We start from the raw sequence: 57,671 nt of genomic DNA, 5'->3' as shown, positions 1-57,671 counted from the left end.
TGCAGCAGGCCGGGTATAAAACCGGGCTTTACACCTCCCCCCACCTGTACGATTTCAGGGAACGCATCAAGATCAACGGCGCCATGATACCCGAAAACCGGGTAGTGGAATTTGTGGAGCGCCTGCGCGCAAAAATAGACACCATACAACCCTCCTTCTTTGAGCTGACGGTAGCCATGGCCTTTGCCTACTTTGCGGAAGAAAAGGTAGATATTGCCATTATAGAAACCGGGCTGGGAGGCCGATTGGACAGCACCAACGTGATCACGCCCGTGCTTTCCCTGATCACCAACATCAGCTTTGACCATATGAACGTGCTGGGCAATACCCTGCAGCAGATAGCTTATGAAAAAGCAGGTATCATCAAACCTGACGTGCCGGTGGTGATCAGCGAAACACAGCCTGAAACCGCTCCCGTATTCTACGACGCGGCAGATCAGCGCCTCTCTCCCATTTATTTTGCAGACCAGGAATGGGCTATCATAGACTCCTTCCCCGCCCTGGATTCGCTGGCGGTAACGGTGGCGAATACACGTACCAGCGAGCAGGAGACCTATACGCTTGACCTGCCGGGCCATTACCAGGAAAAAAACCTGCTGGGCGTACTGTCTGCGCTGCGCGTATTGCAGCAGGCGGGCTGGAAAACAGGCAATGTGGGGGCTGCGCTGGCCAACGTGCGGAAACTTACGGGGTTAGGGGGGCGTTGGCAGGTAGTACAGCAGGCGCCCTACACCGTGCTGGACGTAGGGCATAACGAAGCAGGCATCAAAGCTATACTGGAACAGCTGGCGCTGATTCAATACCGCCACTTGCATATTGTGACCGGGTTCGTAAAAGATAAGGATGTACCGGCTGCACTAACCCTGATGCCGAAGAACGCAACATATTATTTCACCAAAGCACAGATACCGCGCGCCCTGCCGGAAGACGAACTGTACCGCATGGCGCAGGAAGCCGGCCTCCGGGGAGCGGCCTATGAAAACGTACCTGCTGCTTATCACGCAGCGCTTGCCAACGCTGGTGATGAAGACATGGTGCTGGTTTGCGGCTCTGTGTTTATTGTGGGCGAAGTGCCGGGCGTCTGAAGCATCGGCCCTACAGTTGGCCTGCGTCACGCAGCTCCTTTATTTTTTCCAGCCCGTAATGCAGGCAGCTTACATGCAGGCTCTGCAGGAACTGGCGCTCTTTCAGCATTTTCCCCACTTCGTCTACGTCTTTCAGTAATACTTCTATTTCTTCATTCTCGTCCAGGGCCTGCTCCTGTACGCGCTTTCCGCCGGTGGCCAGGAACATGTGCGTGAGATTGGTGCTGGTAGACGGGTTGTGAGATACCACTCCCAGGTCATAAAAGTGACTGAAGGCAAAGCCAGTCTCTTCCAGCAGCTCCCGGCGTGCGGCAGCTTCGGGCGAAGTGTCCGTAGCATCCATCACGCCGCCGGGAATTTCCAGCAGCACCTTGCCGTACGCATGCCGGTATTGCCTGATGAGGATCACTTCCCTGTTTTCCGTTACGGCCATCACACACACCCAATCCGGGTACTCCAGCACGTAATACGGGTTTACCAGCACACCGGCCGGCGTTTCGCAGATATCCCTGCGCAGGGTTAACCAGGGTTCTTTATAGAGGTATTCCGAGTTTACAAGTTTCCAGTCCAAAGCAGTTAGTTACAAATGTGAGAAATGCACCTTATTTCCAGCCTTCCCGTTCCTTGAGGCGCTCAATGTGCGCCAGGTGATGAAGGCCATGCCATGAATAGTTGGCCAGGTGTTTTGACAAGGTGTACGAAGCATTGTTGCCGGGATGGAAAAAGGTGCGGTCCCAATCTCCGGGCTCCAGATGCTCCAGCACGGCCACCCAGCGGGCATGCAGCGCATGCAGCAGGGTGATGGACATATTGATGGGCACATGCTGCACGTCAGGCAGCTCTGCCCAGGCGGTTTCATCGTAAGGTTTGATAGTAGGGTTGTTTTCCGTGAGCGCCATTTTGATGCGGATAAAACCGTTCATATGGGAGTCTGCCAGGTGATGGACCACCTGCGCTACCGTCCACCCGCCGGGGCGGTAGGGCGTCTGCAGCTGATGCGCATCAAGGTTTTGCACGGCCAGCTCCAGCAGGGAGGGCAAATAGCGGATGTCATTAATGAACTTTCTCCGCATGTCTGCATTGATCACCACCGGTGCCTGAAAGGGGCCGATGGGGTAGCGTAAATCTTCCATATGAAACAGTTACGATTGACGAATGCCGGCTACTCTTCCCGGAGGTCTTTCCCGGTGAGGTGAATGAACACATCTTCCAGGTTGGCCTTTTTCACTTCCTTCTTTCTTTCAAAACCGCCTGCCACGAGCTGGTCTATCAGCGCATCAGGAGAGTCCAGCGCAATGATGCGGCCGCTGTCTACAATGGCGCAGCGGTCACAGAGAAACTCCGCTTCGTCCATATAGTGTGTGGTGATCACTACGGTAGTGCCCTGTGCCCGTACATGCTGAATGAGCGTCCACAGGTTGCGGCGGGCCTGGGGGTCCAGGCCCGTGGTAGGCTCATCCAGGAAAATGATGCGGGGGCGGTTGATCAGCGTGGTAGCAATGGAAAAACGTTGCTTCTGCCCGCCGGAGAGGGATTTGAACTTCTCCCCTGCCTTGTCTTCCAGGTTGAACTCCTTCAGCAGCTCCATCCCGTTTACGGGCTGGTTGTACAGCCCGGCAAACAGCTCTATCAGCTCCAGCAGGTTCAAACCAGGGTAATAACCGGACGTCTGCAGCTGCACGCCAATGATCTTCTTGATGGCGTCTGGCTTCTCATCCAGGTCCAGGCCATCTACTATCACGGTGCCGGAGGTTTTCTGGCGCAGCGTCTCAATAATTTCCAGCGTGGTGGACTTGCCTGCGCCATTGGGCCCCAGGAGGCCAAACACTTCGTTCTCGTATACATCAAAACTGATCCCTTTCACGGCGGTAAAGTCCCCATACTGCTTTACCAGGTCTCTCACCTCAATGATCTTGCGTTTTTCCATTCGGCCAAATTACACAAAAACACAAAAAAAGAGGCGCTCCGTTTTACCGGGCGCCTCCTTCCTGAATTTAAAAGGTTTGCAGGCAGTTATTTGGAAGCCGTAGCCTGCGGCTTATTGATGAATATTTGCGTGAAGTAAACAATATTCCCTTTTCCCCTGGCCGCACCAATACCGATCAGGTTAAAGTTGCCCAGCATGTTCCTGCGGTGGCCGGGGCTTTTGATCCAGCCGTCTACCACTGCCTCTGCGCTGAGGTTGCCGTACGCTACGTTTTCAGCAGCGCCGCTTACCCGGCCCAGCTTTTTGGAAATATCATCTACACGGCCTTCAAACCCGTCGTGCCCGAAACCGGTACGGCCGTTGGCCATGGCCTTGCTGTGGCTGCGCGCCTCGGCATTGATGGTTTCGTTCATTTTAAGCGCGGGCAGGCCTTTTGATTTGCGGAACTTGTTAACATAATACAGGATATCTTCCTCCACATCGCCGTTATTACGTACAGCCGTGGTTGCGGGCTTGCCGGTTACTGATTTGCTGCAGGCAGAGGCCTGGCTGCCCATCAATACCGCCGCGGAGAGCAAAAGGACCTTACAATAGTGCTGATTAAACATGCTTTTAGAAACGTTTTTTTAATACTGAAAATTGTATGATCCAATTTCGCGCCAAAAGTTTAATCAATCACCACCTGAATGGCCTCTACCATTTTTCTGGAGCCAATGAAAATGGGGATGCGCTGGTGCAGCTCGTCAGGCTTGATATCCAGCAAACGCCGCTTCCCGTCTGCAATGGCGGCGCCTCCCGCTTTTTCCATCAGGAAAGACATGGGGTTGCACTCGTAACAAAGGCGCAGGCGGCCGTTGGTATACTTGCCGAAAGCCGGGTACATGAATACCCCGCCCTGAACCAGCGTACGGTGTATTTCAGATACCATGCAGCCTACAAAACGGTGGCGGTATACCTTGTCTGCCGCGTTCTGCGCCATGAACAGGTCAATGGCCTGCTGTATCTTCTTTTCATAGAGGTAATAATAGCCCATGTTCACGGAGAAAATATCACTGTCTTCCGGCACCCGCATGTTGGGATGAGAAAGGCAGAACTCTCCTATGCTGGGGTCTAGCGTAAAGCCCTGCACGCTTCTGCGGGTGGCGTATACCAGCATGGTGGAAGAGCCATAAATGATGTACCCCGCGGCTATTTGCATGTTGCCCGGCTGCAGGAAGTCTTCCCGGGTACACAGCTCGCCGTTGGGAGAAAGGCGGCGGTATACGGAAAAGATGGTGCCTATAGACACGTTCACGTCTATGTTGCCCGACCCGTCAAGCGGGTCCATCAGCACCACATATTTGGAGTTTTTGGAAAGCTCGTCCTCAAAGCAGATAAAGTCTTCATTCTCCTCAGATGCTACGCCGCAGCAGTAAATACTGGTGCGCAGGGAGTTGATGAGCTGGTCATTGGCAAATTCATCGAGTTTTTTTACCGCTTCACCCTGCACATTGGTTTTACCGGCTTCCCCCAGTATGTCTGCAATGCCGGCCTTGTTCACTTCCACGTTCACCCTCTTGGCAGCCAGCCCAATGTCACGCAACAGGCCGGAGAGCTGGCCGGTGGCGCCGGGATAGTTTCTCAGTTCCTGGATGGTAAATTCGTCCAGCGTCATAACTCGTTGGTTCATTTTCATATACGTGTTGGTTAAGGTGTGCTAAATTAAGCTAAACAGGGCTATTTACCGGAAATTGTCATTTTCCGGTAAATTCATTTTTAAACAATTCTAAAGTTGCCGTACTTTGCCGGACAATTTTTTAACAGAAGTCGATTCTCCGTATGAAGGTTTTCAAATTTGGCGGCGCAAGTTTAGAAACTATTGAGCGCATTCAGCATGTGGGTAATATTCTGCAGTCTTATGCCGGTGAAAAAATACTGGTAGTGATGTCTGCCATGGGTAAAACCACCAATGAGCTGGAAAAAGTAGCCCAGAATTTCTTCATGCGCAAGCGGGAAATAGCCGCCCAGTTGCTGTACAATGTTGAGCAGCAGCACCTCCAGGTAGCTGAAAGCCTGCTGGGCAGCCGGGATCATTCCCTATTCACCCAGCTGCAGCAGTTCTTTACGGAAGCGGAATGGACGCTGGGAGAAAAGCCCCTCCGCCCTTACGACTATTATTATGACCAGCTGGTGGGCCTGGGCGAACTGCTCAGCACCGCCATTGTAAGCGCCTACTTCAACCAGGCGGGCATTACCAATGCCTGGGTAGACGTGCGTGACGTATTCCGTACGGATGATAACTTCCGTGATGCCAATATTGACTGGGAAGTAACGGAGAAGCAGGTGAAAGAGAAAGTATTGCCCCTGTTCAACGCGGTAGATATTGTGATCGCACAGGGTTTTATTGGCAGTACAGACCAGAACGAAAGCGTCACCCTGGGCCGGGAAGGCAGCGACTTTTCCGCCGCCGTATTTGCCAACCTCCTGGACGCCGAAAGCCAGACCATCTGGAAAGACGTGGAAGGCCTGAAGAACGCTGACCCGAAACTGTTTTCCGATACGGTCAATATACCGGAGATAGCTTTTAACGAAGTGATCGAGATGGCCTACTACGGCGCGCAGGTGATACATCCCAAAACCATCAAGCCCCTGCAGAACAAGCAGATACCGCTGTATGTAAAATGTTTCCTGAACAAAGACCTGCCGGGCACCGTGATCCGTGAGGATGCAGACAACCGGAAGCTGCCGCCCATTATTGTATTGAAAAAGAACCAGGTGCTGATCACCATCACGTCCCGCGATTTCGGGTTCATTACCGAAGATAAGATCAGCGACATCTACGAGATATTCCACGCCAAAAAGATCAAGATCAACCTCACCCAGAACGCGGCCATCAGCTTTTCCTGCTGCATAGACAATAACCCTGAGAAAATAGAGCTGCTCATCAAGGCCCTGCACAGCGGTTTCAAGATCTCTTACAATGAGGGGCTGGAGCTGCTGACCGTACGGCATTACCAGAACGGCCTGCTTGAAAACCTGACCAGGGGGCACAAGATATTGCTGGAACAGCGGTCAGACAGTACGGTACAGCTGGTGATGAAGTAAGGGGTATCAGGAACGCTTTTTCACCTGCGGCGCCAGGTCATAAGGCCTGTTGAAGAGCTCCTGGTCTACGGAGAAGCGTGCGGACAGTTTACGGATATTTTCTTTGGAAAGCCCCCTGCGGCGGTGCAGGAAGTCTGAAATAAGGCTGGGGCTGATAGCCAGCTCTTTGGCAAGGTCTATTGATTTGAGGCCATGCTCTTTCATGAGATAGCGGAGCGCCTCAACAGGGCCGGCATCGGAGAAAGTGCTGTTATCCCGGTCATACTTCTCGATGAGCACCTGCAGCAGTTCGATAAGGTCCGCTTCTGCGGCGCTTTTCTTTTTAAGGGTTACCAGGCCCTCCAGCAACTTGCAGTACTGGTTGTACTGGGTGGTGGATTTGATCACTTTGTACTTCAGCGGTTCCATATCTGTAGTTTAATATTCACAAATGGTATATTGTTTTCCTTCCCTGCATAAAGCCGTATAGGCTGTGTGGGTGCCTATCCATGAAATGAAAAGGTGCATTTCGCGTTGTCCGAACACGTAGTGGCAGATCATACGGTAATTGTTGCCGCCAATGTCAAACACTACCCGGTTACTGCCGTTTCCCAGCAGGTCTGCGGCGCCGAACGTTTTCAATATATCCGCAGGGCAGGCCCAGCGGGCATTCTTTAAAATGGACAGCGATGCTCTGAATGGCGCCCGGCTGGAAGGATATACCCTTTTGAAAGCTTCGATAGATTCCTTCCGGATCAAATGTATTTTCATACCAATTGACTTAACGAAGTTAATCAATAATTCGCAAAACGCGAACTTTTTCTTTTACGCTTCATTCTCCGGTGGGAAATAGCAATCTGGGTAACAAAAAAGGCACAGAGAAACGTGCCTTGCAATAAATCTAGCGGAAATTTATCATCCCGCCCAATAGGTTTTCTTACATTTCAACTTCTTTCCTTTTCTACTTTTATTTTATTATTAAAATGTAGAAAATAGTTTTTATTTTTATCAGCGCAGTGAATAATGTACTTCGTGCAGCGACCATATTGTAAAACCAGGATGAGCCGAAAACCTGTAAAAACAAGTAGGCAACCATATTTAAATCAGCGTTATATCCACGAGTCATGAAAATTCAACCAGATTGGCCTTGTCATCAGCCTGTTTCAATCACTTAACAATTGTTTAAAGGTAACTTAACCTTGAAAGGAATGCAATCCTTTGCATTTCTTCCCATCTTGCGGGCGCATTTCTGATTCTCGAGACTGGAACGGCGTCTACTATCTGACAGTGCAGCAAACTGCCCTGAACGGATTTTCTATTTCCGGCTTTTAACAGTGTTCATCTATAAAATCTATTTCGTCATGCTTACACAACAATCATTCAAGATCTGGCTATGGCTGCTGGTGCTCCTTCCTGCGGCGGCTATGGCCCAGCAACCCAACGCCACGCTAAGCGGCGTTGTAACCGGTACCGGCGGAGAGCTGCTGCCGGGTGTTTCCGTAGAAGTAAAAACGGCAGACGGTCAGCGCAAGGGCGCCGCCAGCGATGTAAAAGGCGTTTTCACCGTTCCGGGCCTGCCTGTGGGCGCACCGGTAACTGTTACATTTTCTTTCATTGGTTATGAAACGTACGTATTGAACAACCAGGTTTTGAAAGCCGGCAACAACCATTTGAAAATAGAATTAAAAGAAGGCAACCAGAAACTGAACGAACTGGTAGTAGTGGGTTACGGTACGCAACGTAAGGTGAACCTCACCGGCGCCGTGAGCCAGGTAGACGCCAAAGTGCTTGAAAGCCGCCCCGTAGCCAACGTTACACAAGCCCTCCAGGGCGCTGTACCCGGCCTGAACATCAACTTCACTGATGGCCGTCCGGGGTCTAACGGGCGCTTCAACATCCGCGGCAACAACCCGCTCAGCTCCGGCGCCAGCCCGCTGGTGCTGATAGACGGGGTACCCGGCTCCATGAACAATGTGAACCCGCGGGATATTGAGACCGTGACCATCCTCAAAGACGCGGCCGCTTCCGCCATCTATGGCGCCCGCGCCGCCTTCGGCGTGATACTGGTTACTACCAAAGCCGCCAAGAACGGTAAGCTGACGGTCAACTATGGCAACAACTTTTCTTCTTCCAGGTCAACCGTGAGCACTGACTTCATGACGGACGGGTATACCGCGGCCATGATGAACGACGAAGCGTTCCGCGTATCTACCGGGAATACCTATACCCGCTATACGCCGGAAGACTATGAAGAACTGAAGAAACGCCAGACCGATAAATCGCTCCCCTCCGTGGTGATAGACAACCGGAACGGCAGGGACCAGTACGTTTATTATGGCAATACAGACTGGTGGAGAGAAATGTTCTTTGACGCGCAACCCGCCATGGAACACAATCTCAGCGTTACCGGCGGAACGGACAAGGTAGACTTCATGCTGTCCGGCCGCATGTACCACCGGAAGGGGATGATGCGCATCAACCGGGACGAATACAATTCCTATAACCTGCGCACCAAGCTGACGGTACGCGCCAACAAATGGCTCACGTTCACCAACAACACGCAGTTCAGCATTGCCAAGTATACTTACCCGGGCTGGGGCGTTAACAACAACTTCGTGTCTATCACCGTACACGCCCTCCCCTCTTACGTACCGCGCAACCCTGATGGTACTGCCACCTACATTACGGCATTGAACAACTACCAGATAGGTGACGGTATTTATGCAGACCTGCTGTACGGCAAATCAAGAGGCATTGAGCGCTGGAACGAGCTGATGAGCACCTGGGGCGCCACCATCAAGGTGAACGACAACATCAACCTCTACGCCAACTACACCTTCACCCTCAACCCGGCCAGGGACAACGATGCGGCTACCACCACCACCATCCGCCAGGCGGCCGCCCCCTACTCCATCTACCCCGGTGTTATCAGCAAGCTGCCGCGTGCAGACTTTTTGAGAGAGGAGGTGAACAGCGATATGTATCATGTAGCTAACGCCTACGGCGAGTTCATTAAAAGCTATGGCCGCCACAACGTGAAATTCATGATGGGGTACAACCAGGAGCTGAAACAATTCAAACGCATTACATCCGAACGGGGAGACCTGCTGTCTGAAGACCTGATAGACATAGGCCTGGGCTCCGGCAACTACGCCCTCAACGGTGCGCAGAGCGAGTGGGCCCTGCTGGGTTTCTTTGCACGCGCCAACTACGATTACAAAGGCAAATACCTGCTTGAAGTGAACGGCCGGTATGATGGCACCTCCCGGTTCCCGAAAGATCAGCGTTTCGGTTTCTTCCCTTCCGTGTCCGCAGGCTGGAGGGTGAGTGAGGAATCTTTCTTCGAGCCGCTGAAAAACGCCGTAGCCGACCTGAAATTCCGGGCATCTTACGGCTCGCTGGGCAACCAGATCACCAACTCCGCATACCCGTACATCCCGCTGCTGAGCAGGGGAACGCTGGACTGGATAGCAGGGGGCAGGAAACTGGAATACCTTACCGCGCCAAACGCCATTTCTCCCACCCTTACCTGGGAAAAGACCAGCTCTGTTAACCTCGGTGTAGACGCAGCTTTGCTGAAGAGCAAGCTGATCCTCAACTTTGACTATTACATCCGCGATACGAAAGACATGCTGACAAAGGGTAAAACCCTGCCGGCCGTATTCGGTACAGGAGAACCCAGGGAAAACGCGGCAGACCTCCGCACCCGCGGCTTTGAGCTGAACATCAGCTACAACAACCAGTTCGATATAGCCGGCAAACCGTTCATATACAGCGTTGGCGGTAACCTGAGCGATTTCACTTCTGTTATCACCCGGTTTGACAACCCCAGCCAGCTGCTGAACGATTATTATGTTGGCCAGCGTTATGGCGATATGTGGGGTTATTTGACGGACGGCTATTTCAATACCGATGAAGAAGCAGCTGCCTGGTCTGCCAAGGTAGACCAGAAGCTGGTAGGCTCCAACATCGTAAGTGCCAGCGGCGAATGGAACCGCCTCCGCGCAGGAGACCTGAAATTCCAGGACCTTAACGGCGATGGTGTGATCAGCCCGGGCAAAAACACGCTTAAAGATCCGGGAGACCTGGTGAAGCTGGGCAACAACCAGATCCGCTTCCCATATGGCTTTACCGGCAGCGCCAGCTGGAACGGGTTTGACCTTTCCTTCTTCTTCCAGGGCATAGGCCGCAAAAACTGGTACCCCGGCGCTAATGCAGACAAATTCTGGGGCCCGTACAGCCGCCCTTACTATTCATTTGTACCTGAAAATTTCATGGACAAGATCTGGAGCCCGGAAAAAGGCCAGTCAAGCTACTTCCCGCGCCTGCGCGGTTACATTGCCCTCAACGGCAATAACCCGCTCACCAATACGAACGACAGGTATATGCAAGACCTCGCATACCTCCGCCTGAAAAACCTCACCATCGGTTATTCCCTGCCAGACCACCTGCTGAGGCGCCTGCGGCTGAGCCGCTGCCGTTTCTATGTAAGCGGAGACAACCTTGCAACCTGGACGAAGCTGGAAACGAAATACATAGATCCGGAACAAGCCGCCGCGGATGCTAACGGACGTGTATATCCGTTCGCGAAAACCTATTCTGCCGGCCTTGACCTGTCATTCTAACCAATAAACGAACTGAAATGAAAAAGTACTTATCCATACTCATACTTGCGGGCGGCAGCATGTTTGCCGGCTGCAGCAAATTCATGGACAGGCAGCCATTGTCTGACATTGCGCCTGACCAGTTCTTCAAGAACGAAAAAGAACTGAGCACGTACCTCAATTCTCTCTACAGCGCCTTCCCGTCTGCTGAAGGCATTTACAATGAGGATATTGACAATATTGTAAAAACTTCCCTGGGAGATAACCTCACCGGCAGGCGTACCGTACCGGTAACGGGCGGTAACTGGACATGGACGGAGCTGCGGAAGATCAATTTCTTCCTTGACAATTACAACCGGGTAATGCCGGAGCAACAGGCAGAGAAATATGCAGCAGTAGCCAAGTTCTTCCGTGCCTATTTTTACTTTGACAAGGTACAGCGCTTTGGCGGCGTGCCCTGGTACAGCTCCACCATTCTACAAGGAGATCAGGACGCGCTTACCAAAGCCCGTGATAGCCGCGCACTGGTGGTAGATTCCATTCTTGCAGACATTGACTATGCTATTGCAAAAATGGACGGCGCCGCTACCAGCACGGATGCCGTAACCAAATTCACCGCCCTTGCGCTCAAGAGCCGCATCTGCCTGTTTGAGGGCACCTTCCGGAAGTACCATCCTGAAATGGAGCTGCCCGGTTGGCAAAGCTTCCTGCAAAAGTCTGTGGAGGCTTCCGAAGCGCTGATAAACAGCAACAAGTACAAGATATACACGTCCACGCCGGAGAAGGCGTACCTGGAGCTGTTTGCTTCCATAGCGCCCATCAAGGACGAAATCATACTGGCCAAAACATTCAGCAATGAATTACAGGTATGGCATAACGTGAACTACTATACGATCACATCGTCTTACGGAAAACCCGGACTGGAAAAACAGCTGGTGAACAGCTACCTGATGAAAGACGGCTCCCGCTTCACAGACATTCCCCGGTATGATACCATCACCTTCTACGCGGAAACCCAGAACCGCGACCCGCGGCTTTCCCAGACCATCCGCACGCCCGGCTACTCCCGCATTGGCACAACGGCCAGGCTGGCGCCTGATTTTGGCGCAAGCGTGACGGGCTACCAGCTGATCAAGTTCGTAACAGACCTTTCGTTCGATTCATTCAACCGCTCTATCAACTCCATGCCTGTTTTCAGGTACGCGGAAGTGCTGTTGAACTATGCGGAAGCAAAAGCCGAACTGGGCTCGCTTACCCAGGCAGACATCGATAAATCTATCAAGCTGCTCCGCGGCAGGGTGGGCATGCCGAATTTGGATATGGCCGCGGCCAATGCCAATCCGGACCAATACCTGGCAGACCAGTACACTACAGTTACCGGCGCCAACAAGGGCGTGATCCTGGAAATACGCAGAGAAAGGAGGATTGAGCTGGTAATGGAAAGCTACCGCTGGTGGGACCTGATGCGCTGGAAAGAAGGCAAGCTGCTCACCCGCCAGTTCAAAGGCATGTACTTCCCCGGCATCGGGCAATACGACCTTGACCGTGACGGCAAAACCGATGTGCACATCTACGAAGGCGCCAAACCCGACCCTGCTGTAAAAGGCGTGCAGTACTTCAAACTGGGCACTGAAATGGACCTGGAAAACGGTGCGGCCGGCGGCAACGTTATCATCAACCGCAACATTACCAAAACATTCAATGAGGAACGCGACTACCTGCAGCCCATTCCCATCCAGGAACTGCAGCTGAACAGCAACCTTACCCAGAATCCCAAATGGGATAACTGATCGTAAAAGCTTTCGCTTTTGCCTATAAAAAAACGGGCGCCCCATTAACCGGGCGCCCGTTTTAACGTGATAACACACCGTTATTTCACCCTCACCGGGTCTGCCGGTTTGGGCACGGGTTTGAAGCTCTTCGTTTTCAACTCTTCCAGCAATACCTGCACACCTTTCTCCAGCTGCGGGTCACGGCCTGCAATCACATCTGCGGGCGTTTGCTCCACATCAATGTCTGCATGCGTGCCTTCATTCTCAATGATCCAGTTACCTTTGGTATCGTAGATGCCAAAGCTGGGCGAGGTTACATAGCCGCCGTCCATCAGGCTGGGATAACCACTGATGCCCACCAGTATGCCCATGGTACGTTTACCGATGAGCTTGCCCAGCTTTTTCTGCTGGAACATCCAGGGCATCATGTCTCCGCCGGAGCCGGCGTACTCATTGATCAACATGGCTTTAGGGCCATAAATGCCGTTACCGGGCGTGGTGAAGCTGCGGCCGTTCCTTACGCCCCAGAAGCTCAGCACCTCCCTGCTCAGCACGTCTATTACATAGTCTGCAACAGACCCGCCGCCGTTAAAGCGTTCATCAAGCAGCAGGGCCTGTTTGTCTGTTTGCGCGTAATAATAGCGGTTGAAGGAGGTATACCCTTCCTGGCCGGTGTTGAGCATGTACACGTAGGCTATTTTGCCATTGCTCAGCTGGTCTACTTTCATACGGTTGCCCTCAATCCAGTCTTGCTTGCGCAATTCCATTTCCACACCTGCGTCAACAGGCTGCACCACTATTTCCCGTGCGCCTGATTCGGCAGGCTGGCTGTTCACTTTCAACGTTACCTGCCGGTTGACGGTGTTTTGCAACAGGGCGTGAATGTTCATGTCTGCAGTGAGGGGCCGGCCATTTACAGCCAGAATATAGTCTCCCTCCTTCACATCAAGGCCGGGTACGGCCAGCGGCGCCTTTAACTGCGGGTTCCAGGTCAGGGTGCTGTATATTTTGGCAAGGCGGTAACGGTTCTGGTGAATTTCATAGTCTGCTCCCAACACACCGGTAGACACGCTCGGGCCGGACGGAATGTCTCCCGCGCCCACATAGTTATGCCCTACCACCATTTCACTCATCATTTCATTGAGCAGGTAGTTCAGGTCTGAACGGTTGGCTACATGCGGCAGCAACGCCGCATATTTTTTCCTGTTGGCATCCCAGTCTACACCGTGCATGTTCTTTACATAGAAAAAGTCCTTTTCTATTTTGTACACCTCATCAAATATCTGGTCCCATTCTGCCACCGGGTCTACATATACGCTGACATTGGAAACGTCTATCTTCCCGTCTCCCGCGTTGGGCTTGCGGTCTGCAGGCACTACGCTGTAACCGCCACCGGAAGCCAGCAATATCTTTTTGCCGTCTGCGCTCACAATGTAGCCGCCGGCTTTGGCAAAGGTTTCACTTTTTCGCTCTTTCAGATCGTAGTAGCGCAGCTCACCGTCTGACAGGTAAAACAGCTTGTCTTTCACCGCTCCGCTCAGGAAACGGTAACTGGCCGCAGGCAGCGGCAAGGCAATGGTACGCTGCGCAATACCGTCCAGGTCTATTTTGGTGCCGGCAGGGGCGGCAGGTTTGGCGGTATCCTTTTTCTTTTCGGGCTCTGCCCCTTTTACTGTTTCTTCATCACTTTCCGGCGTGAAGATGGTGGGCGTATTTTTAGCCAGCATTACCGCGTAGATATTGAAAGATGTGTTGCGGCCGTAGGTTTGCATATGCAGCCCGCTGAGAGACATGCCGCTGTTGGTGCTGCCCGGGAAGAACAGGTACTTTCCGTCTGCGCTGAAGGTGGGGTTGCCTACATCTCCCATACCATCTGTAATGCGCGCGCTTTTGCCGGATTCAAGGCTGTAGAGGTACACGGCGTCAAACCCGTTTTCCTGCAGCTTGATGTAGCTGATCCACTTCGAGTCTGGAGACCAGGCAGGCGCAAATACATTGGAACTGCCGGAAGGGATGGAGCCGTTGTTGTTGGTATCGATATGCGTAATTTTTTTCGTCTGCACATCTACGTAATAGAGGTTAAAGTGCGCATCTGCATATACGATCTTCTTGCTGTCTGGCGACCAGCCAAGCCCGAAATAATACACCGTTTTGCCCAGCTCGATCTCTACAGGCGCTTCCATGGCCTTCTGGTCTCGCAATACCAGTTTGTAGTTGCCGTCCTTGTCAGAAAGGTAAGAGATCCACTTGCCATCAGGAGACCAGGCCGGCTCCCGCTCATGAGTACCCGGCGAGTTGGAAATGTTGCGCACATCGCCCTTTTCTTTGGGGATGGAGAAAATTTCTCCCCTGCCCTGTACCAATACCCTTACACCGGTGGGCGACAGGTTCACGCGTTCAAAATTGCGCACATTTTCATAGCGCGGACGTTTGGAAGGAATGTCTGCCCGGATGCTCACTTTAACATCTGTTACCGCGGAGCTGGCCGGGTTCAGCAGGTGCAGCGTGGCGCCCTGTTCAAAGGCAAGCGTTTTGCCGTCGGTGGTCAGCGTTTTCACATCATCATCCTTATACTTCGTTACCTGCGTCACTTGTTTGCTGTCTGTATCATACCGGAAGATGTTCATGGTATGGTTACGGTCACTGAGGAAAAAAACGCTTTTGCCCACCCATACCGGGCGGATATTGTTGGAATTGGCGGCCGGTATTTCCTCTATCTGGTATGTGCTGTTATTGAATATCCAGATTTTGGGCATGTAGCCGCCACGGTAACGTTTAAACGGGCGGTACATGGTGCTGCCTTCGGTAGGGTCCGGGTTCTTGATATAGGCGGTGTATTTACCGTCTGGAGAAACCGCGCCCTGCGTGGCTTCCGGTATTTTAGCGTGAGCTGCCGGCAGACCGCCTTTGGCGTTTACGCTGTACAGCCGGGTGGTCCTTCCCGTAGGAGATTCCGCACCGGAAGCGAACAGGATGTGGTCATTGTCAACCCAGCCGCGCACCAGGTCACGCGCCGGGTGCCAGGTAACCCGCTGAGGGTCTCCTCCTTCAACGGAAACAACGTACACGTCCGTATTCCCGTCATAATTACCGGTGAAGGCAATTCTTTTCCCGTCAGGGGAAAAATAGGGGTCTTGCTCAAACGCGGGGTTCACCGTGAGCCTTACGGGAGAAGAGCCGTCGCGGTTGGCCAGCCAAATGTCTCCCGCATACATGAACGCAATATGTTTCTCACTGACGGCGGGGTTCCTCAAAAGTTTTGTTTCTGACTGGGCCTGTACAGATATAGGGCCGAGGGCGAGGAGGACGCCGGCGGCAAGGCCAATAAATTTATACATCATAAGCGGTTATGGGTTTTGTTGCACTAAAATGGCAATGCTGCAAAATAGGGGAAAACGGGTAATTTGAGGCTGCTAAATGTACCGGCGGCGGGTTTAGCCGTAACCCTCACCCCATTGTCAGCATCATATCCCTGATCACCGCTATGAGTGAAGACGGGTAAATGCCCAGCCACAGCAGCAGCGCCATGAGGCCGGTGAGCGCAAATATCCCGAAGAAAGGCAGAGGTTTCCGCTGCGGGGCTTCCAGGGGCTGGAACATCACCGCTACAATGCGGATATAATAGAACAGACCAATTACGCTGTTGATCACGAGCAACACCAGCAGCAGCCACAGGCCGGCGTCTACGCCGGCGGCTACGATATAGAACTTGCCGATGAAGCCCGCGGTAAGGGGAATGCCTGCCAGGGAAAGCATCATGCCCGTGAAAATAGCGGCCAGCCAGGGTTGCCGCCAGAAAAGACCTTTAAAATCATCCAGGTCCTCCGCATCCCTTACCTTGTCTGAGAGCAGCGCCAACACCCCGAAGGCGCCGATGCTAGTAATCACATACGCCACCAGGTAGAACATAACGGCCTCCTGCCCTGCTTCCTGACCGGCCAGGAAAGCAATGAGAATATACCCCATATGTGCAATGGAAGAATAGGCCAGCAACCGTTTCACATTCTGCTGCAGCAGCGCCAGCCAGTTGCCGGCAAACATGCTGGCCATGGCTATAATGGCAATCACCCACCAGAGTATTGTGTATTCATACCCGTTAATATCCCGGTAGAAACGCATCAGCAGCACCAGCATGCTGCCTTTGGACACGGTGGCAATGTAGGCGGCCACTGGCAGCGGAGAGCCTTCGTAAATATCAGGCGTCCACATATGGAAAGGCACTATGCCCAGCTTGAACCCTACACCTATCAGCATAAGTCCGAAGCCAGCCACCACGGTCACCGGCACAGCGGCAGTGCCGGCCAGGTAACGGCCGATACCGGTGAAATCCATCCGGCCGCTTTCAGCGTATACGAGGGCCATGCCGAACAGCAGGAATGCAGAAGACAGGGCGGCCAGCAGCAGGTACTTGATGCCCGCCTCATCTGACCGCTCGCGGGCACGCAGGTAGGCAATAAGGCCGTACAGGCTGATGCTCATGGTTTCCAGGCCCAGGAACAGGGAAATAAAATGCTGGCTCACTACCAACACAATACCCCCTACCGTGGCCAGCAGCAACAGAATGTAATATTCTTCTTTCCTTTCTTCCCTTTGTTCAAAATAGCTGTAAGACAGGAACAGCACGCTCAGGCCGGCCACCAGTATGAGCCCGGTATTGAACATGGCAAAAGCATCTACCACAAACAGCGGCTCCAGCACATATGGCAGCGGGCCGGGATGCAGGAACAGCGCCAGGAAAGCCAATATGAACGCCAGCACAGTGAAAGCGTGCATAACACGGTGATTCCTTTTTATAGCCACCAGCAGCATGGCTATTACAGCGGCGCCGCTGATGATCAGTAAAGGCAATATGCTTAAAAGGTCGGAGGCAGACATATGCTTTTGCTATTTAGAAGTAAAATGAACGGCCACGGCCGGCGTGGCAGGCTTGGCGGTGTTGATCACGGGCTGCGGGTATACGCCCAGCCAGATGATCACTATCACCAGCGGTATAAACATGAGCACTTCTCGGAGGCTGAGGTCTGGCAGCTTGTATTCCCGCAGCGAAACGCCGAAGAAGACCTTCTGCATAATGCGCAGTGAGTATATGGTAGCTACGACCAGCCCTATGGTGGCGGCCACAGTGATCCATGGCTGCGCCTGCCAGCTGCCGGCGAGTATCAGAAACTCTGCAATAAAGTTACCCAGGCCGGGCAGGCCCAATGAGGCCATTACGAACACCATGGCCACTACGCCCATGCCGGGCAGCGCGGGCCAGAGGCCGCCCATTTTGTCCAGCTCCCGGGTGTGCAACCGGTCATACAGCGAGCCGGCAATCATGAACAGCGCGCCGGTGCTGATGCCGTGCGTGATCATCTGCATTACCACGCCCTGGTAGGCCAGCTCATTGAAAGAGAAGGCGCCCACCAGTACAAAACCCATATGGCTGACGCTGGTATATGCCACCAGGCGCTTGAAGTCTGTCTGCGCATAGGCCAGTTTGCCACCGTACAAGATGCCAATGGCGCCCAGCAGCATAATGTAGGGTGCAAAGAATTGCGAAGCTTCGGGGAAGAGCGGCAATACAAAACGCAGAATGCCATATGCGCCTGTTTTGAGCAACAGGCCGGCCAGTATCACAGAACCTGCTGTGGGAGCTTCCGTATGCGCATCCGGCAGCCAGGTATGGAAAGGAAAGGCGGGCAGTTTTACAATAAATGCAATAAGAAAACCCAGCATCAGCCAGCGGCCTGTTTCCTGCGCCATGGGCGTATTCAGCAGGTCGAAATAATTGAAGGTGAACACCCCGGTGTTCTGACCATGTATAAAATACAGGCCCAGGATGGCCAGCAGCATGAGCAGGCCGCCGGCCTGGGTGAAAATGAAAAACTTCAGGGCGGCGTACAGCCGGTTGCCATGGCCCCAGATACCGATGAGGAAATACATGGGTATCAGCATCACTTCCCAGAAGAAATAGAACAGGAAAAGGTCCATGGTGAGGAATACGCCGGTAATGCCCGCCAGTACGAACAGCAGGTTGAAAAAGAAGAAACCCGTCCGTTCCTTTATTTCGTTCCAGGATACAAGTACAGACAAAGTGCCCAGGAAGAAGGTCAGCACCAGCATCAGCAGGCTCAGCCCGTCCATGGCCAGTGAAAAGCTGATGCCGAAGCGCGGCATCCACGGGCGGATGAAGGTAACATACCAGCCTGCATCTCCACCACCGGCGTCAGCCCAGAAAGCGGCGGCCATGGCCAGTTCAAACACCAGCACCATCAACGCTATCCACCGCGGCAGCTTTTTGTTCCATGCAGCAGACAGCCAGGCTGCAAATGCGCCCAGCACCAGAACGAGAATGAACAAAAAAAGTATCATGCGCAAACGGTTTAAGCGTTAAATAGTGTATTGGCGCCAGATGATAACAGAAAGTATCACCACTGCGCCCATCACAATACCCATAATATACCAGCGCAAAATGCCGCTCTGTGTGGCAGACATCATGCGGTGAAAATACTTTGTAACAGCAGCCAGGCCGGCGTAAAGGCTGTCTACCACATCTTTCCGGTTGATGCGGGCCAGCTGTACAAAAGGCTGCACAAAGAGCAGGTTGTACGCCGCATCAAAGCCCCAGCCATCTTTCAGGAATGTTTTCACTTCTTTGGGGAAAGGAATGGGCAGCACACGCCAGACAATATAGATCCCCGCCAGGCACAGCAGCGCGGCAATACCCTGGGAACCCCATTCCAGCGCCGTGCCGGCATGCGCTGTTACCACGGCAGGCAGTACCGGCTGCAGGAAATCACTGAGCAGGGTAACATGCCCCAGGGTGTGCGGCAATTCTATGAAACCTGCCAGGGTGGAAAATACCGCCAGTATATAGAGCGGCACCATCATGCTCAGGCCCGGGCGGTGATGTACATGTGTTTTCTCCTTGCCGTAAAATACCAGCAGCATCATGCGGGTGGTGTACATAGCAGTAATGAAAGCACCTACTATGGCCACTATCCAGTAACCCGCACCGCCCTGCGCCGAAGCGCCGGCCAGCCAGACAATCTGGTCTTTGCTGTAGAAACCGGCGGTTACAAAGGGAATGGCGGCCAATGACGCGGAACCGATGAGGAATACCCAGAACACGCCGGGCAGGCTCTTGCGGAGGCCGCCCATTTTAAACATGTCCTGCTCATGGTGAAGCGCTACAATGACGGCCCCTGCTCCCAGGAACAACAGGGCTTTGAAGAAGGCATGTGTAATGAAATGGAAGATAGCGGCAGACCAGGCGCCCACGCCAAGGGCCAGGAACATGTACCCAATCTGGCTGATAGTGGAGTATGCCAGCACTCTCTTGATGTCTGTCTGCACAAAGGCACTGCCGCCGGCCAGTATCAGCGTGACCGCGCCCACAATGGCCACGGTGGCCTGTGCGGCCGGGGCCATGGTGAACAGCACGTTGGTACGGGCAATGAGGTATACCCCTGCGGTAACCATGGTAGCGGCGTGTATGAGGGCGCTCACTGGCGTAGGGCCGGCCATGGCGTCTGGCAGCCAGGTTTGCAGCGGCAGCTGGGCTGATTTGCCTACGGCGCCGCCCAGCAATAAAAAGGCAATGGTCACTACCGTGGCGTCACCGGCCGTCCATAGTGTGGGGGCTTTGGCCAGGATGTCTGTCAGCTGCAGGCTGCCGGTATGCTGTACCAGCAGGAAGAGGGCAATGGCCATAGCCGTGTCTCCCACGCGGGTCACAATAAAAGCCTTGCGGGCGGCAGCACCGTTGGCTGGGTCTTTATACCAGAAGCCGATGAGCAGGTAACTACATAGGCCCACGCCTTCCCAGCCAAAGTACAGCAGCAGCAGGTTATCTGCCAGCACCAGCATGAGCATGGCGCCCACAAACAGGTTCATGCAGGCAAAGAAGCGCGCAAAGTCAGGGTCTTCCGCCATGTAGCCGGTGGAATAAATATGTATCAGGAACCCTACAAAGGTGATCACAAAAGTAAATGCGAGCGAGAGCGCATCGAGGTGAAGGGTGATGCCGATGTTGAAGCTGCCTATGCTGAGCCAGTTCCACAACGGCAGGCTGAACTGCTGCAGCCCGCTGTTCATGAATTGCAGGCCGGCCACAATGGTTACCAGGGCTGCAATGCCCACGCTGCCGCAGCCGATCAGTGATACGCCGGTTTTGCCGATCTTCTTTGAGAACAGCACCAGCAGCAGGGCGCCTAAAAAAGGCATGGCGGGAACCAGGTACATCCAGTTCATAAAAAACATGTTTTGTTATCCATTCATTTTACTGGCCTCATCACTGTCAAGCGTTTTGAGCTGGTGATAGAGCTGCAATATCAAAGCCAGGCCCACAGACACTTCTGCAGCGGCCATGGCCAGTATGAACATGAACATCACCTGCCCTTCCGGCTGCCCCCAGCGGGAGGCAGCTACTATAAAGGCCAGGCCCGCAGCGTTCAGCATCACTTCTACAGACACCAGCATGAAAATAACGTTGCGGCGTATGAGCATGCTCACCAGCCCCATGGTGAATAAAATGCCTGCAAGCACCAGGCCTGCTGTAGTTGACGTTATCATTGTGTTGCTCTTTCAAGGAAACGATGGGTGATCTTCTTTTTCTGCCTGCCCAGGTGGTAAGCGCCCACAATACCGGCCATCAGCAGCATGCCGGCCAGCTCCACGGCCAGGATGTACGGCCCGAAGAGGCTTTTGCCTACCGCCTTGGGGTCTACCATCACAATTTCTCCCACCGGCGGCGCAGGCGGCTGCAGAATGAGGTACACCAGCTCTCCCAGCAAAAAGAGGCAGAGCAAAGCCGGCCCTATCCAGACGCGTGGCGTGAGCCAGTGGCGTTCATCTCCGGCAGACTGCTGGCCCAGGTTCAGCATCATCACAAAAAATATCATCAGCACCATGATAGCCCCGGCGTAGATGATCACTTCCAGCGCCGCCATAAAGGGAGCGCCGTAGATGTAAAAGATCACCGCCACGCTCAACAGGGACACTATCAGGTACAGCAGGGCATGCATGATGTTGTACCGGGTAATGACCATGGCGGTAGATAGTACGGCAATTGCTGCGGCTATATAAAATGCGGCTCCCATAACACAAGGTTTTAAGGCAAAAGGCTTTTTATGTTTACCGGCGGTTCTTCCTTAACCGCTTCTCCTTTGTCTTTCCCGCCAATAGACATACCGGCCACCCTGTAATAATTGTACCCCGGGTATTTACCCTGGCTGTTGATGAGCAGCGCATCTTTTTCATACACCAGGTTCTGCCGGTTATACTCCGCCATTTCAAAATCAGGTATCAGCTGAATGGCGTAGGTAGGGCAAGCTTCTTCGCAGAACCCGCAAAAGATGCAGCGGGAGAAATTGATGCGGAAGAAACCGGGGTACCGCCTGCCGTCCGGCGCTTCTGCTGCCTGCAGGGAAATACAGTCTACCGGGCAGGCCGCCGCGCAGAGGTAACAGCCCACGCAGCGTTCGCCGCCGTCGGGATCGCGGGTGAGCACAATGCGGCCGCGCCACCGGGCCGGCAAGGGCGCCGCTTCTTCCGGGTACTGGTAGGTTTCCCGCTTGTGAAAAGCGTGGAGGAATACGAGCCACATGCTTCTGATCAAACTAAACATACGCGGTCATTTTTATTTCAGGCTTAAAACAATAGCCGCCGTCACCATCAGGTTAAGAAGAGACAGCGGGAACAATACCTTCCAGCCGTACTCCATCAATTGATCGTACCGCGGGCGGGGCATGGAGGCGCGCAGCAGGATGAAGAGGCTGATGAACACAAAAGTTTTCAGGACGAACCATACAATGCCGGGCAGAAAATCAGGCCCCAGCCAGCCGCCGAAGTACAGCGTTACCAGCATGGCGGAAATGAGCGTTACGCCCAGGTATTCCCCAATGAAGAACATGCCGAACTTCATGCCAGAGTACTCGGAATGAAAACCGGCTACCAGCTCGCTTTCCGCTTCCGGTATATCGAAGGGCAGGCGGTGCGTTTCAGCTATGCCGGCTATGAGGAAGATGACGAAACCAAGGAACTGCGGTATAATGAACCATATCTTCCGCTGCGCTTCCACTATTTCCCGCAGGTTGAAGCTGCCGCTGAGTATCACCACGCCCATGAGCGCCATGCCCATGAACACTTCATAGCTGATCATCTGGGAAGCGCCGCGCATGGCGCCCAGCAGGGCATATTTGTTGTTGGAGGCCCATCCTCCGAGCACTATACTATATACGCCCAGGGAAGACATGGCCAGGAAAAACAGGAGGCCGATGTTCAGGTCTGCCACCATAATGTTGGGCGCAAAGGGAATAACGGTGAAGCTCATGAGCACGCTGGCCACCACAATGGCCGGTGCAAACACAAACACCACCTTGTCTGCAAAGGGTGGTATCCAGTCTTCCTTGAAAAACAGCTTCAGCGTATCTGCCAGTACAATAAAGAGGCCGAAGGGCCCGGCGCGGTTGGGGCCGTACCTGTCTTGCCAGAGCGCCAGCATCCGTCGTTCCAGCCATATCAGGCCGGCCGCGGTATTGAGCAGCACAAATAAAACGCCTCCTATGATCCACCAGTAATTCATACTACAGTTTTTTAAAAGGTTGACGCCACCTCGCTGCCGCTGAAACGGATGCACTGCGGCAGGTCAATGATCTGTGATTTGGGCAGCCCCGCGTTCATGGCGGCAATACCACGCGGCAGCCAGTGGTTGGGCACGGCAGACATCAGGTAGGCATGCCCTTCAATATGGAAGTTGACCCAGGTGCCGGGTGTAATGTTCCATTCATCAATATCTTCCAGGTTCATGTAGATCACAAAGAAATCCTGCGCCCGCTGGGCAATGCCTTTAGTGTACATACTCAATTCTTCCGAGCCAAAAATGCTGTACAGGGGCATTACGTGCAGGTGGCCGGGCATGGCGAGGTACCGCTGCGGCATTTCGGAGAAGAAAGGAATACTGCCGTTCACATGCGGTTCCAGCAAGCGTTTGCCGGGGTCTCCCCCATGCAGGTGGCCGCCTATTTCCGACTGGAATTTGTTGACCGCCTGCGGCGAGTTCCAGCCGGGATACCAGAAGAAAGGTATCAGCGGCGCCGGCGCTTCACCCTGGAAACCCTCCATGGTGAAAGACAGCGGGGTGTCTTCATCTTCCGGTGGCCGGGGCTCGCTCACGTTCTCGTTGGCCAGTATGGCCGTTCGGCCGCTGTAGCGATGCGGCTCCCGTGGGATCTTCTGGCCGGCCATCCTGAAATCTGCAGTGGGCGCCAGCTGCGCAATAGGCTCCAGGGCAGGGATGGCCGTGGTCATGGCCCATACTATATCATCCAGGTGATGCAGGCCGTGCAGGCGCTGTATGCCCGCCTTCTCCGCAATTTGCAGGAACCAGCGCCAGCTTTCCTGCACTTCCCCTTTGGGTACATATACCTGGTAGTACCGCTGGGCGCGGCCTTCGTTGTTCACAATGGTGCCGTCTGCCTCCGCAAAGGTGCCTGCAGGCAGCAGCACGGTAGCGTTTTCCGCCGTCTGGTTATACAAATGATCTACCAGTATCACGTCTTTGGCGTAGCTGAACAGCTCATCTATCATATGTTTGTCCGCGCGGCGGTAGAGGTCGTTTTCCAGTATCACCAGCGTATCTGCCTCGCCGTTCTTCAGCGCAGCCAGCGCGGAATCGAAGCGGTGGCCGCCGAGCATCTCAAGACCCAGGCTGTTGCACTCCGGCAAAGTGAGGCTGAGCATGGGCTGGCCGCCGTTTTGCAGCAATGCCCAGCTGATGTTGGCGGCGGCCTTCATCATATGGTCACAGCCGGTGCCGTAGCCGGCAACAATGAGCGGGCGTTTGGCGGCTTTCAGCGCGGTTACGATACTGTTCACCAGCTCCTGTTCCGTTTCACCCGGCTGCGCATCTCCATTGATGGGCGCGCCCAGGGCACTGCTAACGGCAAAGGCTACACGGGCCAGGTTGTCCGGCGCGTCCCGGTGAACAGCGGTGGCCAGCTCGTCCAGCTTGGTGGGGAAGGTATGGAGGATGAACAGCGGGCCTTTGGCTTCCTGCATGGCTTCGCGCACGGCGGCATCCTGCCAGGCGGCCAGGTGTACCTGCTGCATGGCATCGTGCATGGGCACTTGCTTCACAGCCTGGCGCACCGCCAGTGCCAACATCGGCGCCGTATTGGTCAGGTCTTCTCCCAGTATCAGCACCATATCTGCCGTTTCTGCCTCATGCAGAGACGGTGTGCGCACCGGCCCCTCTTTCAGTATTTTCAGGGCCAGGGAAGTATGGTCATGATCTGTATCAGACATGCCGATGTAAAAGTGTTCCGCTCCCACCAGCTGCCGCAGCGCAAAGTTGGATTCCAGGCTGGCGCGGGGAGACCCTATGCCGATGGCCCTGCCGTTCTTCAGCCGGGCAGCCACTTCGCCAATGATGTATTCACGGGAGGCGGAGCCATTGTGATGCGGGCGGATGGCGGGGTGAACAATGCGCTGTGAACTGTTCACGAACTCGTAGCCATACCGGCCCCTGTCACATAAAAAATACCCGTTCACATCCCCGTTGTACCGGTTCACGATCTGCCGCAGGGAGCCGTAGCGCTCACCGGCGCTGATGTTGCAGCCCAGAGAGCAGCCCTGGCATATGGAGGGCGCATAGGTCATGTCCCATTTACGGGTGTAGTGAGATTTGAGGGTTTTATCTGTGAACACGCCGGTAGGACAAACTTCCGCCAGGTTGCCGCTGAACTCGCTTTCCAGCGTGCCGTTCTGCTGACGGCCGAAATACACGTGGTTGTGGGCGGCAAATACATTGAGGTCTTTACCGCCGGCATAGTCTTTATAAAAACGCACGCAACGGTAACACTGAATGCAGCGGTTCATTTCATGGTTGAGAAAAGGGCCCAGGTCCTGGTTGTGGTAAGTGCGTTTGGTGAAGCGGTAGTCACGGTAACTGTGGCCGGTCATCACCGTCATATCCTGCAGGTGGCAGGAGCCGCCTTCGTCGCACACGGCGCAATCGTGCGGGTGGTTGGTCATCAGCCAGCCTATAACATGCTCGCGGAAGGAAGCGGCCTCTCCATCGTCAACGGATATACGCAGATTGTCCCGCACCGGCTCCATGCAGCTCATCACGATCCTCCCCTTTTTATCATCTTCATCTTTGAAGCTTTTGATGGCGCATTGCCGGCAGGCGCCCACGGAGCCAAGAGAGGGGTGCCAGCAGAAGTAAGGCAGGTTGATGCCCAGCTGCAGGCAGGCTTCCAGCAGGTTCTTGCCTTCTTTTACTTCGTATGGTTTGTTGTCTATGAATATCCTGGCCATGACTGTCAATTACGGATTAGAAATAGATACCCTCAATCGTGATACGGACATTTCTTTTGCCTGATATGCTGTTCAAAATCATCTCTGAAATATTTGAGCGCGCTTTGCAGCGGCTCCATGGCCCCCGGCGCCAGCGCGCAGAAGGTATTGCCGGGCCCCAGCAGCGTGGCGTGTGAGGCCAGCAGGGCCAGGTCTTCCTCCTTCCCTTCTCCCAGCTCCAGCGCCCAGAGCAGCTTTTCCGTCCACGGCAGGCCTTCGCGGCAGGGGGTGCAGAAGCCGCAAGACTCCTGCGCAAAAAAGTGCTCCAGGTTATGTACAAAACCAACGGGACAGGTGCGGTCATCCAGCACTACCATGGTGCCGGTGCCCAGGCGGCTGCCGGCGGCGGCCACGCCGGTGAAATCCATCTGCACGTCCATATGCTCTTCTACCAGGAAGTCTGTAGAGGCCCCACCCGGTAATACCCCGCGAAAGCGGTAACCGTTCTGCATGCCGCCCGCATGCTCTTCTATCAGCTCACGCATGGTGATGCCCATGGGCAGTTCCCATGCGCCCGGTTTATTGACCCGGCCGCTTACACCGTAAATTTTGGTGCCGCCGTCTGCCGTGCGGCTGAGCGACTGGAACCAGGCTACGCCATGATTCACGATGTGCGGGATATAACTGAGTGTTTCAACGTTATTGACAATAGTAGGCCGGCCAAACAAGCCGCTTACCTGCGGGAATGGCGGCTTGGCGCGGGGAACGGCCCTTTTCCCTTCCAGCGAGTTGAGCAGCGCGGTTTCTTCACCGCACATGTAGCGGCCTACGCCCGTGTGGAGGTGCATTTCCAGGGAATAGTCCGTTCCCAGGATGTTCTTGCCGAGGTACCCCGCATCATACGCTTCTGCAATGGCCCTGCGTATCTCTTCCGCCGCTGATTTATACGCCCAGCGGAGGAACACGAAAGATTCCGTGGCCTGTATGGCGTAGGCAGACACTATCATGCCTTCTATCAGCTGATGCGGGTTGCCTTCCAGCAGCCAGCGGTCTTTGAAGGTACCCGGCTCCATTTCGTCCGCATTGCACACCAGGTATTTCGGGCCCGGCACGTCCATGGGCACAAAGCTCCACTTCATCCCCGTGCTGAAACCCGCTCCCCCTCTGCCGCGCATATTGGCCTCTTTCACCAGCGCCGTTATATCTTTCGGCTCCATATGCCGCACGGCCTTGCGCGCGGCCTGGTAGCCGCCTACGGCTTCATACTGGCGCAGGCCCAGCGGCGGAAAGGTGATATGTTGTGTTAACGGACGTTCCATGGTCAGGTATATTTAGCAAGAATAGATTCCAGCTCTGCGGGCCCCAGGTTGCGGTACAGGTCATTGTCTACCATGAGCGCAGGCGCATGGTCACAAGTACCCAGGCAGGGGTTCGGAAGCAGGGTAAAACGGCCATCGGGCGTAGTTTGGCCATACTGTATGCCCAGCAGCTGCACCAGGTGGCTGTGCAGCTGGCGGTAACCCATCACGTAACAGCTGATGCTGTCACACAACAGGATGATATGACGCCCTACCGGCTGGCGGAAAATGAGGTTGTAGAACGTGGCCACGCTGTCTACCTCTTCCGGGCTCATGTCCAGGATGTCTGCCACATCACGGATACCTTCATCAGACACCCAGCGGCGGTGTTCCTGGACGATCTTCAACGCTTCTATGCAGGCTGCCTTTTTTACGGGCACCTGCATGATCTCCTTTTCGATCTGTTCCTTTTCTGAAGTAGTGAGCATAGTTCAAACAGTTTTAACGGTCAATATCGGCCAGCACATAATCCATGGCACCCAATATGGATAACAGGTCGGCTACGGTGTAACCGCGACTGATATACGGTATCATCTGCATATGCGCGAAAGACGGCGTGCGCACCCTCACGCGGTAGGGCGACGTGTTACCGTCACTGGTTACGTAATAGCTGTTCCAGCCCTTGGTAGCTTCTGTGATCACCAGCGCTTCCCCTGCGGGCATCACCGGCCCCCAGCTTACGTTGAGGAAGTGGTGGATCAGCGTTTCTATATCCTGCATGGTGAATTGCTTCAGCGGCGGCGTGGTGAGCGGATGGTCTGACTTGTAAGGGCCTTCCGGCATGTTGTTCAGGCATTGCTCCACGATGCGCAGGCTCTGCCACATTTCGTTCACCCGCACCACGGCCCTGTCATAACAATCCCCGTTCTCCGCGGTGGGAATATCAAACTCGTAGTTTTCGTACCCGCTGTAGGGCTGCTTCTTGCGCATGTCCCAATCCATGCCGCAGGCGCGCAGCCCCGGGCCGGTAACGCCCCAGTCTATGGCCTCTTCCTGCGTAAACACGCCAATGCCTACAGTGCGGGCTTTGAACAGGCTGTTGCGCATCACCATTTTATCATACTCTTTCAGTTTTTTCGGGAAGTAGTTCACAAAGTCACGCACCAGTGTATCCCAGCCGCGGGGCAGGTCTTGCGCCACGCCGCCAATACGGAACCAGTTGGGGTGCATGCGGCCGCCGCATACGGCTTCTATGATGGAAAAGATCTTCTCCCGGTCTGTGAACATGTAGAATACGGGACTGAGCTGCCCTACGTCTTGCGCAAAGGTGCCGTACCACACCAGGTGGCTGGCTATCCGGAACAGCTCGCAGAGCATGACGCGTATCACCTCCGCGCGCGGCGGCACTTGGATGCCTGCCAGCTTTTCTACGGAGAGCAGGTAGGCCAGGTTGTTGTTCACGCCGCCCAGGTAGTCTATGCGGTCTGTATAGGGGATGTAGGTATGCCAGCTCTGGCGTTCCCCCATTTTTTCAGCGCCGCGGTGGTGGAAGCCGATATCCGGCACGGCATCCACAATATCTTCCCCGTCCAGCTGCAGAATAATGCGCAGTACACCATGGGTACCGGGGTGTTGCGGGCCTATGTTGAGGAACATGTAGTCTGAATCTTCGCTATGCCGTTGCAGGCCCCATTCTTCGGGCTTGAACTGCAGGGCTTCCTGCTCTTTGTCTTCCTTTTCGTTGAAGAGGCGGAAAGGGCCCATTTCAGTGGCGCGGGCGGGGTGCTCCTTGCGGAGCGGGTGCCCCTCCCAGGTGAGCGGCATGAGAATACGTTTAAGCAGCGGATGGCCTTCGAAGCGGATGCCGAACATGTCATACACTTCACGTTCATACCAGTTGGCGGCAGGCCATAAGTGCGTGATGCTGGGGGTGACGGGATACTCTCCGCGGAGCACTACCTTCAAACGGAGCAGGGCATTGCGTTCGAAAGAGAAGAGGTGGTAAATGAGGGTAAAATCTCCGGTGCCGTTGTACTTACTTTTCAGGGCACGCTCATCAATGGCCGTGAGGTCATAGAGCATGCGGTAAGGTTGTTCCACATCACTGCGGAGGTACTGCAATACGGCAATAATCTTCCCTTGTGGCGTCCAGATGGTGGGCGTCTCATCCCGTGTGGCCTGTTCGTGGAAAACATTGTCGCCAAACCGGGAGCAGAGGGTTTGAAAAATGCTTGTGGGCATGATGACAGTTTTAATTGTATCAATGCGCCATGCTGTTGAGCTTTGCCAAGCTTTAATCCCTTGCTGTAATGAGCTGCTGTATCAGTTTGATTTGCGTAATGTAATTCAGGTCTTTTTTGCCGGTTCATGCATCCCTGCAATTGCTTCCTTTTCCACAGCAATCCATTCTGACGGTGCTTTTGTTGTTTGATGCACCGGTATGAACCTCCTGCGGAAACGCTCCGCGGCATCTTTCAGTATGCTGCGGCCGTGCCCGAAGCAGGCTACGTCAAAATCGAATGTAGACAGGCGCTCCAGGCTGTGCTGCGCGTCTGCCAGATTTTCATAAAAACATGCATAGCTGAGGCCGAACATGTTGTCTGCCGCATCTGCCGCAAACAATACGTTTTTCTGCCCCGGCATAAAGAAGGCCACCTGGCCCGCGCTATGGCCGGGAATGTGGATCACGTGCATGCCGCCGGCCAGCGGCAGCCAGTCTCCGTCTTCTATCAGCTCATCGGCCGTGGCGGCCGGTATTTCACTGGAGGCGTTCTTTACGAACAGCCGGTACAACAATTTATTCAGCAGGCTGCTGAAAGCCGGCTGCGGCGGTTTGGGCACAAACCCGCTTTGCAGGTGAGGGAACTCCGCCGCATGCATCCATACTTTTGCCTGCGTGAGCTGCCGCAGCTCAGCTACGCTGCCCGCATGGTCAGGATGCGCATGGGTAAGCAGGATGTGTTGTATATCTTCCGGCTCGCGGCCAATTTCACGCACGGCAGCACATATTTTATCCACGCTGCCCGGAGCGCCGGTATCGATCAATATCAGGCTATCGTCTTCTACAATGAAGGCGTTCACCATTCCAAGCGGTACTTCGTATACGTTTGCAGTGATCCGTCTGATTTTCATAGCTATATCTCGTCAGTTGTTTTAAATTCCGTCATCTCTTCCCGCCTTGCCTTATGCACTTCCTGCATGGAGATCTTCTCCGGTTTGATAACGCCCTGCTCCCCTATTGTCCAGCTGAGAGGGCGTTTTTCCTTGCCAACAGATTGTTGCAGCAGTACCAGCCCGTGCATGAAGGCATCGGGCCGGGGCGGGCAACCGGGTACATATACATCCACCGGCAAAAACTTGTCTACGCCCTGCACTACGCTGTAAATATCGTACATGCCGCCTGAATTGGCGCAGGAGCCCATGGAAATGACCCAGCGCGGCTCCATCATCTGTTCATAGAGGCGTTTGATGATGGGCGCCATTTTGATGAACACAGTGCCGGCAATGATCATCACATCTGCTTCGCGGGGCGTACCGCGTATCACTTCCGCGCCGAAGCGGGCCATATCGTACTTGGGCGTCATGCCGGTGGCCATTTCCACAAAACAGCAGGAAAGGCCGAAGTGGAAAGGCCACATGGAGTTTTTCCGGCCCCAGGCCAGCAGCCGCTCTACGGAGGTAAGCATGACGCTCTGCCCAACGGACTCTTCCATAGAGAAATTGCCGGATCGCTGCGGCGCGGCTTCTTTCGGATCAGTTAACCACCACTTCATGCGTTGTATGTTTAATGGTTTTCTCTTTCCGCATTTTTTTATAGGCCCTGAGTATCTTTTTACCATCCGGCCCAAAGTCCAGCGCCCCGTTTCGCCACTCGTATATGAGCACGGCCAGCAATATGAAAATAAAAATGGCGGCGCCTATAAAGCCCGCCCACCCCAGCTCATCGAACGCGATGGCCCAGGAGATCACGAACACCGTTTCGATGTCAAAGATCACAAAGAGCATGGCAACAAGATAGAACTGGGAAGGAAAGCGCATGCGCGCGGAACCGGTGGAAAGGATACCGGCCTCATAAGCCTCGGCCGTAGCACGGTCGTTATGGCGCTGCCCCAGCAGGAAGGACAGGCCCAGGATGGCAGCCACCAATACCAGTACGATGGCTCCAAATACAAGGAATGGCCATACAGGGTCCATGGCATTTGTTTTATTGTATGCAGATAGTTTGTTGTTCTCCGATCAATTGTTTTATTGCAGTTCAACACGTGACGGTCCAGTCTTCCGTTAGAACAATAAAACAAACAAAGCAACACTACCCGGACGGGTACTGCTTTAGTGCCGGAAAATGCCTATTGATGTTTAATGCCTGGCTAGTGGTGAGTGCCGTGAATATAGCATTCTAGGTTTTCAATGATATGCTTCTGCTCGTCCATGATGAACTTCACTACGTCACCAATGGAAATGAGTCCTACGAGCCGTCCGTTATCGTCTACTACAGGTAAGTGCCTGATCCTTTTATCAGTCATCTTGCACATGCAGTTTTCAATTGTCTCGTCTTCTGTAACAGTGATAGGATGTTCCGTCATTATTTCACGGATGGTAGTTTCTTTGGAAGCGCGTCCTTTCAGGATCACCCTTCTTGCATAATCCCGTTCTGAAAATATTCCAAGGAAGCGCTCTTCTTTGTCTACAACAACAAGTGCGCCCACATTCCGGTCTACCAGTACTTTAAGGGCTTCATAAACTGTACTGTCAGGATGCACGGAATAAACTGCGTGTCCTTTGCCCACCAAGATATTTCTGACTCTCCCCATGGTAAGCTGTATTAGATGTTAAACAATACGGGTGTGGAATTACTACTTTAAGTTAGTTTTTTTTATCGGGAATAGCAAACAGTAAAAAGGAAAAAGCACCGAAGTTCTTTTTCCTTTTCACCAGTGTTACTATCGTTTAATGAATTACAGTTGATGTTTTTTACTCCATTGTTTCCCGGCTGTTACTGTTGCCGCAGTGGTGCGTCAGATATGCTGTTTCTTCAGCTCGTTCACCGCATGATCAGCCGCGCGGGCCGTCAGCGCCATATAGGTGATAGACGGGTTCTGGCAGGCGGAAGAGGTCATGCAGGCGCCGTCTGTGATGAACACGTTCTTCACGGCGTGCATCTGGTTAAAGCCGTTGAGCACAGACGTTTTCGGGTCGCGGCCCATGCGGGCGGTGCCCATTTCATGGATGCAGTGGCCGGGAGGCGGCATATCGTCACCAGCCCAAACATTCTGCAGGCCGGCGTTCTCCAGCATTTCCCTGGCGCTCTCCAGCATGTCTTTCCGCATGGCCATTTCATTTTCGCGGAAAGAGCAGTCAATATCAAGCGTAGGCAGGCCGTATACGTCCTTCTTTTCCTTGTTGAGGCGCACGGTATTGTCTTCATACGGCAAATGCTCGCCCCAGGCCCCTATCCACATGCCCCAGTTGCCGGCTTCCGTCTGCGCTTCTTTCAAGCCAACGCCTATGCCTTCAAACGGTATACCACGGCCGCGGGAGGCGCCGCCCTGGTAGCCGAAGCCGCGCACGTAGTCTTTGCGGCGGGTGCTGGCGCTGATGTTGCGGAAGCGGGGAATATAGATGCCGTTAGCCCTTCTGCCGTAAACATACTGGTCCTGCAGGCCGTCAAAAGAGCCGCCGGCGCCTACGCCAAAGTGGTGGTCCATCAGGTTGCGGCCTACCTGGTCACTATCGTTACCCAGCCCGGTGGGGAAGCGGTTGCTGACGGAATTGAGCAATATGGCGGTAGTGCCCAGCGTGGAAGCGTTGATGAAAATGATCTTTGCGTAATACTCCACGGTCTGTTTTGTTTCAGCATCCATGATGCGTACGCCTTTGGCTTTTTTGGTACCCTCGTCATACAACACTTTCAGTACAATGGAATGAGGGCGCAGCGTGAGGTTGCCGGTTTTGGCCGCAGCGGGCAGCGTTACGCCGTTGCTGCTGAAGTAACCGGTGAAGGGGCAGCCGCGGGCGCAAAGATCGCGATACTGGCAGGGGCCGCGGCCGTTATGGTTTTCTGTAACATGCGCTACGCGGCCTATGGTCATGATGCGGTCTTTATATTTTTCTTTGATGCGGGCTGCCACGTGTTTTTCCAGTGCATTCATTTCCATGGGCGCCAGAAACTCCCCGTCAGGCAATTGCGGCAGATTTTCTTTCTGCCCGCTGATGCCGGCAAATTTCTCGACATAGCTGTACCAGGGCGCAATGTCTTTATAGCGGATGGGCCAGTCTACGCCGTGACCGTCCCGTGCGTTGGCCTCAAAATCTATATCGCTCCAGCGGTATACCTGCCGGCCCCACATGAGGGAGCGCCCGCCTACATGATAGCCGCGCAGCCAGTTGAAAGGTTTGATCTCGTTGTAGGGGTTCTCCAGGTCATTCACCCAGAACTGCTGCGTAGTTTCATCAAAAGCATAACAACGGCTCTGGATGGGGTGTTTCTCCTTCATCTCTTTTGTCTGCCAGCCGCGGTGCTGTATTTCCCAGGGCGCCAGGTTAGCCGTTGTATAATCCTTGATATGCTCCACGTTGCGGCCTCTTTCCAGCACAATGGTCTTGAGGCCTTTCTCGCAAAGCTCCTTGGCGGCCCATCCGCCGCTGATGCCGGAGCCCACCACAATGGCATCGTAAGTGTTTTGTTGGTCTGCTTTGATGTTCAGGTTCATGTAAACGCGGGTTTAAACTATAAAGAGCCGCATGGTAACGCGGCTCTTTATGGAATATGTAATGTAAAGCCGTTATTATCAGATGTTGCCTTTCTTCAGTTCTTTCACGGCATAATCTGCCGCACGGGCGGTCAGCGCCATGTAAGTGAGAGAAGGGTTCACGCAGGAAGCGGAAGTCATGGCCGCACCATCTGTAACGAACACGTTCTTCACGGCGTGCATCTGGTTCCAGCCGTTGAGCACAGACGTTTTCGGATCGCGGCCCATGCGGGCGGTGCCCATTTCGTGAATGGCCATGCCGGGCCATGAGCCCCTGTCGTACGTTTTCACGTTCTTGAGACCGGCGGCTTCCAGCATTTCAGCGGCATCGTTCATCATGTCTTTCCTCATCTTCATTTCGTTCTCCTTGAACTCTGCGTTGAAGCGCAGGATGGGCTGGCCCCATGCGTCTTTCACCGACGTATCGAGCGTTACGTAGTTATCTTCATAGGGCAGGCATTCTCCGAAACCGCCGATGCCCATAGACCATTGGCCGGGCTCGGTGAGCATTTCCTTGAAGTCTTTACCCACACCCATTTCTGCAATCCCCCTGCTCCAACCGGAACGGCTGGCGCTGCCCTGGTAGCCGAAGCCGCGCAGGTAATCACGCTTGTCTGAACCGATGTTGCGGTAGCGGGGAATGTAGATACCATTGGCGCGGCGGCCGAAGAAGTATTTGTCTTCATAACCTTCTGCCGTGCCGGAAGCGCCGTTACGGAAGTGGTGGTCCATCAGGTATTTGCCCAGCACTCCGCTGTCGTTGCCGAGCCCGTTGGGGAAGCGGCTGGAGGTGGAGTTGAGCATCACGAAGGTAGAGCCCAGCGTAGAGCCGTTGATGAAGATGATCTTGGCGTAATATTCCGTCATCTGCTTGCTTACCTTGTCTATTACACGAACGCCGGTGGCTTTGCCCTGCTTTTCGTCATAGATCACGGAGTTTACGATGGAATCAGGACGGAGGGTGAGATTGCCGGTGGCCATGGCCGCGGGCAATGTGGAGGATTGCGTGCTGAAATAAGCGCCGAAGGGGCAACCGCGGCTGCACAGGTTGCGGTACTGGCAGTTGGTGCGGCCCGGCAGCGGCTGCGTAATGTTGGCTACGCGGCCGATGGTCATGATACGGCCTTTGAAAGCCGCTTCAATCCTTTTCTTGACGTCTTTTTCCACGCAGTTCATTTCCATGGCGGGCATGAACTGCCCGTCCGGCAACTGGGGCAACCCTTCTTTCTGGCCGCTGATGCCCGCAAATTTCTCCACATAATCGTACCAGGGCGCAATGTCTTTGTAACGGATAGGCCAGTCTACAGCTATGCCCTCCTTAGCATTGGCCTCAAAATCAAGATCGCTGAGGCGGTAGCTCTGGCGGCCCCACATGATGGATTTGCCGCCAACAATATCGGGGCGGTACCAGTCAAAGCGTTTGTCTTCTTTATAAGGGCTTTCGCTGTCGTTGATCCAGTATTTTTCGTTGTGCTCGCTGTAAGGGTAGTCCCGGCTCAGCTTTTCGTGCGTTTTCTTCTGCTCTTCAGTGATGCGGCCACGGTGGGGAAACTCCCAGGGATCTTTGTTGGCCGTTTCGTACTGGCCATGTTTCAGGTCTTTACCACGGTCAAGCATCAATACTTTCAGGCCTTTTTCTGTGAGCTCTTTGGCAGCCCAGCCGCCGCTCACACCGGAACCGATTACGATGGCATCATACGTATTCTGGTCCTGCGCTTTTATGTTCAGGTTCATTACTCTGTTTGTTTAAAGAAGTTGGAAAATTACGCCCATGCCTTGTCTCCTTTCTTGTAGGGCACACAGCCTTCGTACTTGCCGGGCACTTTAATATAGCGGAGCGCTTTGGTGGCGCCGGGCTCCGAGGTGAAGTAGCCCAGCAGCGTCAGTTCCTTCATGTACTGGAAGTAATGCGCAGGATCGCCTTCTTTTTTGTCTTTCCGCTTGTTGTATTCGATACGTTCCTTATCTATTGCGGTGAGCAGTTCGGTACGCTGCTCCGGCGCAATGTCTACAAAACCTTTGGAGAAGCGTTTTTTGCTCTCCTCATCGATCTTGTTCAGCCCGTCTGTGAAAACCTTCTGGGCCTTTTCGTCATAGCAGTCACCTACCATCACCAGCATGAACTCGTCTACCTTGGCTGCCTTTGCGCCGGGCGTGGAGGTTTCCGGGATGATGGTTTCGGCTATTTCTGCCAGCAGCGCCCTGGTTTCCGGCGTTTGCAGGGTATAGTTTTTGGGCCCGGAGCTGCAACCCTCCAATGCCGCTAACGTGGAAGCGGAAAGTGCCGTCCCCATAAGGATAGCTACGTTCCGGATAGCATCTCTTCTATTCATAATTTGGTAAATTGATTTGACCTTGCCTGGTAAGTTTCGAAAAAAAATCGAGAATCCAAAATAATTTGGGCCTGCCGGGCAAATTAATGTGTGAAATTAACACGAAGTACCCCCTAAAACGCAAAGAGGCGCATGTTTATGCGCCTCTTTGCCGGTATTTTTATGTGTTTTGATCCGCTAGTTGCCGGATGCCGTTTTGCCCTGAGCAAGGTGTGGCCCGTTCTGCTGGGGCGTGGTATACACGTATTTGCCCTGGCTGTTCACCATGATCACGGGCAGCTTACGGTGTTTTTCAAAGTAGTCGTACGCGGCTTTCAGGTTCAGCCAGAATTTCTGGGACTCATTGTCTGAGAGGGACACGCTGCCCAGGTAGTCCATAGACCTGGAGTTGCCGAAACGCACCGGGAACACGTGAACAGGGATGAAGTCCTGTCCGTTGTTCTTGGCGTGTACGGCCAGCAGGTATACTTCTTCAATAAAATCGTCAGTTAAGGGAATGCAGCCAATGGTGAGGCAGCTGCCATGTATATAGATGTCTCCCCCGGGTTTCCTGGGGTCGCTCAATATCTTGTCTGAATAATTGGGATAGTTGATACCCAGAGACAGGTGGAAACTGCTGTTAGGATTAAAATCATTGATGTAATAAAACCCTTCGGGCACCTGGCGGTCACCTTCCTTGCGTTTAGGCCCCATTTTACCGGAGAGGGAACAAACGCGGTAGGTTTTCAGCAGCTGGAAAGTATCCGTCACATTGTTGCGCACCCATATTTCCAGCTCGCTATCCAGCTTGAAAGAGCGGATGTAGATCTGCTTTGCCGGGTAGGCAATGCCTTTTTTCGCAAACTCCTGCTTGATGCTTTCCTCCTTTTCACGGAACGCAACCCCTACCCTCGGAAACATTTTCTGGTTATCGAGGAACGATTGCTGTGCCTGTACGTTCATAGCGGCCATGAGGGATAAAATGCCAATGAGTAAACGCTTCATAATATTTTAACTTTCCAAAAAATCGTACCAATCATCCCAGGAAATAATAAGCCAGGTAGAACAGTACAAATGCAAAAATAACATATATTATTGATCCAACCTTCCTGTTGGCCAGGCGCAAAATGTAATGTTTCTGGCCGGCGAATATCAGGTATGCAGTGAGCAGTTGAAAAAGCCCTGCAAGGATGAATAAATAACCGAATAATTCTTTTAAATCCATAGATATTAACGTCAAATTTAACAATTTAGTGGGTAAAGGCAGGAGAAAAATGAGTATTTGAACGGCTGTTCAAAAAGATTTTATGCTATCGTTTGCATAAACCATATATTTATTGCTGAATTTTATGCGGTATCATTACCGTTGCCGGCGGTGCTGCAGGCATGTAACAGCACGCTGCTCTTCATCCGTGGCTGCATGCTGTACGGAAAAACTAGTGGAATGGTGAACTTATTTGTACACAACAACCAGGACCTTACTGCTGTAGAAAAGCTTTTTTCCCATTATTACCCCCGCCTGTGCGACTTTGCCATGAAATACCTGGAAGACGGCGCCCTGGCGGAAGATGTGGTGCAGGACGTATTTGTGACCATCTGCGAGCGAAAGGACCCGTTGCCGGAACCGGAATTTGCCGCGCGCAGCTATCTTTACGTGGCGGTGCGCAATGCCTGTTTTAACAAGCTGCGGCACCTGAAGGTGGTGAACCGGCATATAGACAGCAGCCGGCAGCAGGAAAGCGAGGCCGAAGCACCGGAAATACTTGAATCCATCATTTCTTCCGAAGTAATGGCCTCCATGATGGAGGCTATTGACAGCCTTCCAGAAGGCTGCGCGCTGGTGATCCGCAAAGGCTACCTGGAAGGCCTCAGCAATACGGAGATAGCGCAGCAACTGGACATTTCCATTCATACTGTCAAGAGCCAGAAACAACGGGCTATTTCATTACTGCGTGACCGGCTTGACCCGAACATTGCCGGCATGGTACTGGCCATCATCATAGACGCTTCCTGCTAATTGCTTAAAATCAATAGGTTAAGCATTATCCAAAAAAATTTCCATTTCCCGTTCCATTCTTTCTCTCCACATGCGTGTTGTAGGATTATATGACCGGCACTGACCACAACTGGGGGGAATTACCTTATGAATCGGCCTGCCTGATGGCGAAGTTTTTACAGGATGACATTTCCGCACAGGAAATGGAACAGCTGCATACCTTGCTGGACGCGGCTACGCGGGAAAAAGTGCTGAACACCTTCAAAGACACGCCGGCTTTTCAACAGCGGCTGGCTTACCTGCGTCAGCTGGACAAAAAGGCCGCCTGGAAAAAAGTGCTTCATAAACAAAAGCGCTCCCGCCGCCACACCTGGCGCAGGCGGCTGGGTTACGCTGCCGCGGCAGCATTGCTGGCCATTGGCGCCCTGTATTGGCTAACCGTGCCCAAAGCTGATGACCGCATTGTGGCAGACCTGGTATACGGGTACAAGAACGATGTTTTGCCCGGCACTACACAGGCTGAGCTGACGCTTTCCAACGGAGAAAAGGTTATGCTGCGGAAAGACAGTGTAGAACTGCAGGAAGAAGACGGTACCCGCCTGCGCAGCAACCATGGCGCCCTGCAATACTCTGCCGGAGCGCTTGTACAGCAGGAAAGCGCCATTCTTTACAACACCTTGCGTGTACCCGCCGCCGGCACTTTTCACCTGCGGCTGCCAGACGGCACGGGCGTTTGGCTGAACGCCGCTTCGGAACTGACCTTTCCGGTAAGGTTTTCCGGCAATGAGCGGCGTGTGGAGCTGAAAGGAGAAGGATATTTTGAAGTAGCACAGGATGCCGGCAGGCCATTTACAGTAACAGTGAACAATAACGAGATACATGTAATGGGCACCAGCTTCAACATTGCCGCCTATAGTGAACAGCATACCGCCACTACCCTGCTCTCCGGCAAAGTTGCCGTGGCGGCACAGGGTAAGAACATCGTTCTCAAACCCGGGCAGCAGGCCGTAGCCGTACCCGGCTCTTTAACCGTACACGCGGCAGATGTGGAAGCGGTAACCGCCTGGAAAAACGGGTACTTCTATTTCAACGAGACCACCATTACCGGCGTAATGGAACAGCTTTCCCGCTGGTACGGGATAACAGTGGCCTACCACGGCAATATTTCAAGATCAGTTAAATACGGCGGCAGCATCAGCCGCGATGCCAAACTGGGGGAAGTGCTGGAACAGCTTAAGACCATCAGCACGCTTCATTTCCATATAGACGGGAAGAAACTGACCGTTAGCAGCGGTCCCCTGCCAAAAGACTAGAGACATCAGAGACAGACTATATTATTTCACCAAATCTAAAATACGCGTATGAACAAACGGGCTACTCTTTATTATTTCTGACAAAAAAGCCGGAAGTGTTCCACCACTCCCGGCTGGAGGCATTACTGCCACGTTAAGCTGATTTGTGCATTATTATCAATCCTAACATTGTAAAACTATGAATTTCTTTTCTGCGGGCAAAGCATGCCGGTATGCTCACCGGCGCCCCTGCTTTGCCGGTGCTCTAATTTTCAGAGCTATGAGAATTACGCTTGTTCTGGTACTTGCTTTTTCACTTGGGGCGCTTGCCTCCGGAAAGGCTCAACAGGTAACGCTTTCCGTAAAAAACATGCCTTTAAAAGAGGTGCTCTCGCGCATCAAGCAGCAAACCGGTTATCATTTTCTATACCGGGAAGACGTGCTGACCAACGCCGCACCCGTAACGCTCAGTGTTGCCGGCAAGCCGCTGGAAGGCCTGCTGCAGGCCATTTTTGAAGAGCGTGCGCTGGGTTACCGCATCAAAGGGAAAAATATCACTGTTATAGCATCTGCCGCCAGCGCCAAAAGCATGCTGCGCAGGAACATTGAGGTGCGCGGTACCGTACGTGATTCCCTGCAGACCCTGCAGGGAGTAACCGTAGTAGTGAAAGGCAGCAGGCCCCAACTAGGCACTGTTACTGACGCCAACGGCCGCTACATACTGGACGTACCGGAAAACGCCGTGCTCCAGTTCAACTTCATCGGCTACATCTCCCAGGAGGTAACCGTCGGCAACCGCCAGGTGATCGACATTACACTGCAGACAGACGCCAAGGGCCTGGGTGAAGTAGTAGTGGTGGGGTTCGGCAAACAGAAAAAAGAGAGCCTGGTAAGCTCCGTTGCCACCATCAAAGGCGAGCAGTTGCGCATGCCCACCCGCAGCCTCAGCAACAACCTGGCCGGCCAGGTACCCGGGCTCATTGCCGTACAGCGCTCCGGAGAGCCGGGGTATGACAATGCGGAGTTCTGGATACGCGGCGTAAGTTCCTTTGCCGCAGGCACCAGCCCGCTGGTGCTGGTAGACGGGGTGCCCCGCGCCATGAACGATATTGAGCCGGATGAGATCGAAACCTTTACCCTGCTGAAAGACGCGGCCGCTACCGCCATTTACGGTGCGGAAGGCGCCAACGGCGTTGTGCTCATCACCTCCAAACGCGGCAAGGCCCAGAAAACACGTATCAGCTACCGCGGGGAATACAGCCAGCTACGCCCCACCCGCCGCCCGCGCTTCGCCAATTCATTCGACTATTTATCCCTCTACAACGAAGCGCTGAAAAACGAAGGCAAAACGCCTGCCTTTACAGATGAGGTACTGGCCAAATACAAGTCCGGAGAAGACCCTGACCTCTATCCCAGCAGCAACTGGTGGGACCTGCTCATGCGTGATCACACATCCAACACCCGCCACACGCTGAACTTCCGGGGCGGCGGAGACCGCATGCGCTTCTTTGTATCCGGCGCCTATTTTGGTGAGAGCGGGCTGTACAAGGTGAATGACAACTATAACAACAACGCAGGCCTCAAGCGTTACAACCTGCGCACCAACGTAGACCTGGACGTGACCTCCACCACGCTCATCAGGATAGACCTCAGCGGGCAGTACCTCCAGACCAACTACCCCGGCTTTGGCGCTACCAACCTGTTTGAGCGGTTCTCCCGCATACCGCCCCACCTCATCCCGGCTATTTATTCAGACGGTACGCTGGCCGGCCACCCCACTCAAAACTCCAACAAGGTGAACCCATACAACCAGTTGGTGGAATCCGGCTACCAGAAAGAATGGCGCTCCGCCATCCAGTCAAGGGTAGACATTGAGCAGAAGCTTGATTTCATTACGCCGGGCCTTAAAATAAGGGGCGCCATCAGCTATGACGCCAATTCCCAGTATAACATGACGCGGCTGAAAACGCCGGCCACCTTTTTTGCCACCGGCCGTGATGCAGACGGCAAGCTGATATTCAGGCAGGTAAGTAACGAAACCCCGTTTGCAGACCCGCTCGAGTCTAACACAGGCAATAAGAACATCTACATGGAGTCTGCCATCAACTATGACCAGACCTTCAAAAAACATACGGTCAACGGTATGGCGCTGTTCTACCAGAAGGAGCGGCAGCTGCATAATGACGCGCTGGCCTACCGCAAGCAGGCCTATATTGGCCGCGCGGTGTATACGTATGATAACCGCTACTCTGTGGAAGCCAACTTCGGCCTCACCGGCAGCGAGAACTTTGCGGAAGGCTACCGCTTTGGTTTCTTCCCCGCTGTTGGCGTGTCCTGGAACGTGGCCAATGAGCCTTATTTCCCCGAATCCCTGCACAAGGCCATCAGCAGCTTCAAGCTCAGGGCCTCCATTGGCAGAACAGGGAATGACAATGTGAATGATGCCAGCGGCAACCCCGTGCGGTTCATGTACCGCCCCACCTTTGCCGGCGGAGACGGGTATAGCTGGGGCATTGGCAGCACGGGCGCCATTAACGGCGTTAGCGGCAACGGCCTTATTGAAGGGCGCTTCCGCTCTCCGTCCATTTCCTGGGAAATAGAACTGAAACGCAATTACGGGATAGACATTTCGCTCTGGAACGGTATGGTAGATCTGCAGGCAGACTATTTTGACAACCGCCGCAGCAATATATTGCTGCAAAGGCGCACCATTCCCGGTATTGCCGGTTTCCGCCAGTCTCCTTACCAGAACTACGGAGAAGTAACCAATAAAGGCATAGACGGCAGCCTCAACCTCAAGTACAAAGTAGGTGAGGTTATGCTCTCCGCCCGCAGCAACGTCACTTTTGCCCGTAACAAGATCATAGAGTACGATGAGGTACCCCAAATGCACCCCTGGATGAACGTTACCGGCAAACGGCTGAACGGCATTAACGGCGTGCTGATTGCCAACGGCCTGTTCAGCGATGCGGACTTTGTAATAGGTACAGACCCCGCCGGCAATAAAACGTATACCCTGAAAGACGGTATTGCCAAAACCAATTATGTGGCCAATGTAATGCCGGGTGATATCAAATACGTTGATCTGAACGGAGACGGCGTGGTAGACGACTTTGACCGGGTACAAGACGCCGCCCACCCCACCGTGCCGGAGCTGGTATATGGCTTTGGCGTAAACGCAGAATGGAAAGGCGCTTATCTCAACCTGTTCTTCCAGGGCACGGGCAACGTATCCCTGAACATTAACAACCAGGCCAATGCCTTTATGCCCTTTCACTGGGGAATAGATGAAAGTAATGTGCGCATGGAAGTAGTGGAAAGCCGGTGGACGGAAGCCAACCCTTCCCAGAACGTATTTTTCCCGCGGCTGCGCGTTACTGAAATGGCCAACACCAATACGGCCAGCACCTGGTGGGTACGCGACGCGTCTTTCCTGCGCCTGAAAACCGTGGAAGCGGGCTATAATTTCAACAGCAGGTTACTGTCATACGCCAAAATGAAAACCGGCCGCCTGTACGTTATGGGCAACAACGTGGCCTTGTGGGACAAAGTAAAAGTGTACGATCCCGAACTGGGCAACAGCGCCGGCGGTACCAAATATCCCCTGCCCAGCACCTGGACAGTGGGCCTGGAGGTAACATTCTAAAATCAAACGATCATGATCAGAAAATTCAGCATTTTTATTATCACCATAGCAGCGTGCTGCACCCTGGCCTGCAACAAGAGCTATCTCGATGTTTCAAAAGAGCTGGCTGAAGACAGGGACCTTGAAAAAATATTCTCCACCCCTGCCGATGTAAGAAGATGGCAGCGGAACATTTTCAGCGGCATTCCCAACATGGCCAATTACAGCCGCAACGACATCAACGGCCTGCACAACCCCTGGTTGCGCATGTGTGACGAGGTGAAGCTGCGGCAGGTAACCGAATATAACCTGGCCCCCTACACGGTGAGCCACAACACCTGGAGCCGCTGGTCTCTTTACCAGTTGATCCGCCAGGCCAACGTGTTTCTTGAAAACGCCGTAGAAATACCGCGCAGCGGAGAGGCAGACTTCATCAGCGCCGAAGAGCTGCAGGAGCTGAAGGTGCAGGCCCGCTTCCTGCGCGCCTACTATCATTACCTGCTGTTTGAATTGTACGGCCCCGTCACCATCATGAAAGAATCTGCAGACCCGGAAAGCCGCAATCTCGACTTTGCGCGCAACTCCGTAGACGAAGTGGTGCAGTTTGTATATGACGAGCTGACAGAAGTGGCCAAAGAGCTGAAGAACCCTGACTATAGCAACCAGCAGTTCCTGGCCGTGCCCACCAAAGGCACTGCCCTGGCCATACGTGCAAGGCTGCTGGTATATGCCGCCAGCCCGCTCTTCAACGGCGGCTATGCAGAAGCGCTGCAACTGGCCAATAAAGACGGTAAAAAACTGTTCCCGGCCGCAGATGCCACCAAATGGCCTAAAGCGCTGGCAGCGCTGCAGGAGTTCATCGACTACGCGGAGGCCGGCCATTACGAGCTGCACCGGGAAAACACCAACGGCGTATATGACCCTGACAAGACGTTGTATGAGCTGCATATGAAGTTCAACAAAGAGGTGATCTTTGCCCGCTCCGATGTGAACTGGGGCACCGTGCCCAATGGCGGCGTAGACGGCTGGTCCGTACCTCGCGGCGCCCGCGGCGGCAGCGCGGCCACCGGTTACATTGCTGCCACACAGGAACTGGTAGACGCATTTTTTATGAACGACGGCCTTTCCATTGAAGAGAGCCCCAAATACAGTGAAACCGGTTTTTCCGTTGCCGGAGAAGACCCAACAGGCCGTACCACCACCGGTACGTTCAGGATGTGGGTAAACCGTGAGCCCCGTTTTTACCAGGCCATCTTCTACAATGGCCGCAGGTGGCACGTGGGCAATGAGCAGATCTTCTTCAACAAAGGCGGCAACAGTGACAACAGCGCGCAAGACCATGCCCGCACCGGCTACATTTTCTACAAGAAGCTCAGCAAGCGGGTGTACAACCTGGGCAGCAATCCCAAGAGCGAGTACCGCCCCGGCATCATTCACCGCCTGGCGGAGTTTTACCTGTTGTATGCTGAAGCGCTGAACGAAGTGCAGCCCGGAGACCCGCGCATACTTGAGTATGTAGACAGGGTGCGCAGCCGCGCCGGTATTCCCGGCCTGAAGGTGATCAAACCGCAGATAGCAGGCAACCAGAACGCCCAGCGGGATGCTATCCGCGCCGAAATGCGGGTGGAACTGGCGGGCGAAGGGCAGCGCTACTTTGATGTACGCCGCTGGATGATTGCCGAAAACCCCTCAGGCAAAGGCGCACAGGGCGGCCCTTACTACGGTATGGACATGAACGCGCCTACGCTGGAAGGTTTCTATAAACGCACGGTAATAGAGAACCGCGGATGGACAAGGGCCATGTACCTCTACCCCATTCCGCTCACAGACGTGCAGAACAGCCGCCTGCTGGTGCAAAACCCGGGTTATTGATTTTTTACTAATTTGTAAGGCACTACAACGCATACCATCATGCCTATACGTCTTTTTATAGCAGCCGCCGCCGGGCTGGCCCTGTTTGCCGGTATGCGGCCGGCGTATCCCCCCGCCGCTTCCGGCGCTGCGGCAGACTCCACCGCCTATGCACTGGTATGGAGTGACGAGTTCAACAACAACGGTACGCCAGACCCGGCTAAATGGGACTACGAGCGCGGTTTCATCCGCAACCGGGAGCCCCAGTGGTACCGGCCTGAAAATGCCTGGTGTAAAGACGGGATGCTGGTTATTGAAGCACGGAAAGAAAAGTACAGGAACCCGCAGTATGATGCGGCCAGCAAAGACTGGCGCCTCAACCGCGAATATGCGGAGTACACCTCCGCCTGCCTCATTACCAAAGGGAAATACGAGTTCCGCTACGGCAAAGTGGTGATGCGCGCCAAAATAGACGTACGGCAGGGCATGTGGCCCGCCTTCTGGATGCTGGGCAGCAACCGCGGCCCGGTATACTGGCCGGCATGCGGCGAGGTAGACATCATGGAGTTTTACCGCGGCAACCTGCTGGCCAACCTGGCCTGGGAAGGCAATAAGGGCGCCGCCTGGAGCGAGCGCAAGTGGCCCGTGGCCCAATGGGGCGGCGAGCGCTGGGCAGCAGATTTCCATGAATGGGTGCTGGAGTGGGACCAAAACAAAATGGTCATATCTGTAGACGGGCAGGTGCTCAATACTACAGATCTCGCCAACACAGTCAACCACAAAGAGGGGAACAACCCCTTCCGCGAAAATTTCTACCTGCTGCTCAACCTTGCCCTGGGCCAGAACGGGGAAGAAATTCCGGACGCCCACATCCCTGCGCGGATGCTGGTAGATTACGTGCGGGTATACCAGCAGCCAGGAGCATAAAGCCCATCTTTCATGTCATAAAAAAACCGCCCGGAGCAACCGGGCGGTTTTTATTTTCAGTAGTCCGGGAAACTTACATTTCCTGATTATTCAACGTGATATTCTTTGCTTTCCTCCCTCTCAGCCGTATGTTCAGCAATTCCACTATCAGCGAGAAGCCCAGGCAGGAGTAAATGATGCTCTTGCTGATCTCCTGGTGAAAGCCGCTTGCAATCAGCACAACGCCAATTACCACCAGGAAGGTGAGCGCCAGCATTTGCAGGGTGGGCTGTTTGTTGATGATGCGCGTAACCGGGCCGGCAAACAGCATCATTACCGCAATAGATACAATAACGGCAATGATCATCACCACCACGTCATCTACCAGCCCTACCGCTGTGAGAATGGAGTCAAAGGAGAAAACAGCGTCTACCAGCACTATCTGGAAGAGCACGGCGCCCAGGCTATGCGCGGCACGGGCCGTTTTTTGCTGCTCTTCCCCGCCTTCCTGCAGCTTGTGGTGTATTTCCAAGGTGCTTTTGACGATGAGGAACACGCCCCCCGCCAGCAGTATGATGTCTTTCCAGCTGAGGGGGATCACCGTTCCGTTCAGCCATTTAAAGTTCACCACCGGGTCTTTCAGCCCAATGATCCAGTTGATGCAAAGCAGCAGGGCTACCCTGAATATCATGGCCAGGCTGAGACCGATGTTTCGGGCCTTGCGTTGCTGGTTTTGAGGCAGCTTGCCGGCCACTATGGAAATAAAAATGATATTGTCTATGCCCAGCACTATTTCAAGAAAGCATAGCGTGAGCAGGCTTATCCATACGGAGGGATCTGCGAAATCAGGAATGACAAATTCCATCGGTTTGTTTTTAGTGTTTTATGTTCTGAAGTTAATCGAAGTCAAAGAAGTCACCCAGGAAACCTTTCTTTTTCCGGGGGTAATGGCGTTCATCGTACCGGGGCTGGTCATATTTACGGTCACGATCACGGTCGCGGTCATAACCACGGTCACCGTCACCCTGCCGGGCCTCCTGTTCCAGCAGCTTGTCCAGTTCCCCCTTGTCCAGCCAGATACCCCGGCAGTTGGGGCAATAGTCTATCTCTATGTTGTTCCTGTGCGTCATCAGGAGCGTTTCATTGCAGTTCGGGCATTTCATGTCTTTCATTCTTTTAGTCTAAACAAATACTGTTAATGGCCTTTTCACCCCCCAGGGAAAAAAGTACTATGGAATGAAAGCGGGTCAGAACGGGTGCAGCCGGTATAAAAACCTGTAACTCTCCGGGCGCAGCCACGGGGCGTACAGCGTCCGGCCGGGAACAACTGTTTCCCCGCCGGCCGTTTCGGCGCACAGCTTGCGGGCAATGGCCTTTGCCTTGCGCACGGCCGTTACCTCATACCCGGTTTTACCTACCTCGTGGCTGTCATTTTCGTATACAAGAGATTCCAGCAGGGAGCGGTTCCCTGGCTTGATGCTATCCGGCAAAATGGGAGAAGCCGTAGAAAACAGGCTCAATACCAGGAGAAAGAGAATACGGAGCCGCTTGCGGAAAGATATGTCTTTAAAGTCGTTCAACAGTTTGCCGGGAAAATTTCCCGCCGAATGTACTAATTTTTCGGAAAAGCGGTAAAAGGAGGTGTTTTTTGTTTCCGCTCTCCGCTACTGCAGGGCATTTCAGCAGAACGCCCCGCCACAGTGGCCACTTTGGGCCGTATCGAACGAACCTACAACGAAGCTACGACGAACCTACAACGAACAATCAAATTTTGGCTGGTTGTTCGTTCGCCTCCGGGGGGAGATTCGTTCATCCTTCGTTCGGGACCGTTTTTTCAGGGTACCGCGCCGGGAATCTGCAGTTAGGCTAAATTATTCTCCGTTAAAGCTAAAATCTGACGGCGGCAATGTTACAACTTTGCATAAAAAGCGCCGTAAGGCATCCACATATATCCGGGAAGAGGCCACAAAAAACCGCCCGGGAAAACCCGGGCGGCAGCGTTTAAAGGTTTGATTTTATGGTAACGATCAGTGGTTGGTTTTTATAAGTTGCCGCGCAGGGCCTGCTCTCTTTCAATGGACTCGAACAGGGCCTTGAAATTGCCCTTCCCAAAAGATTTGGCGCCCTTGCGCTGGATGATCTCGAAAAACACGGTAGGCCTGTCTTGCAGCGGCTTGGTGAAGATCTGCAGCAGGTAACCCTCATCGTCCCGGTCTACCAGGATGCCCAGCTCCTGCAGGGGTTGGATGTCTTCGTCGATCTTCCCTACCCGCTCCAGGAGGGTCTGGTAATAAGAGTCCGGCACAGACAGGAACTCGATGCCCCTTTGCTGCAGCTCGCTCACGGTATGTACAATATCATGGGTGGCAATGGCCACGTGCTGCACGCCCGGAGAGCCGTAGTACTCCAGGTATTCTTCTATCTGGGATTTTTTCTTCCCTTCCGCCGGCTCGTTGATGGGGAATTTGATGCGGCCGTTGCCGTTGCTCATCACCTTGCTCATGAGGGCGGAGTATTCTGTGGAAATGTCCTTGTCATCAAAAGACACCAGGTTGTGGAAACCCATGGTGCTGGCGTAGAAATCTACCCAGGTATTCATTTCGTTCCAGCCTACGTTGCCCACACAATGGTCTACGTACTGCAGGCCGGTTTCCGGAGGGTTGTAACAGCTCTTCCACTCCCGGTAGCCGGGCAGGAAGGGGCCTTTGTAGTTTTTCCTTTCCACGAAGATGTGTACCGTATCTCCATAGGTATGAATACCGCTGCGCACCACTTCGCCGAACTCATCCTTTTCGGTAACCGGCTCCAGGTAAGGCCGGGCGCCCCTTTTCACCGTTTCCTCAAAGGCCAGGCGGGCATCGTCTACCCAGATGGCCAGCACCTTCACGCCGTCTCCGTGCGCATCTACATGGCGGGCAATGTCATTGTCCGGATGCAGGGCGCTGGTGAGCACAAAACGCAGCTTGTTCTGCACCAGTACGTAAGAAGCACGGTCTTTCACCCCGGTTTCAGGGCCGGCATAGGCCTGCGACTGGAAACCGAAGGCCGTTTTGTAGAAATGCGCCGCCTGTTTGGCATTGCCTACGTAAAATTCCACGTAGTCGGTACCGTTAAGCGGCAGAAAATCCTGCTCAGTTTGCGCAGGCTTCGGAATTACGACTGCACTCTTCATAAAAAGATTGTTTTGGTAATGATGGTTTTTGAAAAAAATGCTGGCCTATACTAATTGTAAGGCGTATAAATGTTTGTTGATAAAGTCTATCTCTTCCGGCAATAATTTGACATTGATGGCTTTGGCGTTCTGTACGGCCTGGTCTGCGTTGCGCGCGCCTACCAGGGCCACGGTAATACCTGGGCGTTCAATGGTCCAGCGGATCACCAGCTGCGCCAGGGTAACGTTCTTTTTCTCTGCCAGCGGCTTGATGAGCGCCAGGAAGGCGTTGATGCGGGCAATGTTGTCTGGCTGGTAGAATTTGGTGGTGGGGCGGTGGTCTCCTTCGCTGAAGATATGGCCCGGCTTGATCTTGCCCGTAAGAATGCCGCGCTGCAGCGGGCTGTAAGCCAGTATGCCCTTGTTGTGCTCGATGCACCAGGGCGTTACTTCCTTCTCAATAGTTCTCTCCACCATGCTGAAAGGCACCTGGTTGGAAGCCAGCTTCACCACGCTGTCTGCCCTTTTCATCTGTTCTACGTTATAGTTGCAGACGCCCGCGGCGCGTATCTTGCCCTGCTCCTGCAGGCGCAGTACGGCCTCAAAGGTCTCTTCTATGGGCGTTGTTTCATCTGCCCAATGGATCTGATAGAGGTCAATGTAGTCCGTACGCATGCGGCGCAGGCTGTCTTCACACTCTTTGATGACGCTTTCCTTGCCGGCGTATTTGTAAATTTCAATGTCTTCGTTGTTGTTGTTCTTGCTTTTAACGTTGAATTTACCTTTGGTGCCTTCCCAGGTGAGGCCGAATTTGGTGAGGATCTGCACCTTGTCACGCGCTATGCCTTTCAGGGCTTCGCCCACAATTTCTTCGCTGGTGCCCTGGCCGTAAATAGGGGCCGTATCTATTGAACTAACGCCCATGTCTATAGACGCGCGGATGGCCTCCGTGGCCTCTTTCCGTTCAGTGCCGCCCCACATCCAGCCGCCAATGGCCCATGCGCCGAAGGTGATGGCCGATAATTCCAGATCGCTTTCTCCTAATTTTCTGTATTCCATGCTTATAATTTTTTTCCAAAAGTAGTTATTCCGCCCAGCTCATTACATATTGTTTGTCTTCGATATCCAGCGCCTGCCGTGTGATCTGCAGGGGGTGGAAGGTATCTACCATTACGGCCAGCTCCTTTGTTTCCTTTGCCCCCAGGCTCTTTTCCACGGCGCCGGGGTGCGGCCCGTGCGGAATGCCGGCGGGGTGCAGGGTGATCATGCCGCGGGTTACATGCTTGCGGCTCATAAAATCCCCATCCACATAATACAATACTTCATCACTGTCTATATTGCTATGGTTATACGGCGCGGGCACGGCCAGCGGGTGATAGTCAAAGAGGCGGGGACAGAAGGAGCATACCACGAAGTTGTGGCCCTCAAAGGTCTGGTGTACCGGCGGCGGCTGGTGTACCCGGCCCGTGATGGGCTCAAAGTCGTGAATGGACAGCGCAAAAGGATACTCGCAGCCGTCCCAGCCCACCACATCAAACGGGTGATGCCCGTAGTGGATGGGATACATCACGCCTTTCTTTTTGATGAGGATGGTGAAATCTCCCGCCTGATCGATTGTTTCCAGGTTTTGCGGCTGGCGGATGTCACGCTCGCAGAAAGGCGAGTTTTCCAGCAACTGGCCGTACTGGCTGAGGTAGCGCTTCGGGAAACGGAGCGGACTGAAAGATTCCACAATAAAAAGGCGGTTTTGCGCATTGGAAAACTCCAGCTGGTAAATGGTGCCGCGGGGTATCACCAGGTAATCCCCATACCCGAACTCAATGCGGCCGTATTGCGTGCGCAGTACGCCGCTGCCTTCATGAATGAACAGCAGCTCGTCTGCGTCAGCGTTCTTGTAGAAATAGTCTTTGTTGCCCTGCTGCGGCGCGGCCAGGGAAATATGGCAGTCACTGTTCACCAGTACGGGTTTGCGGCTTTGCAGGTAATCTGCCTGGGGTTGCATATTAAATCCCTGGAAACTGCGGTGCTTCAGCATCTTTTCTTCCGCTACCTCCGGCGTTACGGCGTAAGGCTCCCCTACTTTCACGATTTCTGTAGGCGGGTGGCAGTGGTACAGCAGGGAATAGTGGGAAGAAAACCCCTCCGTGGAAAACAGCTGCTCTGAATACAGGCGGCCGTCTGGCTGGCGGAACTGTGTATGCCGCTTGTGCGGGACCTGCCCCAAAGTATGGTAATGTGGCATAATGGCTTTTTGAATACAACAATTGACTGCGGAAATAGATGCAGCAAACCGGTAACAAGATTGTTATAAACGGGAAACGGAGGACGGGTTATAACGACGAATCCATGGCGAGGGTGGCCATGAGGAAGCAATAGCTGCGCTGGTTCTTATATGTCAGTGAGGAATGCATGTTGTAAACCCAGGTTAAAAGTATGGTTATTTTTTGGAATAGGAGAAAAGATTTTTTGTACATTAGGCAGATACCTATACCTGTTGTCTATGTGGAAACAATTATGCCGCACGGTGGCTGGCAGCCTTGAATTATGCCGGCTTCACTACTCTTCCTGGGCGCAGCCCGGAATGCTGTCCGGACGTATATTCATATTGGCGGGCACCCTGCTTTCATTTGCCATGCTCATTACATTGGCCACCGTGTTGAAACCTGCATGGGCAGATCTCAGTAATGAGAAGATGCTAATTATGCAATGGGGCGGATATGCTTTTAAAACTGGCTTCCAGGCCATGATCATCGGCAGCGGCTTGCTGGCAGCCTATTTCCGCCAACGGATCGGGGAGCACAACGGGGCATTCACCAACTTCGGAACTTTTGTCAAAGCCATCCCGCCCAGAAGCTGGTATTTTTGGCTGCTGGCAACAGCTATAATCTGCCTGATACATTTTATTGCAGTACATGGCTACTTCACACGCTACCGGCAGGATATTAATGCAAGCGTATTCAGACGCGTCAGCAGCAGTACGTATCTCCCCTGGTTTTATGACCTGGTAGACCTGGCAGGAGTAGTTCTGCCCTATCTGTTTGCTGCAATCCTGTACATTAAGACCGCAAACCTGCGTTTTGCCGGCACCTGGCGTCCGGTATTAGCAAGTTTGCTCATTACCGGTTTTGCGGGCAGCACGCTCATATCTGCCGTTTATTTTCAGCTGGAAAGCTTAATATTGAAACCACTGATGTTTTTGGCCAGCAACGAGTGGATAGCTTTTTTTCTAAGTTATTTGCTGCAGGCCGGTATTTACATGAGCTATATGTTATTATCGGCCTTCCTGGTACATGGTGCATTCAGCAGTGCTGAAGACCCCGTAGATTTTGAAGCCGCTACTCATACAGCAGACATCCTTCCGATCCAAGATTAGTCACAAAATTGTCATAATACATCGCGTCCTGACTAGCCCGGACGCCGTAATATATGCGTAGGCGTAGTGGTGGCAAGCATCCTCATCTTTTTAATATTTTCTAATTTTTTCCGGCCCCATTGTATTTTCACTTTAAATGTTACACCTTTGTAACGCAAAAGTCATAAAATCAATAGTGCGTATACACAATTCACATATTATCCGTAATGCTTCCCTCTCCACAGGAGCGTTCAGCACTATTATTACCACCACAACCATTACAACCCCATCGCGGGGTTAATTTTCTCATATCGTCCACCGGCCAGGCAACTGGTACACTCAGGCAAGGGTTGCCTCATTTCTGATTCAATATTCTCTTTTCATGCAAGTTTTAAAATTCGGGGGTACTTCCGTTGGCAGTACCCAGGCTATAGAGCAGGTTTGTAACATCGTAGCGCAATATAAACGTAAAAGCACGCTGGTATTGGTAGTTTCCGCCATGAGCGGCACTACGGACAAACTGATACAGTGCGGGCAGCTGGCCGGCCTGCAGCAGGAGCAATACAAAAGCCTCTTACAGGAAATTGAGGACAGGCACCTGGATACCATCCGCGGCCTGTTCCCCATTACCATGCAGAGCAGCCTGCTCAGCCAGGTGAAAAAACAGCTCAACCAGCTGGAATCCCTGTGTGACGGCATTTTCCAGGTGGGCGAGCTCAGCAAACGCTCGCTGGACAAAATTATGAGCTTTGGGGAGCTGCTTTCCTCCTGGATGGTAGCGGAAAAGCTGAAACAGATGGGCCTCTCCGCCGCCTGGAAAGACAGCCGGGAGCTGATTGCCACAGACGCACAGTTTGGCCATGCCCTGGTAGACTTTGAGGTGACAGACCACCAGATCACCGGCTTCTTCCAGCATCAGAACGCGCATATTGTAGTGCTGCCCGGCTTCATAGCCGCCACTGCAGACAAGGAAACCACCACCCTGGGCCGCGGCGGCTCCGACTATACCGCCGCCATTGTAGCCGCGGCCATGGACGCCAGCGTACTGGAAATATGGACGGACGTAAGCGGCATGATGACGGCAGACCCGCGCCTGGTGCCGCAGGCCATTCCCATCCCGCAGATCTCTTATGAGGAGGCCATGGAGCTTTCCCATTTCGGCGCCAAGGTCATTTACCCGCCCACCATACAGCCGGTGATGAACCGCCGCATCCCCATCTGGATCAAGAACACCTTTGCCGCAGATGATTACGGCACGCTGATACAGGACAACGGCGAAAAAACCTTCCCCGTTACCGGCATCTCCGGCATCCAGAAAATAGCGCTGCTCACCCTGGAGGGCAGCGGCATGGTAGGCATCCCCGGCTTTTCCAAACGGCTCTTTGACGCCCTGCTGCGGGAAAAGGTGAACGTGATACTCATCACCCAAAGCTCGTCAGAGCACTCCATCACCGTGGGCGTGCATGAAGACGATATGCTCAAAGCCAAGGTGGGCATAGACAGCGAGTTTGTGCAGGAGATACACGACAAACGCATAGAACCCCTCATCGTGGAAAAAGACCTGGCCATTGTGGCCGTAGTGGGAGACAATATGAAGAACCATCACGGCATGAGCGGCAAGCTCTTCGGCGCGCTGGGCCGCAACGCCATCAACGTGCGCGCCATAGCCCAGGGCTCTACTGAAAAGAACATCTCCGCCGTGATCAGCAAGAACGACGTGCGCAAGGCGCTCAACGTGATACATGAAGCCTTCTTTGAATCGGAAACCCGGCAGGTGAACGTATTTGTGGCCGGCACGGGCAACGTGGGCGGCAAGCTGCTGGAACAGCTGCAGCTGCAGCAGTCTTACCTGCAAAAAGAGCTGGGCCTGCAGGTGCGCGTAATAGCGCTGGCCAACAGCCGCAAGATGCGTTTTTCCGAAAGCGGCATACAGCTCAATAACTGGAAGGAAGAGCTGGAAGCCGGCCATGAGATGGACCTGGAGCAGTTCATGCAGCGCGTGCAGAACATGAACCTCCGCAACAGCGTGTTTGTAGACAACACCGCCAGTGAAACCGTTGCAGGCGTGTACAGCACCTTTCTGCAGCACGGCATTTCCGTGGTGACCTGCAATAAAATAGCCTGCTCGTCAGAATATGCCAATTATAAAAAGCTGAAAGACCTGGCCCGCAAGTTCAACGCCTCTTTCCTCTTTGAAACCAACGTGGGCGCCGGCCTGCCCGTGATCAATACGCTGAATGACCTGGTGCGCAGCGGAGACAAGGTGCAGACCATAGAAGCCGTACTGAGCGGCAGCCTCAACTTCGTATTCAACAACTTCGTGAACGGCGCCAGCTTCCGTGAAGTGGTGAAAGCCGCGCAAGATGAAGGTTATACGGAACCAGACCCGCGCATAGACCTCAGCGGCAAGGACGTGATGCGCAAAATACTCATACTGGCCAGGGAAAGCGGGGCCGAGCTGGAAATGGAAGACATCGTGAACCATTCCTTCCTGCCCGCCGAAGCCCTGAACGCCAAAGATGTACCCGCCTTTTATGAGCAGCTGGACGTGCATGCCGCGCATTTCGGGAAACTGCTGAAAGACGCCTCAGACAAGGGAGAGCGCCTGAAGTTCGTAGCGCGGTACCACAACGGCGAGGCCTCCGTTGGGCTGCAGTCCGTAGGCCCGCAGCACCCCTTCTACCAGCTGGAAGGGAAAGACAACATTGTGCTTTTCACCACCCACCGCTACTCCGCCCAGCCGCTGATCGTAAAAGGCGCGGGCGCAGGGGCAGACGTAACCGCCTCCGGCATATTTGCTGATATTATCAGAACCGTTCGATAAAAATTATATGAGCCAACAGAACAAACAATCCGTTAAGGTATTTGCCCCCGCCACTGTGGCCAATGTTGCCTGCGGCTTTGACATCATAGGCCTGGCGCTGGAAAGCACGGGAGATGAAATGGAGATACGCCGCAGCCAGACGCCCGGCGTGCGCATTACAAGCATAGAAGGCGCAGACCTTCCGCTGGAGGCCTCCCAGAACGTGGCCGGCGTGGCCCTGCAGGCATTGCTGCAGGAGTACGGACAGCCGGAGCTGGGCCTGGAAGTATCCATCCGCAAGCTGATACAGCCCGGCAGCGGCATTGGCTCCAGCGCGGCCAGCGCGGCCGGGGCCGTGGCCGGCGCCAATATATTGCTGAACAACCACTTTACCCCGGAAGCCTTGGTGCGCTTTGCCATGGAAGGAGAACGCCTGGCCTGCGGCACCCCGCATGCAGACAACGTGGCCCCCGCCATTATGGGCGGCTTCACGCTGGTACGCAGCTACCAGCCGCTTGACGTGGTGCGCCTGCATACGCCGGAAGACCTTTGGGTAACCGTGATACACCCGCAGATAGAGGTGAAGACCTCCGATGCCCGCGGCATTCTCAAACAGCAGGTACTGCTCAAAGACGCCATCCGCCAGTGGGGCAACGTGGGCGCGCTGGTAGCCGGTCTTTACCGGGAAGACTACGCCCTCATCAGCCGCTCCCTGGAAGATGTGATAGTAGAGCCTATACGCGCCATACTCATTCCCGCGTTCTATGACCTGAAGCTGCGCTGCAAAGAGGCCGGCGCCCTGGGCGGCGGTATTTCCGGCAGCGGGCCTTCCGTGTTCATGCTCAGCAAAGGGGAAAACAACGCCCGCGCCGTTGCGGCCATGATGGAAGAAATTTACGCGCCCCTGGGTGTGGATTATAAAATTTATGTGTCCCGGATCAGCACTTCGGGCGTAAAAGAAATTTAGAACATGCAGTATTACAGCTTACAGAACCACCAGCACCGTGTTTCGTTCCGTGAGGCCGTGGTGCGCGGGCTTGCGCCAGACAAAGGCCTGTACTTCCCGGCAGAGATACCGAAGCTGGGAAAAGCGAACTTTATAGACCGGCTGGAAGAATATGACCCGCTCTACATTGCCTTCAAGGCCATTGAGCCATTTGTGGGAGAGGATATACCGGAGCATCACCTCAAGCAGATCATCAAAGAAACCCTTTCGTTCCCCTTTCCCCTGCGTGAAGTGGAAGAGAACGTGTATGCCCTGGAGTTATTCCATGGCCCTACCCTGGCGTTTAAAGACGTAGGCGCCCGCTTCATGGCCGGCTGCCTGGGTTACTTCCGCCGCGGCAGCAGCCAGCCCGTAACCGTGCTGGTAGCCACCTCCGGAGATACCGGCGGCGCCGTGGCCCATGGTTTTTATGACGTACCCGGCGTGGAAGTAGTGATACTCTACCCTTCCGGCAAAGTGAGCGAGCTGCAGGAAAAACAGCTCACCACCCTGGGCCGCAACGTGCGCGCGCTGGAAATCAACGGCACTTTCGACGATTGCCAGCGGATGGTGAAAACCGCTTTCCTGGATGACGAGCTGCAGGCCGCGCGCCCCCTTACCTCCGCCAATTCCATCAACGTGGCCCGCTGGCTGCCGCAGATGTTCTATTACTTTATGGCTTACCGCAAGGTGAAACAGTTCAAGAAAGAAACGGTGGTCTCCGTGCCCAGCGGCAACTTCGGCAACATCTGCTCCGGCATGATGGCCGCCGCCATGGGCCTGCCTATTACGCACTTCGTGGCGTCCACCAATGTGAATGATACGGTGCCCCGCTTCTTCAGCCAGGGCAAATATGAACCGCTGGCCGCCGTGCCCACCCTTTCCAACGCGATGGACGTGGCAGACCCCAGCAATTTTGTGCGCATCCTGCAACTCTTCGCGCAGAACGAAAGAGCGCTGAAAGCCAGTTTGACGGCCTACTCCTTTACAGACGCGGAAACCGTGGCCGCTATGGAAAAGGTGTTCGAAGAACGCCAGTACCTGCTGGAACCGCATGGCGCCGTGGGGTACCTGGGCCTGAAAAAATACATGCAGCAGCACCCCAACCATACCGGTATTTTCCTGGAAACGGCCCACCCGGTGAAGTTCACCAACACCATGCCCGCCAGCCTGGCCGGCAAAGTGAGCATTCCAGACCGTGTGCAGGCCCTGTTCAGCCAGCAAAAACAGGCGGTAAGAATGGACGCGGACTATGCACAGATGAAGGCCTGGCTCATGAAAACGGACTGATGCCGGCATTTTTGTTATGCCGTATTTCTTCCATATGTTTGCGGGTAATGAAATATGTTTTGATAGCACTGGTATTTTTTGCTTCCTGCCGGCCATCCGGGCGGGAGCAAAAAGATGCCGCCGCAGATGCAGATTCCCTGGCTACCGCCATCCGTAATATACGGGCAGACCTGGCCGTGAAGCCCGGCGACCCGGAGCTGCGCGTCTACCTGGCCAACGCCCTGGCCGAACATGGCGAGTACGCCGCGGCAGATAGTGTGGCCGCCCTGCTGGCCAAAGACAGCGCGCAGGCGCACCGTGCGCATTACATCAGGGCGCTGGTAGCCCTT

At 53.9% G+C, this 57,671-nt stretch carries 47 protein-coding genes (2 of these 47 cut by a window edge); 14 read left to right on the top strand and 33 right to left on the bottom strand.

Going from position 1 to position 57,671, the window contains the following annotated elements:
* Positions 1-1,085, top strand: partial view of a folylpolyglutamate synthase/dihydrofolate synthase family protein gene (locus tag ABDW36_RS19840; RefSeq protein ID WP_343703662.1) — the 3' portion only. It extends 202 nt beyond the left edge of the window; only the last 1,085 of its 1,287 coding nucleotides appear in the window; the start codon falls outside the window, past its left edge; it ends in the stop codon at positions 1,083-1,085.
* A gap of 10 nt (positions 1,086-1,095) precedes the next feature.
* On the opposite strand, the gene ABDW36_RS19835 is transcribed toward ABDW36_RS19840, so the two are convergent.
* From ABDW36_RS19835 to fbp, 5 genes are all read right to left on the bottom strand, one after another.
* Positions 1,096-1,656, bottom strand: coding sequence for an NUDIX hydrolase (locus ABDW36_RS19835; RefSeq protein ID WP_343703661.1), 561 nt, complete (start codon positions 1,654-1,656; stop codon positions 1,096-1,098).
* A 31-nt stretch (positions 1,657-1,687) separates the two neighbouring features.
* Entirely contained in the window at positions 1,688-2,218 is a 531-nt protein-coding gene (locus ABDW36_RS19830) for a YfiT family bacillithiol transferase (protein ID WP_343703660.1), read from the bottom strand.
* Positions 2,219-2,247: 29 nt separating this feature from the next.
* Positions 2,248-3,012: an ABC transporter ATP-binding protein gene (locus tag ABDW36_RS19825; protein WP_343703659.1), complete on the bottom strand. Its 765-nt coding sequence runs from the start codon at positions 3,010-3,012 to the stop codon at positions 2,248-2,250.
* Between the two features lie 86 nt (positions 3,013-3,098).
* On the bottom strand, positions 3,099-3,620 hold the full coding sequence (locus ABDW36_RS19820; protein WP_343703658.1) for a CAP domain-containing protein: 522 nt from the start codon (positions 3,618-3,620) through the stop codon (positions 3,099-3,101).
* 59 nt (positions 3,621-3,679) lie between these two features.
* Positions 3,680-4,681 (bottom strand): class 1 fructose-bisphosphatase, encoded by a 1,002-nt coding sequence (gene fbp / locus ABDW36_RS19815; protein WP_343703657.1) that lies wholly within the window; start codon positions 4,679-4,681, stop codon positions 3,680-3,682.
* A gap of 149 nt (positions 4,682-4,830) precedes the next feature.
* Between fbp and ABDW36_RS19810 the strand changes: the two genes are divergently transcribed.
* Entirely contained in the window at positions 4,831-6,096 is a 1,266-nt protein-coding gene (locus ABDW36_RS19810) for an aspartate kinase (protein ID WP_343703656.1), read from the top strand.
* A 6-nt stretch (positions 6,097-6,102) separates the two neighbouring features.
* Here ABDW36_RS19810 and ABDW36_RS19805 read toward each other — a convergent pair whose 3' ends face one another.
* Both ABDW36_RS19805 and ABDW36_RS19800 read right to left on the bottom strand, forming a co-directional pair.
* The gene (locus ABDW36_RS19805; RefSeq protein WP_343703655.1) at positions 6,103-6,504 is read right to left on the bottom strand and encodes a helix-turn-helix domain-containing protein; all 402 of its coding nucleotides are present in this window, start codon (positions 6,502-6,504) and stop codon (positions 6,103-6,105) included.
* Between the two features lie 9 nt (positions 6,505-6,513).
* Positions 6,514-6,846, bottom strand: coding sequence for a type II toxin-antitoxin system HigB family toxin (locus tag ABDW36_RS19800; RefSeq protein ID WP_343703654.1), 333 nt, complete (start codon positions 6,844-6,846; stop codon positions 6,514-6,516).
* A 590-nt stretch (positions 6,847-7,436) separates the two neighbouring features.
* Between ABDW36_RS19800 and ABDW36_RS19795 the strand changes: the two genes are divergently transcribed.
* Both ABDW36_RS19795 and ABDW36_RS19790 read left to right on the top strand, forming a co-directional pair.
* Positions 7,437-10,700, top strand: coding sequence for a TonB-dependent receptor (locus ABDW36_RS19795; RefSeq protein WP_343703653.1), 3,264 nt, complete (start codon positions 7,437-7,439; stop codon positions 10,698-10,700).
* 17 nt (positions 10,701-10,717) lie between these two features.
* On the top strand, positions 10,718-12,469 hold the full coding sequence (locus tag ABDW36_RS19790) for a RagB/SusD family nutrient uptake outer membrane protein (protein WP_343703652.1): 1,752 nt from the start codon (positions 10,718-10,720) through the stop codon (positions 12,467-12,469).
* 80 nt (positions 12,470-12,549) lie between these two features.
* Here ABDW36_RS19790 and ABDW36_RS19785 read toward each other — a convergent pair whose 3' ends face one another.
* The 20 genes from ABDW36_RS19785 to ABDW36_RS19690 form a co-directional block, all read right to left on the bottom strand.
* A complete protein-coding gene (locus ABDW36_RS19785) occupies positions 12,550-15,792 on the bottom strand; it encodes a PDZ domain-containing protein (RefSeq protein WP_343703651.1) in 3,243 nt (1,080 codons plus the stop codon).
* A 106-nt stretch (positions 15,793-15,898) separates the two neighbouring features.
* A complete protein-coding gene (locus tag ABDW36_RS19780; protein ID WP_343703650.1) occupies positions 15,899-17,326 on the bottom strand; it encodes an NADH-quinone oxidoreductase subunit N in 1,428 nt (475 codons plus the stop codon).
* Positions 17,327-17,335: 9 nt separating this feature from the next.
* Complete coding sequence (gene nuoM, locus ABDW36_RS19775; RefSeq protein ID WP_343703649.1) at positions 17,336-18,805, bottom strand: NADH-quinone oxidoreductase subunit M; 1,470 nt, start codon at positions 18,803-18,805, stop codon at positions 17,336-17,338.
* 18 nt (positions 18,806-18,823) lie between these two features.
* Positions 18,824-20,686, bottom strand: coding sequence for an NADH-quinone oxidoreductase subunit L (gene nuoL / locus ABDW36_RS19770; protein ID WP_343703648.1), 1,863 nt, complete (start codon positions 20,684-20,686; stop codon positions 18,824-18,826).
* 15 nt (positions 20,687-20,701) lie between these two features.
* Positions 20,702-21,007 (bottom strand): NADH-quinone oxidoreductase subunit NuoK, encoded by a 306-nt coding sequence (gene nuoK / locus ABDW36_RS19765; protein ID WP_343703647.1) that lies wholly within the window; start codon positions 21,005-21,007, stop codon positions 20,702-20,704.
* Positions 21,004-21,534: an NADH-quinone oxidoreductase subunit J gene (gene nuoJ / locus ABDW36_RS19760; protein ID WP_343703646.1), complete on the bottom strand. Its 531-nt coding sequence runs from the start codon at positions 21,532-21,534 to the stop codon at positions 21,004-21,006. Before nuoJ ends, nuoK begins: the two co-directional genes overlap by 4 nt.
* An 11-nt stretch (positions 21,535-21,545) precedes the next feature.
* A complete protein-coding gene (gene nuoI / locus ABDW36_RS19755) occupies positions 21,546-22,061 on the bottom strand; it encodes an NADH-quinone oxidoreductase subunit NuoI (RefSeq protein WP_343703645.1) in 516 nt (171 codons plus the stop codon).
* Between the two features lie 12 nt (positions 22,062-22,073).
* Complete coding sequence (gene nuoH, locus ABDW36_RS19750) at positions 22,074-23,018, bottom strand: NADH-quinone oxidoreductase subunit NuoH (RefSeq protein WP_343703644.1); 945 nt, start codon at positions 23,016-23,018, stop codon at positions 22,074-22,076.
* 11 nt (positions 23,019-23,029) lie between these two features.
* Positions 23,030-25,753 carry an NADH-quinone oxidoreductase subunit NuoG gene (gene nuoG, locus ABDW36_RS19745; protein WP_343703643.1) on the bottom strand — a complete coding sequence of 908 codons (2,724 nt, stop codon included), beginning with the start codon at positions 25,751-25,753 and terminating at the stop codon, positions 23,030-23,032.
* 32 nt (positions 25,754-25,785) lie between these two features.
* Positions 25,786-27,051, bottom strand: a complete 1,266-nt coding sequence (gene nuoF / locus ABDW36_RS19740; protein WP_343703642.1) for an NADH-quinone oxidoreductase subunit NuoF — start codon at positions 27,049-27,051, stop codon at positions 25,786-25,788.
* Positions 27,052-27,053: 2 nt separating this feature from the next.
* Entirely contained in the window at positions 27,054-27,518 is a 465-nt protein-coding gene (nuoE, locus tag ABDW36_RS19735) for an NADH-quinone oxidoreductase subunit NuoE (RefSeq protein ID WP_343703641.1), read from the bottom strand.
* A 13-nt stretch (positions 27,519-27,531) separates the two neighbouring features.
* A complete protein-coding gene (nuoC, locus tag ABDW36_RS19730) occupies positions 27,532-29,271 on the bottom strand; it encodes an NADH-quinone oxidoreductase subunit C/D (protein WP_343703640.1) in 1,740 nt (579 codons plus the stop codon).
* Between the two features lie 105 nt (positions 29,272-29,376).
* A complete protein-coding gene (locus ABDW36_RS19725) occupies positions 29,377-30,162 on the bottom strand; it encodes an MBL fold metallo-hydrolase (RefSeq protein ID WP_343703639.1) in 786 nt (261 codons plus the stop codon).
* A 2-nt stretch (positions 30,163-30,164) separates the two neighbouring features.
* Positions 30,165-30,803: an NADH-quinone oxidoreductase subunit B family protein gene (locus tag ABDW36_RS19720; RefSeq protein ID WP_343703638.1), complete on the bottom strand. Its 639-nt coding sequence runs from the start codon at positions 30,801-30,803 to the stop codon at positions 30,165-30,167.
* Entirely contained in the window at positions 30,784-31,224 is a 441-nt protein-coding gene (gene ndhC / locus ABDW36_RS19715) for an NADH-quinone oxidoreductase subunit A (RefSeq protein ID WP_343703637.1), read from the bottom strand. The genes ABDW36_RS19720 and ndhC overlap by 20 nt, the downstream gene beginning before the upstream one ends.
* A gap of 173 nt (positions 31,225-31,397) precedes the next feature.
* Complete coding sequence (locus ABDW36_RS19710) at positions 31,398-31,841, bottom strand: CBS domain-containing protein (protein WP_343703636.1); 444 nt, start codon at positions 31,839-31,841, stop codon at positions 31,398-31,400.
* A 204-nt stretch (positions 31,842-32,045) separates the two neighbouring features.
* Positions 32,046-33,740: a GMC family oxidoreductase gene (locus ABDW36_RS19705; RefSeq protein WP_343703635.1), complete on the bottom strand. Its 1,695-nt coding sequence runs from the start codon at positions 33,738-33,740 to the stop codon at positions 32,046-32,048.
* Between the two features lie 78 nt (positions 33,741-33,818).
* Positions 33,819-35,513, bottom strand: coding sequence for a GMC family oxidoreductase (locus tag ABDW36_RS19700; protein WP_343703634.1), 1,695 nt, complete (start codon positions 35,511-35,513; stop codon positions 33,819-33,821).
* Between the two features lie 29 nt (positions 35,514-35,542).
* Positions 35,543-36,112 (bottom strand): gluconate 2-dehydrogenase subunit 3 family protein, encoded by a 570-nt coding sequence (locus ABDW36_RS19695; protein WP_343703633.1) that lies wholly within the window; start codon positions 36,110-36,112, stop codon positions 35,543-35,545.
* Between the two features lie 177 nt (positions 36,113-36,289).
* Entirely contained in the window at positions 36,290-37,096 is an 807-nt protein-coding gene (locus tag ABDW36_RS19690) for a L,D-transpeptidase family protein (RefSeq protein WP_343703632.1), read from the bottom strand.
* 439 nt (positions 37,097-37,535) lie between these two features.
* Between ABDW36_RS19690 and ABDW36_RS19685 the strand changes: the two genes are divergently transcribed.
* From ABDW36_RS19685 to ABDW36_RS19665, 5 genes are all read left to right on the top strand, one after another.
* Positions 37,536-38,108 (top strand): RNA polymerase sigma-70 factor, encoded by a 573-nt coding sequence (locus ABDW36_RS19685; RefSeq protein ID WP_343703631.1) that lies wholly within the window; start codon positions 37,536-37,538, stop codon positions 38,106-38,108.
* A 143-nt stretch (positions 38,109-38,251) separates the two neighbouring features.
* The gene (locus ABDW36_RS19680) at positions 38,252-39,400 is read left to right on the top strand and encodes a FecR domain-containing protein (RefSeq protein ID WP_343703630.1); all 1,149 of its coding nucleotides are present in this window, start codon (positions 38,252-38,254) and stop codon (positions 39,398-39,400) included.
* A gap of 349 nt (positions 39,401-39,749) precedes the next feature.
* A complete protein-coding gene (locus tag ABDW36_RS19675; RefSeq protein ID WP_343703629.1) occupies positions 39,750-43,025 on the top strand; it encodes a TonB-dependent receptor in 3,276 nt (1,091 codons plus the stop codon).
* Positions 43,026-43,037: 12 nt separating this feature from the next.
* Positions 43,038-44,876 (top strand): RagB/SusD family nutrient uptake outer membrane protein, encoded by a 1,839-nt coding sequence (locus ABDW36_RS19670; protein WP_343703628.1) that lies wholly within the window; start codon positions 43,038-43,040, stop codon positions 44,874-44,876.
* A 39-nt stretch (positions 44,877-44,915) separates the two neighbouring features.
* Complete coding sequence (locus ABDW36_RS19665; RefSeq protein ID WP_343703627.1) at positions 44,916-45,782, top strand: glycoside hydrolase family 16 protein; 867 nt, start codon at positions 44,916-44,918, stop codon at positions 45,780-45,782.
* A gap of 73 nt (positions 45,783-45,855) precedes the next feature.
* Here ABDW36_RS19665 and ABDW36_RS19660 read toward each other — a convergent pair whose 3' ends face one another.
* The 6 genes from ABDW36_RS19660 to ABDW36_RS19635 all read right to left on the bottom strand — a co-directional run bounded on the left by ABDW36_RS19660 (position 45,856) and on the right by ABDW36_RS19635 (position 51,154).
* Positions 45,856-46,626 carry a TerC family protein gene (locus tag ABDW36_RS19660; RefSeq protein ID WP_343703626.1) on the bottom strand — a complete coding sequence of 257 codons (771 nt, stop codon included), beginning with the start codon at positions 46,624-46,626 and terminating at the stop codon, positions 45,856-45,858.
* A gap of 31 nt (positions 46,627-46,657) precedes the next feature.
* A complete protein-coding gene (locus tag ABDW36_RS19655; RefSeq protein ID WP_343703625.1) occupies positions 46,658-46,924 on the bottom strand; it encodes a zf-TFIIB domain-containing protein in 267 nt (88 codons plus the stop codon).
* An 84-nt stretch (positions 46,925-47,008) separates the two neighbouring features.
* Complete coding sequence (locus tag ABDW36_RS19650; RefSeq protein WP_343703624.1) at positions 47,009-47,341, bottom strand: hypothetical protein; 333 nt, start codon at positions 47,339-47,341, stop codon at positions 47,009-47,011.
* A 461-nt stretch (positions 47,342-47,802) separates the two neighbouring features.
* Complete coding sequence (gene hppD / locus ABDW36_RS19645) at positions 47,803-48,933, bottom strand: 4-hydroxyphenylpyruvate dioxygenase (RefSeq protein ID WP_343703623.1); 1,131 nt, start codon at positions 48,931-48,933, stop codon at positions 47,803-47,805.
* A 45-nt stretch (positions 48,934-48,978) separates the two neighbouring features.
* The gene (locus ABDW36_RS19640) at positions 48,979-49,971 is read right to left on the bottom strand and encodes an aldo/keto reductase (RefSeq protein ID WP_343703622.1); all 993 of its coding nucleotides are present in this window, start codon (positions 49,969-49,971) and stop codon (positions 48,979-48,981) included.
* Between the two features lie 25 nt (positions 49,972-49,996).
* Positions 49,997-51,154 (bottom strand): homogentisate 1,2-dioxygenase, encoded by a 1,158-nt coding sequence (locus tag ABDW36_RS19635; RefSeq protein WP_343703621.1) that lies wholly within the window; start codon positions 51,152-51,154, stop codon positions 49,997-49,999.
* Positions 51,155-51,544: 390 nt separating this feature from the next.
* Here ABDW36_RS19635 and ABDW36_RS19630 point away from each other — a divergent pair, with 390 nt between their 5' ends.
* The 5 genes from ABDW36_RS19630 to ABDW36_RS19610 form a co-directional block, all read left to right on the top strand.
* A complete protein-coding gene (locus tag ABDW36_RS19630; protein WP_343703620.1) occupies positions 51,545-52,285 on the top strand; it encodes a hypothetical protein in 741 nt (246 codons plus the stop codon).
* Positions 52,286-52,646: 361 nt separating this feature from the next.
* Positions 52,647-55,088: a bifunctional aspartate kinase/homoserine dehydrogenase I gene (gene thrA, locus ABDW36_RS19625; protein ID WP_343703619.1), complete on the top strand. Its 2,442-nt coding sequence runs from the start codon at positions 52,647-52,649 to the stop codon at positions 55,086-55,088.
* A gap of 7 nt (positions 55,089-55,095) precedes the next feature.
* The gene (locus tag ABDW36_RS19620) at positions 55,096-56,034 is read left to right on the top strand and encodes a homoserine kinase (protein WP_343703618.1); all 939 of its coding nucleotides are present in this window, start codon (positions 55,096-55,098) and stop codon (positions 56,032-56,034) included.
* A gap of 3 nt (positions 56,035-56,037) precedes the next feature.
* Positions 56,038-57,342 carry a threonine synthase gene (gene thrC, locus ABDW36_RS19615; RefSeq protein WP_343703617.1) on the top strand — a complete coding sequence of 435 codons (1,305 nt, stop codon included), beginning with the start codon at positions 56,038-56,040 and terminating at the stop codon, positions 57,340-57,342.
* Between the two features lie 47 nt (positions 57,343-57,389).
* A protein-coding gene (locus ABDW36_RS19610; protein ID WP_343703616.1) for a tetratricopeptide repeat protein crosses the window boundary here: on the top strand, positions 57,390-57,671 show its start. The gene runs 531 nt beyond the window's last position; the window shows 282 of its 813 coding nt (coding positions 1-282); its start codon is at positions 57,390-57,392; its stop codon lies beyond the right edge, outside the window.

Origin of the sequence: Chitinophaga sp., from assembly GCF_039596455.1 — a bacterium.
In the GTDB taxonomy this organism is placed as follows: domain Bacteria; phylum Bacteroidota; class Bacteroidia; order Chitinophagales; family Chitinophagaceae; genus Chitinophaga.
This window is presented reverse-complemented; position numbering and strand designations above follow the sequence as displayed.

Excerpts from the sequence above, each read along its gene's own strand:
- ABDW36_RS19680 (WP_343703630.1), top strand. The coding sequence starts at position 38,252 with ATGGCGAAGTTTTTACAGGATGACATTTCCGCACAGGAAATGGAACAG.
- ABDW36_RS19710 (WP_343703636.1), bottom strand. The coding sequence starts at position 31,841 with ATGGGGAGAGTCAGAAATATCTTGGTGGGCAAAGGACACGCAGTTTAT.
- ndhC (WP_343703637.1), bottom strand. The coding sequence starts at position 31,224 with ATGGACCCTGTATGGCCATTCCTTGTATTTGGAGCCATCGTACTGGTA.
- nuoL (WP_343703648.1), bottom strand. The coding sequence starts at position 20,686 with ATGAACTGGATGTACCTGGTTCCCGCCATGCCTTTTTTAGGCGCCCTG.
- nuoE (WP_343703641.1), bottom strand. The coding sequence starts at position 27,518 with ATGCTCACTACTTCAGAAAAGGAACAGATCGAAAAGGAGATCATGCAG.
- fbp (WP_343703657.1), bottom strand. The coding sequence starts at position 4,681 with ATGAACCAACGAGTTATGACGCTGGACGAATTTACCATCCAGGAACTG.
- ABDW36_RS19670 (WP_343703628.1), top strand. The coding sequence starts at position 43,038 with ATGATCAGAAAATTCAGCATTTTTATTATCACCATAGCAGCGTGCTGC.
- ABDW36_RS19825 (WP_343703659.1), bottom strand. The coding sequence starts at position 3,012 with ATGGAAAAACGCAAGATCATTGAGGTGAGAGACCTGGTAAAGCAGTAT.
- thrC (WP_343703617.1), top strand. The coding sequence starts at position 56,038 with ATGCAGTATTACAGCTTACAGAACCACCAGCACCGTGTTTCGTTCCGT.
- ABDW36_RS19675 (WP_343703629.1), top strand. The coding sequence starts at position 39,750 with ATGCCTTTAAAAGAGGTGCTCTCGCGCATCAAGCAGCAAACCGGTTAT.
- nuoM (WP_343703649.1), bottom strand. The coding sequence starts at position 18,805 with ATGATACTTTTTTTGTTCATTCTCGTTCTGGTGCTGGGCGCATTTGCA.
- ABDW36_RS19685 (WP_343703631.1), top strand. The coding sequence starts at position 37,536 with ATGGTGAACTTATTTGTACACAACAACCAGGACCTTACTGCTGTAGAA.
- hppD (WP_343703623.1), bottom strand. The coding sequence starts at position 48,933 with ATGAAGAGTGCAGTCGTAATTCCGAAGCCTGCGCAAACTGAGCAGGAT.
- nuoH (WP_343703644.1), bottom strand. The coding sequence starts at position 23,018 with ATGAATTACTGGTGGATCATAGGAGGCGTTTTATTTGTGCTGCTCAAT.
- ABDW36_RS19800 (WP_343703654.1), bottom strand. The coding sequence starts at position 6,846 with ATGAAAATACATTTGATCCGGAAGGAATCTATCGAAGCTTTCAAAAGG.
- ABDW36_RS19820 (WP_343703658.1), bottom strand. The coding sequence starts at position 3,620 with ATGTTTAATCAGCACTATTGTAAGGTCCTTTTGCTCTCCGCGGCGGTA.
- ABDW36_RS19795 (WP_343703653.1), top strand. The coding sequence starts at position 7,437 with ATGCTTACACAACAATCATTCAAGATCTGGCTATGGCTGCTGGTGCTC.
- ABDW36_RS19660 (WP_343703626.1), bottom strand. The coding sequence starts at position 46,626 with ATGGAATTTGTCATTCCTGATTTCGCAGATCCCTCCGTATGGATAAGC.
- ABDW36_RS19620 (WP_343703618.1), top strand. The coding sequence starts at position 55,096 with ATGAGCCAACAGAACAAACAATCCGTTAAGGTATTTGCCCCCGCCACT.
- nuoJ (WP_343703646.1), bottom strand. The coding sequence starts at position 21,534 with ATGGGAGCCGCATTTTATATAGCCGCAGCAATTGCCGTACTATCTACC.
- ABDW36_RS19665 (WP_343703627.1), top strand. The coding sequence starts at position 44,916 with ATGCCTATACGTCTTTTTATAGCAGCCGCCGCCGGGCTGGCCCTGTTT.
- ABDW36_RS19780 (WP_343703650.1), bottom strand. The coding sequence starts at position 17,326 with ATGTCTGCCTCCGACCTTTTAAGCATATTGCCTTTACTGATCATCAGC.
- ABDW36_RS19790 (WP_343703652.1), top strand. The coding sequence starts at position 10,718 with ATGAAAAAGTACTTATCCATACTCATACTTGCGGGCGGCAGCATGTTT.
- ABDW36_RS19695 (WP_343703633.1), bottom strand. The coding sequence starts at position 36,112 with ATGAATAGAAGAGATGCTATCCGGAACGTAGCTATCCTTATGGGGACG.
- ABDW36_RS19705 (WP_343703635.1), bottom strand. The coding sequence starts at position 33,740 with ATGAACCTGAACATCAAAGCAGACCAACAAAACACTTACGATGCCATT.
- ABDW36_RS19725 (WP_343703639.1), bottom strand. The coding sequence starts at position 30,162 with ATGAAAATCAGACGGATCACTGCAAACGTATACGAAGTACCGCTTGGA.
- nuoG (WP_343703643.1), bottom strand. The coding sequence starts at position 25,753 with ATGGCCAGGATATTCATAGACAACAAACCATACGAAGTAAAAGAAGGC.
- ABDW36_RS19655 (WP_343703625.1), bottom strand. The coding sequence starts at position 46,924 with ATGAAATGCCCGAACTGCAATGAAACGCTCCTGATGACGCACAGGAAC.
- ABDW36_RS19785 (WP_343703651.1), bottom strand. The coding sequence starts at position 15,792 with ATGATGTATAAATTTATTGGCCTTGCCGCCGGCGTCCTCCTCGCCCTC.
- ABDW36_RS19805 (WP_343703655.1), bottom strand. The coding sequence starts at position 6,504 with ATGGAACCGCTGAAGTACAAAGTGATCAAATCCACCACCCAGTACAAC.
- nuoI (WP_343703645.1), bottom strand. The coding sequence starts at position 22,061 with ATGTTTAGTTTGATCAGAAGCATGTGGCTCGTATTCCTCCACGCTTTT.
- ABDW36_RS19830 (WP_343703660.1), bottom strand. The coding sequence starts at position 2,218 with ATGGAAGATTTACGCTACCCCATCGGCCCCTTTCAGGCACCGGTGGTG.
- nuoK (WP_343703647.1), bottom strand. The coding sequence starts at position 21,007 with ATGATAACGTCAACTACAGCAGGCCTGGTGCTTGCAGGCATTTTATTC.
- ABDW36_RS19690 (WP_343703632.1), bottom strand. The coding sequence starts at position 37,096 with ATGAAGCGTTTACTCATTGGCATTTTATCCCTCATGGCCGCTATGAAC.
- ABDW36_RS19630 (WP_343703620.1), top strand. The coding sequence starts at position 51,545 with ATGCTCATTACATTGGCCACCGTGTTGAAACCTGCATGGGCAGATCTC.
- thrA (WP_343703619.1), top strand. The coding sequence starts at position 52,647 with ATGCAAGTTTTAAAATTCGGGGGTACTTCCGTTGGCAGTACCCAGGCT.
- ABDW36_RS19810 (WP_343703656.1), top strand. The coding sequence starts at position 4,831 with ATGAAGGTTTTCAAATTTGGCGGCGCAAGTTTAGAAACTATTGAGCGC.
- nuoF (WP_343703642.1), bottom strand. The coding sequence starts at position 27,051 with ATGGAACGTCCGTTAACACAACATATCACCTTTCCGCCGCTGGGCCTG.
- nuoC (WP_343703640.1), bottom strand. The coding sequence starts at position 29,271 with ATGCCCACAAGCATTTTTCAAACCCTCTGCTCCCGGTTTGGCGACAAT.
- ABDW36_RS19640 (WP_343703622.1), bottom strand. The coding sequence starts at position 49,971 with ATGGAATACAGAAAATTAGGAGAAAGCGATCTGGAATTATCGGCCATC.
- ABDW36_RS19720 (WP_343703638.1), bottom strand. The coding sequence starts at position 30,803 with ATGAAGTGGTGGTTAACTGATCCGAAAGAAGCCGCGCCGCAGCGATCC.
- ABDW36_RS19700 (WP_343703634.1), bottom strand. The coding sequence starts at position 35,513 with ATGAACCTGAACATAAAAGCGCAGGACCAGAATACGTATGATGCCATC.
- ABDW36_RS19635 (WP_343703621.1), bottom strand. The coding sequence starts at position 51,154 with ATGCCACATTACCATACTTTGGGGCAGGTCCCGCACAAGCGGCATACA.